The sequence below is a fragment of the Streptomyces alboniger genome (assembly GCF_008704395.1).
Classification (GTDB): Bacteria; Actinomycetota; Actinomycetes; order Streptomycetales; family Streptomycetaceae; genus Streptomyces; species Streptomyces alboniger.
Genome location: NZ_CP023695.1, coordinates 7,365,943 through 7,423,613 on the forward strand (window position 1 = coordinate 7,365,943; position 57,671 = coordinate 7,423,613).

The following is a 57,671-nucleotide window of genomic DNA, read 5'->3' on the forward strand; positions in this document are numbered from 1 at the left end:
GCAGGCTGGGAGCAGGCGATCTCTGCCGGGGTCGCCTCATGGAACGGCAACGTCGGCAACGTCAAGCTGGTCAAAGCCGCCCCTGGCAGCCGAGCGGAGATCCAGATCGTGGCCACCACCGGCTGGCCGCAGGCCACGCTCGGACCGGTCCGGCCGGGCGGCCGGGCACGGGTCGAACTCGGCAGCCAGGCGGTCTCCCAGGGCTACGACAAGACCCGCATCGTCGCCCACGAACTCGGCCACAACCTGGGCCTGCCGGACACCAAGCCCGGCCCCTGCTCGCAGCTGATGTCGGGCTCCAGCGCCGGTACGAGCTGCCGTAACGCGGTGCCCGACGCGGCCGAGCGCTCGCGAGTCGAGAACGCGTACGCGGGCGGCACCGTGGCACACACCCGGACCGGCGGCCGCATGCTGGTGGACGCGCCCTAGTCGGCAAGGGCCACTCCGACGTGACGATGCCTGACCCCAGCTATATCGCGGTCAGGCATCGTCACCAGCGCGTGTGCGGCGGTAAGCGATCATGCCTCCGTCGACAGCTTGAAGCGGCGGCAAGGCGGCCGGACCGACCTGCCGCGATGGCCCTCACCCCTGAGCGGCACGGTGCGCCACCATCGAGCGTGCGGGGCATTGCGGGTGCCGATACACCATCCGTGCCCGTCAGGCGACATGTCGGTACTCGTGAAGGACACCACCGAGTCGGTTGTGTCGGCGAACACTGAGAGAGGCTATCCGCTCCGGGTCTGTGACCGGTTCGGGTAGAGCTCGAAGCGGCGCGGCTTGGCCGAGCGTCCGGTGAGGGCGGTGCCGGTTGTAGAACTGCTCGAACTCACGTAGCGCGTGCAGCAGATGGTGCTGGTTCCAGATCAAGGTCCGGTCCAGCAACTCGCGTCGGCAAGTCTGCACCCACCGTTCCATGATCGAATTCATCCTGGGAGTTCGGATGCCGCTGAGTGCGACCTCGATCCCCACGTCCGCGAGGACGGCGTCGAACGAGGCGGTGAATTTCGAGGCCCGGTCGCGGATCACGAACTTCACCCGTGCCCCCACATCCTCCAGGTCCATGACGAGGTAGCGCCCCAACTGCACCACCCAGGACGCCGTCGGATGCGCGGTGGCCCCGAGGCCGGCCTCCGACAGGCACTCGGCTTCTCCCTCAACGTCTCCAACTACCTGACCACGGCCGAGAACACCGCGTACGGCAACGCCATCAAGTGCGAACTCAGCGGCCGGTACGGCTGCACCAAGCCGTTCGTGGTGGACACCAGCCGCAACGGCAACGGCTCCAACGGTCAGTGGTGCAACTCCTCGGGCCGCCGCATCGGCACCCCCACCCAACTGGGCGGAGGCGCCCGAGATGCTCCTGTGGATCAAGGCCCCGGGCGAGTCCGACGGCAACTGCGGCGTCGGAATCGGCTCCTCGGCCGGGCAGTTCCTCCCCGAAGTCGCCTACAAGATGATCTACGGCTACTGATCCGGGGACCCTTGTCCGAGGATGAGCATCGCCTCGGCGATCTCACCGGCCGCCGCCCCGGGGATCGCGGTGGCGGCCTCCTCGAGGACGAGCAGCCGCGCCCCGGGGATCTCGCGCGCGATCGCCTCGCCGTTGCCGACGGGGAAGAACGGGTCGCGGCGGCCGTGTACGACGAGCGTCGGGATGTCGATCCCGGGCAGGCGCTCGCGCCAGCGGGGGGCGCAGTCGAGCCGGGAGAACACCACGCCCAGCTGGTTGGCCGTCTGGACCGGGGGCGTGGTGTCGGGCGTGCGGTCCCAGACGCGCGCGGCGATCTCGCGCGCGGCAACGGGGTCGTCGCCCCGGATCTCCGCGCCGGCGGCGGCGAACTCCGCGACCGCCTCGCGGTCGGTCCAGTCGGGCTGCGGGCGGGCGAACAGCCGGCTCATCGTCGCCCGGTCATGGTCGGGCAGGTCGGCGTCGGGCGGGCCGGGGGCCACCGCGCGGGTGCCGACCAGCGTGAGCGCCGAGAACACGGCCGGATGGTCGAGCACGGCCACCTGCGCGACCATCCCCCCGACGCCGATCCCCGCGAGGTGCGCGGGCCTCCCGCCGAGCGCGCCGGCGAGGGCCGCCGCGTCGGCGGCGAGGCGCTCGCACAGCGCGTCGGGCCAGGAAAGCATCGTGGTCCCGCCCGCGAGCAGGACGAGGGGTGCGTCGTCGTCACCGAACGACTCGATGCCGATGGCGACCCCATTGGCGTGGACCGTGGTCACAGTGGTCATCGGATCTCCGGGAGTACGTCGTCGTAGGACGGCCGCGTCGCGCGGTCGAGGTCGGGCGCGGCAGCGACCTCAGGGGTTCGCGTCATGCCTGGGCAGACCCGATCCACTGCCCGAACTCATCGCCCATGCGCTGATCGCCCTCGTGCTCACCGGCCCGGTGGAGGCCGGTGGTGGCGACCTCAGGCGGAGATTCGGGCGAATGGGTAGAATTCTGGCATGGGGAAGCGGCCTGTGGCGCCGACTGCGCCCGAACTCTTGCTGGAGACCGACACCGGCTCCACGGTGATGAGTCCGAGCCGGGACTATCACGTGGGCCGCGACCCGCTGAGCGACATCGTCATCGACGACGCCCGCGTCTCGTGGCATCACGCCGTCCTCCACGCCGAGCTCGATCACTGGACCATCGAGGACGAGCACAGCACCAACGGAACGTACGCCGACGGGCGGCGCGTCGAGGAGGGGCAAATCGGGCCGGGCAGCGTCATCCGCTTCGGCAGCGTCACCGACGGCCCGCGCGCGGTGGTCGTCGGCCGCACTCCGCCCGAACCCCGCGCTCCCGAACGCCCGTCCTCCGTCAGCACGCCCTCGGCCACCGGCACCTTCCGGCAGCCGACGACCGTGCGCCCGCTGCCCACCCGCACCATCCGCATCGGCCGCGCCGACGACAACGACGTGGTCATCGACGACCTGGTCGTCTCCCGCCGGCATGCCGAACTGAGGGTCCTCCCGGACGGTACGTACGAGATCGTCGACCTCGGCAGCCACAACGGCACCTACCTCAACGGCCAGCCGGTGGACCGCGCGCCCGTCGCGCCGGGGGACATCGTCGGCGTCGGCCACCGCGCGTACTGCCTCGTCGGCGACCAGTTGCAGGAGTACGTCGACACGGGCGAGGTGTCTCTCGACGTCCAGGGCCTGACGGTCACCGTCGACCGGGGCCGCAAGACACTCCTCGACCAGGTCTCGTTCCCCGTCGGCGAGAAGTGCCTGCTGGCCGTTGTCGGACCCAGCGGCGCGGGGAAGTCCACCCTGCTCAACGCCCTCACCGGGCTGCGCCCCGCGGAGGGCGGCACCGTCCTCTACGACGGCCGCGACCTCTACCGCGACTACGCGGAGCTGCGCCAGCGCATCGGCCTCGTACCGCAGGACGACATCCTGCACGCCCAGCTGACCGTGCGCCGCGCCCTCGGCTACGCCGCCGAACTCCGCTTCCCCCAGGACACCGAGCAGGCGGAACGCCGGGCCAGAGTCGATGAGGTCATCCGCGAACTCGGTCTGGAAGAGCGCGCCGACCAGCCCATCCACAGCCTCTCCGGCGGCCAGCGCAAACGCGTGAGCGTCGCACTCGAACTGCTCACCAAGCCCTCGCTGCTCTTCCTCGACGAGCCCACGTCCGGGCTCGACCCCGGCATGGACCGCTCGGTGATGCACATGCTGCGCGGCCTCGCCGACGACGGCCGCACGGTCATCGTCGTCACCCACAGCGTGCTCAGCCTCGACGTGTGCGACCGGCTCCTCGTCCTCGCCGCGGGCGGGAAGATCGCCTATTACGGGCCGCCGCGGGACGCGCTGCCGTTCTTCGGCTTCCCGCAGTGGCCGGAGGCGTTCGAGGCCTTCGAAGGCGACCGCGACCGGGACTGGGCACGGGACTACCACCTCTCGCCGCTGCACCAGCGCTACATCGTCAACTCCTCCGCGCAGCCGTTCCCGAGGCCCCTCCCGCAGGACGGCACGGCCACGCCCGGCTCCTTCGCGCCGCCGCCGAAGCCGCAGAGCTGGGGATCCCAACTGCGCACGCTGGTGCGGCGGTACGCGGCCGCGCTCGGCGCGGACCGCACGTTCCTCGCCATCATGATCGTCCTGCCGTTCGTGATGGGCGCCATGGCCCGTGCGCTGGCCGGAAGCCGGCTCACGCAGGAGACGGCGATGAACGCGCTGCTCATCCTCTGCGTCGGCGGAGTCCTGACCGGTGCCGCCAACGCGGTGCGCGAACTGGTCAAGGAACGCGTCATCTACCGGCGGGAACGGGCGGTGGGGCTCTCCAGATCGGCGTATCTGATGTCCAAGGTCGTCGTCCTCGGCACGGTCACGGTGCTCCAGGCCGTCGTGCTGACCCTCGTCGCTCTCCTCGGCGTCGACCTCAACGCGCCCGGCGGCGACGGGGTGTTGCTGCCACCGCTGGTGGAAGTCACCCTCGCGGTGGCCCTGCTGGCGTTCACCGCCATGATGCTGGGCCTGCTCGTATCGGCGCTGGTGCGCAAGGAAGAGGTGACGATGCCGCTGCTCGTGTTCCTCGCCATCGTCCAGGTGGTCTTCTGCGGCGCACTCCTCAAGCTGAACGGCGTGCCCGGCGTCGAACAACTGGCGTGGCTGGTGCCCTCGCGCTGGGCGCTGGGCGCCATGGCGGGCACCATAGGCCTCGGCAGGATCGTCCCTGGCGAACTGACCACCGACCCATTGTTCCGGCACTCCGCGGGGGTCTGGCTGCTCAACATGGGGATGCTGCTGGTCCTGTCGGCCGTCTTCGGATACGTGGTCGCCAGGCTGCTGCGCCGCCATGAACCCGCCGTGATGCGGAAGTAGGAGCGCCGGCGATGACCCCCGCGGACTTCCGCCCCACCCATGTGGTTCCCCAGGACGGACTGCCCGCCTGGGAGGCACCCGACGTGGAGCGTCCGACGGCCCCCCTCGACGCGCTGCTGCCCGTGCAGCTGGTCGACCGGCTCGGCGACTGGGGCCGGATCGTGTGCGCCAACGGCTGGTCGGCATGGGTCGACGGCCGGCTCCTGCTCGCTGTGCCGCGCGATCCGCCGGGCGCGAGCGGCCCCCTGACCCGCACGGCGGACCCGCGTCCGCTGTTGACCAGGACCGAGGAAGCCCTCGGCCGCTACCGGCATGCGGTGGAGGACCTGGCGGGCGGCGGCGACGGGGAGTCCTTCCGGCGCGGGACGCACGGGCTGCGGGTGGGCGTGGTCGTGGAGGGCGAGTCGTTGTGGCTCTACGACGCCGACCACGAGCGGTGGGTGTTCTGCGACGGAACGCGGCTCAGTACGTACGCGGCGACGGAAGGGCCCGCCACCGACGGGCACGGCGATGACCACGAGGCCGCCGGACCCCCACGGGCAGCCGCCGCCGACCCCGGAGCTGCCCCTCCGCCCGACGAGGAACCGACCCGCCTCGTCCCCGCCGCGCAGGAACCGGCCGACGGAACCGACGGTTCGCCCGCCGGGATGGGGCCGGGGGAGACGCAGGTGGTAAATGAGGTGGCAGGGCCTGAGCCGACGCGGGTGGTGGGCGAGGCGGTAGGGCCGGGGGAGACCCAGGTGGTCTATGAACCGCACACCCCTGAACCGCACACCCCGCACGGCGGACACCCTGCCCCGTTTCTCCCGCCCGAGAGGGACGAACCCGGTCAGCCGCTCCGGTCCGGTGACGCCTGATGGCGGCCGCGCCGGGCGAGGGCGGCCCGAGCCCGCACTCCGGGCGGCCCTCCGAGCTGATCGGGCAGCGGATCGCGGACTACCGGGTCGAGGGCGAGATCGGCCGCGGCGGCATGGCCGTGGTCTACCGCGCCAGGGACCTGCGCCTCGACCGGACCGTCGCCCTCAAGCTGCTCGCCCCCGAACTCGCCCGCAACGACACCTTCCGGCGGCGCTTCACGCACGAGTCACGCGTCGCCGCCGCGATCGAACACCCGCACATCGTGCCCGTCTTTGAGGCCGGCGAGACGGACGGGGTGCTCTACATCGCCATGCGGTACGTCCCCGGGAGCGATCTGCGCCACCTGCTCGACCGCGGTGGCCCGCTCTCCGTCACGGCCGCGCTCCGCATCGCCACCCAGATCGCGTCCGCGCTCGACGCGGCGCACGACCACGGCCTGGTCCACCGGGACGTCAAGCCCGGCAACATCCTCATCGCCAAGGGCACGGACAGCGACCACCCCGAGCACGCCTACCTCACGGACTTCGGCCTTACGAAGAAGTCCTTGTCGCTGACCGGATTCACGACCGTGGGCCAGTTCGTCGGGACCCTCGACTACGTGGCGCCGGAGCAGATATCGGGCCGCCCGGTGGACGGCCGATGCGATGTCTACAGCCTCGCCTGCGTCGTGTACGAGACCATGGCGGGCGGGCCGCCGTTCCAGCGCGAAGACGACTTCGCCCTCCTCTGGGCCCATCAGTACGACCAGCCGCCCCGCCTGACGGAGAAGCGGCCGGGTGTTCCCCCCGGCCTCGACAGGGTCCTCGCGAAGGCGCTGGCCAAGAGCCCGGAGGACCGGTACGGGTCGTGCCTGGAATTCGCCGCCACGCTGCGGGCCGCGGCCATGGGCAGCAGTACGGACGGCCACCCCCCGACGCGGGTGGACCGCCGCGTCGAGCAGGCCCCGGCCCACCCGGACTCGCCCCCCGACCCACCCCGCTGGGCCCAGCCGGTCTTCCGGCGGCTGACCGAATAGAGCGGCCGGTCTCCCGACGGCCGACCGCAGGGCCCGCGCCAGGTCAGGCCCCGGGCCGAACCTCGCCCCGCCGGTGGACCCGCCGCGCCAGCACCCCGCCGAGGAACCCCGAGACCAGACCCCAGGCAACGGCCAGGAGCAGCGCCTTCCAGAGGTGCGGCCGCAGCTCCACGAGGCCGGACAGGCCCCCGCCGAGATCCCCGATGCCAAGGAGCGAGAGCCCGTAGTGGGCCGACACGCCCGCCAGGAGACAGACGGCGAGCACGGTGAGGGCCAGCGCCACCGCCATGTGCACGGCGTGCTGCCATGCCCGCATCCGTGCCGGGGAGCGGGCCGCCATCAGGAACGCCGCCGTCGGCACCAGGACCGCCGCGACGACCAGCAGCCACCACACCCGCCCGTCGTACTCGGCGAGAGTCCGCAGACTGAGCGTGGAATCGGTCGGCGTACGCAGCACCTCGTCGAGGACCCGCGGCATGGGCAGCCCGAACGGCCCGTCGACCCGGCCCTCCCAGGACGCGCCGAGCCCCAGGGTGAAGGCGAGCCACACGAGGTTGGGCAACCCGAGCAGCAGCACCGCGAACGTCTCGGCGGCATGGCCGCGGGTCGCCGCCACGACGAGGCCAGCGGCGAGCCCCAGGGCGGCGTACGACAGCAGCAGGAACACCATGGCGTACGCCGCTGGACGCACCGATTCCTGGAAGCGCAGCAGGCGGGCGGGGAGCGGGGCGCCGCGCGAGACGGACAGTGCCACGACGAGGACGCCCGCGAGCCACAGCAGTCCGAAGACGAGGGTCAGCGGCACGTCCGTCTTGAACCCGACCTCGGGCGAGGAGTCCAGCAGATCGCCGATCTCCCCGGCGGGCCCGTCGCCGAGCGCGATTGCGAAGCGGTGCCGGGCCAGCAGGCCGAGGCCGGTGAGCAGCAGCACCCACAGCACCGCGATCCGGGCGGCCCAGCCGACGAGTTCCCGCACGTCGGTCACGGCCCGGTGCCGCAGCGGCCGGAGGAACCCGGCGGCGACCACCAGAGCGCCGACGAGGCTGACGGAGAGCGGGAGCACGGAGAGCCCCGCGTCCGTCTCGGCGATCATCCCGGCGTCGCCGGAGAGCCCGACGGAGCCGCCGACCGCCATCACGACGACGGCCGCGACGACACTCGGGAACGCCCCGCCGGGCAGGTCGGCGGCTCCCGCGGCCCACAGGCCGAGCCCGGCGACGACGGCCATGGCCGCCAGGGAGGCGAGCACGGCCGCAAGGGCATGGGGCCAGCCATGAGGGGCCCGTCGGCTCTGCTCCGCGCGTTGCGCCCCGGCCTGCCGCGGCGGTGTCTGCTCGCTCACGGTGCCACGCTAAGCAGCGCGGGACCGGTCCGCCTTTCGAGAGGGCCTTCGGGAGGGCCTTCGAGAGGGCTTTCGGGAAGGCCGACGGGCGTCGGCTTGCGGGCCCCTGGACATCCGGGCACACAATAGGCGCGTACCGGGATAAAAGGTACGTCGCCGATCCCCCTACACAGGGAAGTGTTCGTGAGCGTCGAACCGCCGTCGTCAGGACGCCCCACAGGACCCCCTTCGGGCCCGCTCTCGGGTCCTCCGCGGCCGAGCCCCTCGGGGCCGGGCGAGACCCAGGCGGGCGCGAGCCCCGCCGGCTCGACGCCGCCTCCGGGTGGCGCGCGGCCCTCGGGCCCGTCGAGCGGCGGCCCGCCGAGCGGTCCGGCCGGTGGCGGGGGCCGCGGCGGCGGGTCCGACGGCCCGGGCGGGGGCGGCCCCGGTGCCGGTCGCGGAGGAGGTCGCCCATGGTGGAAGTCGGCGCCCCGCGTCGCGGCGATCTCCGCCGCGGTGGTGGCCGCGGTGATCCTGGCCGTCGTCCTCACCCGCCCCGAGGGCTCGTCGGAGTCGGGCGGCGAGGTCCTCCTCCAGCCCGCGGGCAAGTCGGGGCCCGACCCCTTCACCCAGTCGACGGCACGCGAGGGCTCCACGCCACCTTCCCCGAGCGAGCTGCCCAGCTCGTCCGCCTCGGCCAACGTGACGCGCGGCGTCGACGGCGCGGCGCCCGGTCTCTACGGCGGGACGCGGAAGGTCGGCAGCTGCGACGTGGAGAAGCAGGTCGGCGCGCTCCAGAAGGACCCGGCGAAGAACAAGGCGTTCGCCTCCGTCCTCGACATCGAACCGTCCGGCGTCCCCCGCTACCTGCGCTCGCTCACGCCCGTGCACCTGCGGCTGGACACCCGCGTGACCAACCACGGCTACCGCGACGGCCGTGCCACCGGCTACCAGGCCGTGCTGCAGACCGGCACCGCGGTACTGGTCGACGACCACGGCGTGCCGCGGGTGCGCTGCGCCTGCGGCAACCCGCTGCTGCCGCCCGTCGCGCAGAAGAGCACACCGCGGCAGACGGGCGACGCGTGGCCCGGGTACCGGTCCTCGAACGTCGTGGTCGTGGCGCCCGCCACCCAGGTCGTGAACCAGTTCGTCGTGTACGACCCGGACAGCGGTGACTGGTTCACCCGGGATAAGGGCGACACGGGCACCGGCGACAAGAAGACGAAGCCTCCGGCGTCCAGGCCTCCCTCACGGCACCCGGACACCCCGTCCCCCGACGAGTCGACCTCGACGGCCAGTACGCCGCCGTGCGACGCGCGGTCCCCCGGGGCGCCCCCGGCAAGCTCGTGCCCGCCCTCGTCGGTCCTGCCGCCCTCCTCGCCCGCCACGCAGCCGCCCTCCTCGGTCGAGGAGGAATCGCCCGCGTCCGAGCCCGCACCGCCGCCGTCGTCCCCCGAGGTGGACGGAAGCCCGTGAGCGAGCGGATGTCGCCGGGCCGGCGACGGCGGGACAGTACTCTCCTCGCATGACTGACAATGCGCTGCGTTCCGTCACCATCGAGCGGGCGGGCCCCGGCCGGTTCACCGCGACCAACGCCCGGGGGAGCACGCTGACCTTCGGCACCGGCGGGGGTGCCGACTTCACGCCGGTCGAGTTGTTCCTCGCGGCGATCGGCGGTTGCAGCGCGGCCGACGTGGAGGTCGCCACGAGCCGTCACGAGGAACCGGCCGCGTTCACCGTCACCGTGACCGGCACCAAGGTCGAGGACGAGGGCGGCAACCGGATGTCGGACCTCGGGGTCGCCTTCCACGTCACGTTCCCGGACGGCCCGTCGGGGGAGCGCGCCCGCACCATCCTGCCCCGGGCCGTGAAGACGTCGCACGACCGGCTGTGCACGGTCAGCCGCACGGTCGAGGCGGGCACCCCGGTCACCGTGACCGTCTCCGACGGCACCGGCGACGCCTGACACGCCGTCAGGCGCGCAGTGCCTTCGCCATGTGCTCGACGAGGGCCGCCGGGTACGTGGTCAGGCCGGTGTGTCCGCAGGGGAAGTGCAGCAGCTCCGTTCCGAGACGTTCGGCCAGGAACGCGGCCGTGCGGTAGGGGAGTTCGCCGCGGGAGTCCTCGCCGCCGACGAGCACGAGCCGGTCGGACAGCGCCTCAAGACGGCTCATGTCGGGAACGTAGGAGATGATCGCCGTCACCTGGATGGACGTGGATGACGAGGCGGCAGCGAAGATCATCGTCGACGACCGCACCAGCGACCTCGCCGGATACGACATCCTCCTCCTCGCGGACATCCTCCCGGACCTGCCGGATCTGAAGGGCACGGGCTACGACCAAGACCAGCTCGACCAGCTTCTGGATGCGACCGCGCTCCCCGAGCCGATCGAACTTCCCACCGATGGCGCCGCGAGAACGCATGGGCCCAAGAGCCGACCGAGGGCGGCTGCGGCCAAGACGGCCCGGCGCAAGCGGGCTGACGTGCACCGCAGCGAGTTCGCGCCACGAGCGGATCGCTGCGACGTGCCCCTCCATCTCGCCGACGAGAGCTTCTGGCCCAGTGCGGGCTGGGTGCCCTCGGTGGGCATCGAGGTGGCCTGCCGCTTCGCGAACGGTACGCTTGTGTCGTAGACGCGGTAGAAGGGCGGCGTTCACGCCACCCCGAAAGCCCGGGAACCGTGCGGTGAGTCGCATTACCCACCGAGGGGAGCGACGGCTTCGTCGGGCCCAGTGCTCGGGCGCCGACGGATTCTCGGCCGTTGCCTTTCAGCCGCGATGCGCCCGATGGACGCTGACGGCATAGCCGCCGCCCTCGTAGGGGTGGGCGTCCCACGTGGCGAAGCGGTCGACGAAAATGAGGCCGGCCGCGGCGCAGTGGTCGTCGTACTCCGGCAGAGTCAGGGTGGGCGATACCGGCAGGTGGGCTTCGTCCAGGCCGAATCCGGCGACCATGAGGCCGCCCGGGCGCAGGCTCCGGGCCAAGCGGCTGACCACCGCGGCCTCCGTGCCCGTGGCAAGGAGCGGGAAGATGTTGCCGGCGGCCACCACGAGATCGAAGTCCGCGCCACCATGAAGTCCAGCAGGGTCGAACGTGGCCAGGTCGGCCTGGATCCAGGGCAGGTGGGGTGCCTGTTTGCGCGCCACGGCCAGCATGGAAGCGTCGAGGTCGACTCCGACACAGTCATACCCGAGCTCCGTCAACCGGATCATGACCCGGCCGGTACCGCACCCGGCATCCAGCACCCTCGCTCCGGCGGGCACCAGCGTGGCGCACAGCCGTGCCTCACCGTGCATGTCCCTGCCGCTGCCGGCCAGGGCGGCAAACCGGGCGGCGTAGTCCTCTCCGGACGTCCCACCGGTCAACTCTTCCCAACGGCTCATGACCGACAGCGTAGGCGAGCAGCAAGAGTGGCTCTGACACATACACCCGCGCGACCGCCGTCTCCGTCGCGCCTCGGGCCGACTCCCCGGCCGAGGACCGCGGCTGCCACGAGAAGCAGCCGGCGGATCCGAGGGGCGGAGTGGTGCCGTGTCCCGACCCGCCGGGGTCGCACATCCCCAAGTCGACGTCCACGCCGCCGAGTCCTCCGCACGTCGTCCCGTGCCTCGCCGGAACCTCGCACCAGGACGTCACGTCGGTCGACCTGTACGGAATCCAGATCATCAGAACGTGGACGGGTCTCTCCACCCGCAAGCCGACAGTGCTCGGCGCTCTCGACACCTCCGGACTCACACCGGTCGGACAGAACGCCCGGGAGGAGATCGCCGCGCACATGGACGAATCAGAGGACCGCGCCGGCAGATACCGCGCCCTGGCCGAACGCCTCGACCGGCTCGCGAACGCGTAAGGCGAAGACTCCGCTGTCCGGAAGTGAGAAGGACGATCCGACATGTGCCCGCCGTAACGCGCGATGGGCCATCGACCGCGGCGGCATCGAGTACGGGCAACGCCACCACCCTGCCATGATCGCCCTTCATATCTGCCTGTGCAGGCAGGCCGCGCCTGGTGCATGAGGGCGCTCGGCCCGAAGGCATCGCTCTGCCCCTCGTCCACACCGCATGGATTTCTGCCGTGTTCTTCACCTTCGCCAACACGCCTTGGCTCGCCGTCCGCGTCCGCACGGAGAACACGGTGCTGTGGCCTGTGGTGGGACCAGTGGCGCGGGACAGTTCGCGGAGCTGTTCACCGAATTCGCCGACGGACGCCTGCTGTTCGCGCTGCGGGTCTCCTGCCCGCAGGTTGCCGTGAGCCTGCCGGCCTGCACCGGCAGCAACACCGCACTCCTCCTCGTCTTGGCCGAGGACTTGCCCGCCTCAGTACCCCGGAAGTCGTCAGCCGGCCGGGTTCACTGCCGCTCTGGTGGCCCGCTACAGCAACAACCTCGTGTCCGGGTCACGAAGTTCATGCGCTGACGCGCGCACCGGCCGTACCTCCCCGACCGGGAAGACTCCGCGCGGGCACGGTGCCGGGACAGGACGAAGGTCGGGGCACTCATGGGGGTCCACTGGACGCCCCGGGGGCGCGGGACGTCGGGTGGGCCGACCTCCCGCGCCGCACCCGCGCCGTACGGGTCCGACGCTACTTGAGCATGTCGGCCGCCTCCACCCGGTGAAGGTGGATCAGAACGTCGTGGGTCTTCGCGAGCCGGATCTGTGCGGCGTTGCCGTTCCAGGGGTAGGTGGCGCCGATGTTCTTGACGCTGCGTGTCTCGGCGAGCCAGGCGCGGGCCGGGACGGGGGTGTTGCGCAGGTCCACCATGAAGTCGCGGTGGCGTACCCGGTCCAGGGTGTGCTCGGTGGTACCGGGTGCGGCCGGGCCGATGGTGAACCGGTGGACGCCGCCGTCCCGGCCCAAGGCGTTGAACGAGCCCCGGTCGAAGGTGAGGCCCGCACTCAGGTAGTGGCGGCCCAACTGTTCGCGAAGGAAGTCGCCCTGAGCCTTCGGATGCGTATTGGGGACGTACGTCTTGAGGGCGATGTGGCTGTTGTGGGCGGAGAGCAGGATCTTGTCGCCCGTCTGCCGCTGCCACCAGGTGACGTTCTGTGCCATGACCTGGTCGCGGTAGCGCATGGCGTCAGGGATGACCTGTGGGTCGTCCCAGTCAAAGGCGTACATGGTGGTCATCTGGTGGATCGCGGTGGCGTGCTGGACGGCCCAGGCGTGCCCGTCGGCGTCCTTGCCGGGCCGCTGTTTGAGCAGGTCGAGTGCCCGGCCTGTCCGCTTGGCGAGCTCCTTGCGTTCGGCCAGCGGCTTCGACAGGTAGTCATTGACGTACGTTTCGGCGTCGGTGGTGGGCCGCAGGCCCCGGTACAGCTCGGTGAGCCGCGGGCCGAGTTCGGGCTGGGCCGCGGCCGCGTAGGCGCTCACCTTGTCGTACAGCTCGGCACCGGCGAACCCGTTGTCGTCGCCGACGAAGTGGAGCGGGTCCTTGGGGTGCTTGACGTTGTACGCGCGCATCCACTGGAGCAGATCGCGGTACTCACTGGTGTTCCAGAACTGGTAGGTGCCTTGGAACTCCTCGTCCATGATCTGCTTCAAGTCGCCCTCGCCGCGCGTGAGGTAGGCGTCGAGCCGCAGTCCGGTGCTCCAGGGGGCTTCGAGGGCGAAGGCCCGAAAGCCCTTCTTCTCGACCAGGTACCGCAAGATCCGGTGCTTGACGGTGAAGAACTCGTGCGAGCCGTGGGTGGCCTCGCCCAGGCCCACCACCCGGGCGTCGCCGACCATCTGGCCGAACGGTCCGAGATCGGCCAGGCCACCGCGTGGCTCGGTGGTGCGCAGCGGGTGGGCCACCCGGTCAAGGGCCGCCTCCGGGGAGCGGAGGGCGGCGGGCGCGGCCACCTCCGGTCCGGCGGGCGCTGCGGCATCGGCGGAGACTGATGCCGCGGCCGAGGCGGGCTGAGTGGCAGCGGAGGCGGCCGGGACGACGGCCAGGGTGGCACCGAGCGGGACGAGGAGGGCGGCGAGCAGGGCCTTGTGCGTTCTCATGAGCCCAACTCTCTCCGCGCGGGCATGCCCCGGACCATCCGGTACGCCCCCCGAACCGCCCGGGAGTTAGCTCCACCTATTCAGGAAAGGAAACCAGGACCCGGGTCCTGGTCCCTGGTCCCGGTGCCTGGTCCTGCTCCTGCTCCTGGACGGGAACGGAGACAGGGGCCAAGTAGCGTCGTTCAGGGCCGTCTCGCGCTTGGCCGGGTCAGTGCATGACGCCGGCCGAGCCTGATGCCGGCATGTCTGCTGGGGTAGGCGCGCTGCTCGTGCCGTTGTGGTGGCCGACGCCGGGGCAGTGGGATGACCAACCGGCGGATGGTGGAAGGCGTGCAGGGCGCCGCCGCAGACCGTGAGGCGCGCGGCTTGCATCTCAGCGGTGAACGCCTCGCTGCCTGAGTGATATCGCCGCGGCACGGCAAGGGACGCGCGAACCGCAAGTGGGCGATGCTGACCTTTTGCTGACCCCTCGCAGCGAACAAGGCGGCTGACCTGTACGAACACCCTGCGCGAGGACTGGATGACCGGCGACCGCTTCGGCGCGTGAAGGTTCCCGTGATCAGTGCTCAGCGGCCTGCCTGATCAAGGACGCGACCTCGGCGGGCTGCGGGAGGTGGACGGCGCGGCCGACGGCGGGACCGTGGGGCGTTGCGCTCTGTCCGGTGCTGTGGTGGAGACGGCCCGGCGGGTGAAGCCGAGCTGGTCCCTCGTTGCGGCCGACGACTGGATGATCATGAGACGCGCCTCACCGCCCGCGAGGCACGGGCGCCGGGGGCCCCGGGGTGAGCGCATGACACCCCTCCAGGTGCTGCGGCGTGGGCTCGTCGGCACGCAGGTCGGCGATCCGGAATCGCACGTACTTCACTCTGTCGGGTGCCATCCTGCCGACTTGCCCCATTCGGGCCTGGAGCGCGGTATTTTCCTTATCGCGTACATGACTTCGTCACTGAGGGACGGGGCGTATGGACTCTCTCGAACGGACTTCCGGCGGAGCGTCCGACGCGCGCGCCGCCGGGGAAGGGGCGAGCGGATCCTGGCCCGGACCGCGCCAGCGGGGGGCCGGCTCGTCGGCCGATGACACCGCGGCCCCCTTCAAGGCCCCCGTGATCAGCCTGCCGAAGGGCGGCGGCGCGGTGCGGGGCATGGGGGAGAAGTTCTCGGTCAACCCGGCGACGGGCACGGCCACACTGAGCGTCCCCCTCCCGCTGAGCCCGGGGCGTTCCGGGTTCACTCCGCCGCTGAGCCTGGTCTACGACACCGGCGGCGGCAACGGCCCCTTCGGGATGGGCTGGAGCCTCGGCCTTCCGGCCGTCGCACGCAAGACGGACAAGGGCGTGCCGCAGTACGACGACACCGCGGAGTCGGATGTCTTCGTGCTGTCGGACGCCGAGGACCTCGTGCCCGAACTCGCCCCCGACGGCCACCCGCTGCGCCGGTCGCGGACGGTCGGGACCACGGCGTACGAGGTCACCCGCTACCGGCCGCGGATCGAGGGCCTGTACGCCCGCATCGAGCGCTGGCGGGCCCCGGCCACCGGCCAGACCCACTGGCGCACCATCAGCCCCACGAATGTCACCACGGTCTACGGCAAGGACGCCAACGCCCGCATCGCCGACCCCGCGGACCCGGTCGGACGTGTCTTCTCCTGGCTGATCTGCGAGTCCTACGACGACAAGGGCAACGCCGTCTCCTACCGATACGCCGAGGAGGACGGCACCGGCGTCGACCTCGCCGCACCGCACGAAGCACACCGGACGCCGGCCGACCGCACGGCCAACCGCCACCTGAAGTCGGTGCGTTACGGCAACCGCACGAGCCGTCTGGAGGCTCAGGACAGCACGGAATGGCTGTTCGAGCTGGTCCTCGACTACGGGGAGCACGACCCCGACCACCCTCGGCCCGACGACTCCGGCGCCTGGACCCGCCGCGCCGACCCGTTCTCCGCCTACCGCGCGGGCTTCGAGATCCGCACCTATCGGCTGTGCCGACGGTTGCTGATGTTCCACCACTTTCCGGACGAACCGGGAGTCGGCCGGAACAGCCTCGTCCGCTCCTTACGGCTGTCCTACCGCGCCGAGCCGGCCGGATCGTTCCTCACCGCGATCGTCCGCAGCGGCCACCGCACCGGACCGGACGGACCGGTCACCCGCAGCCTGCCCCCGCTGGAACTCACCTACAACACTCCGGCGCCCGACCGCCGCATCCGGGACCTGGACAGGGAGAGCCTGGAACACCTGCCGGCCGGCGTCGACGGCACCCTCTACCAATGGGCCGATCTGGACGGCGAATCCGTCTCCGGGGTCGTCACCCAGCAGGCCGGAGCCCTCCTGTACAAGCCCAACGAGGGCGGCGGCCGGCTCGGCCCGCAGCGGCAGCCCGCCGCCCAGCCGGCCCTGCCGCTCGGCGGCGGCCGGGGACAGCTGATCGACCTCGCGGGCGACGGCCGGCTCGACCTCGTCGACCTCGGCGGCCCCGCACCCGGCTTCTACGAACGCGACGACGGCGGCTGGAGCGCGCACCGGGCCTTCACCTCGCTGCCGGTCCTCGACTGGAACGACCCGAACCTGCGCTTCGCCGACGTGGACGGGGACGGCCTCACCGACGTCCTGGTCACCGAGGGCGACAGCATCCTGTGGTACCCCTCCCTGGGCGAGGCCGGATACGGCCCCGCCGTCCGCGTGCCCACCGGCACCGACGAGGACGCGGGGCCCCGGCTGCTGTTCGCCGACGGCGGCCGGTCGGTGCACCTGGCCGACCTCTCGGGGGACGGACTCCTCGACCTGGTGCGGGTCGCGGACGGCGAGATCTGCTACTGGCCCAGCCTCGGACGCGGCCGCTTCGGCGCCAGGGTCGTGATGGACAACGCGCCCCGCCTGGACCACCCCGACCGCTTCGACGAGCGCCGCCTGCACTTCGCGGACGTGGACGGCACGGGCCCCGCCGACCTGATCCACGTCGGCGACGACGGCGTGGACGTCTACACCAACCTCCTGGGCAACGCCTGGTCCGACCCGGTGCGGCTGCCCGCCTTCCCCCAGGTCGGTGAGGGCACCGCGGTCTCCGTCGTGGACCTCCTGGGCACCGGCACCGCCTGCCTGGTGTGGTCCTCGCGGCTTCCCTCGGACGCGGGCCGCCACGTCCGCTACGTCGACCTGACCGGCCCCAAGCCGCATCTGCTGGTGCGCCTGTCTAACAATCTCGGCACCGAGACGGCCCTCGGCTACGCCCCGTCCACCCGCTTCTACCTCCAGGACAAGGCCGAGGGACGCCCCTGGGCGACCCGGCTGCCGTTCCCGGTGCACGTGGTCGAGCGGACCGAGACGTTCGACCACGTCAACCGCAATCGCTTCGCCACCCGGTACCGCTACCGGGACGGCTACTTCGACGGCGTGGAGCGGGAGTTCCGCGGGTTCGCGACCGTCGAGCAGCAGGACACCGAGGACATCGGCGCGTTCGGCGACGGCGTCTTCCCCGCCGGGGACAACGAGTCCCTCGAACACCGGCTGCCGCCGGTCCGCACCCGCAGCTGGTTCCACACCGGTGCCCATCTCGACCGCGACCGGCTCTCCCGACGGCTGGCCGAGCAGTACTACCCGCCCGACCCGGCCGCCGTACCCGACGCGCTGACCTGGCTGCTCGACGACACACCGCTGCCCGACGGGCTGAGTCCCGACGCCGAGCGCGAGGCCTGCCGCGCGCTACGGGGCCAGCTGCTGCGCCAGGAGGTGTACGCCCTCGACGGCACGCCGGACGAGCCGCACCCGTACACCGTGACCGAGCGGAACTACACCGTACGGATGCTCCAGCCGCCCGCCGAAGAGCGCTGCGGTGTCTTCGCCGTCGACCCCCGCGAGAGCGTCACCGCCGTCTGCGAACGCCGGCCCGAGGACGCGCGCGTCGCCCACGAGGCCGTCCTCGACGTCGACCCGGACAGCGGTACGGTCCTGCACTCCGTCACCCTCGCCTACGGGCGCGGCACCCCCGACCCCACGCTGCCCGCGCGCACCCGTGAGGCACAGGCGACCACCCTGGTCACCGAGACCCGGGTGCGGATCACCCGGCCCGTCGACACCACGGAGCCGACCGGCGCCGACGCCCACCGCGTACCGGTGCCCTACGACACCCGTACCCACCAGATCAGCGGGCGCGACCCCGCCGCCGGAATCGACCTGGACCGCGCCCGGCCCCGGCTGCCGCTCGACTACGTGCGGCGCGCGCTGCGCGGCCCGCTCCCCGCCGGACTCACCCGCACCCTCGTGGCCCGCCACCGCGTGCGGTTCCTCGCTGACGACCTGTCGGGCCCGCTGCCCTGGGGCGAGCAGCAGCCGCTCGGCCTCGTGCACCAGACCCAGCGGCTCGCCCTGCCCGACGACCTGCTCGCCGACGTCTACGGCTCCCGGGTGGACGCCGCCCGCCTCCGCGAGAGCGGATACGTGCACGACGACGAGGACAGCACGAGTGCGGGCGGCTGGTGGGCGCCCTCCGGCACCGCGCGGTACGCGCCCGCCGGCACCGCCGACCCGCTCGTCTTCGCCCGTCGGCACTTCTTCGTCCCGCGCCGCTTCGTCGACGCCTTCGCCGCCGCGGCCGGCGCCGAGTACGGCACCGAGATCACCTACGACCCGTACGACCTCCTGCCGGTGCGCACGACCGACGCCGTGGGCAACACGGTCACCGCCGAGCGCACCGGGCTCGACTACCGGTTGCTCGCGCCGACCCGGCTCACCGACCCCAACGGCAACCGCACCGCCGTACTCTTCGACGCGCTCGGCATGGTCGTCGCCCAGGCCGTGCGGGGCACACCGGAGGACGACACCGGGGACACCCTCGACGGCATCGACGCCGACCCGCCGCCCGAGGTCCTCGCCGCGTTCTGGGACGCTCCGCAGGACCACGCCGACGACCTGCTCGGCACGGCCACCACCCGCCTCGTCCACGACATCGAGGCGTTTCACCGCAGCCGGGACGAGGAGCACCCCCGGCCCGCCGCGACCGCCGTCCTCACCCGGCCGCGGCACGTGCGCGACCGCGCCGAACCCACGCGGATCACCCTCGGCTACAGCGACGGCAACGGACGGGAGGTCCAGCGCAAGACCGCGGCGGAGCCGGGCCCGGACGAGGACGCGCCACGTTGGGTGGGCAGCGGCTGGACCGTCTTCGACAACAAGGGTCTGCCCGTCCGCCGCTACGAGGACTTCTTCACCCCGCGCTACACCTTCGAGTTCGCCGTCCGCGAGGGCGTCAGCCCGGTGCTGTGCTACGACCCGCCGGGCCGCCTCACGGCCACGCTGCACCCCAACCACACCTACGAGAAGACCGTCATCGGCCCCTGGCAGCAGCTCACCTGGGACGTCAACGACACGGCCGCGCTGCCCGGTCCTGACGGGCGGCCCGCGGGCAACCCCGCCGACGACCCCGACACCGCACGCTACGCGGCGGCCCTGCCGACCGACACCTACCTGCCCACCTGGTACCGACAGCGGGCCGACGGCAGCCTCGGCCCGCACGAACGCGCCGCCGCCGAGCGCACCCGGCCACACGCGGCGACCCCCCTGACGACCTGCCTCGACCCGCTCGGCCGGCTCGTGCTGACCCTCGCCCACAACCGCACCCCCGGAACGGACGGCGGCCACGTCGACAGCGTCCAACGCGCCTACGCCGAACTCGACGTCTCAGGCAGCCCGTTGGCCTTCGCCGACTGTGTGGACGGCACCCCGGGGCCCGCGAGCGGCGACGCCGACCGGACCGTGGGCCGCTACCGCTACGACCTGCTGGGCAACCGGCTGCACGAGCGGAGCATGGAGGCGGGGGAGCACCGCAGGCTGTTCGACGTCGACGGCACGCCCGTCGCCCAGTGGGACCTCGTCGACGGCTCGGCCACCGAGCGCCTGCTGACCACCGGCTTCGACCTGCTGCGCCGCCCCCTCGACGTCCAACTCACCGAGGCCGGCGCGACCACCACCGTCCAGCGCACCCGCTACGGCGAGGACGCCCCGGACGCCGAGCGCGCCAACCTGCGCGGGCAGGTGCACCGCATCGACGACGGCGCGGGCACCGTCACCCAGCGCTACGACCTCCAGGGCAACGTCAGCGAGACCGTGCGCACCCTCCTCGCCGCCCATCGCACCACCCCCGACTGGTCCGCGCAGCCGGAGGCGGCGGCCGAGAGCTGGACCACCCGGACCGAGTTCGACGCGCTGGACCGCCCGCGCGAGTGCGCGCACCCCGACGGCAGCGTCACCACGTACACCTACAACCGCAGGGGGCTGCTCGACTCCGTCACGGCCGTCGTCGCGCCCGACGACGAGCCCACCGCGTTCCTCCGGTCCGTCGACCACGATGCCAAGGGCCGCCGCACCCGCTGCGTCCACGGCAACGGGGCCACGACCACGTACACCTACGATCCCCGCACCTTCCGGCTCGCCGCCCTGCGCACCACTCGCGACGGCGGGCGCGCGGATGTGCAGCACCTGGTGTACACGCACGACCCGGTCGGCAATGTCACCCACATCGAGGACACCGCCCAGCCCGCGGTGTTCCACCTCAACACCCGCGTCGAAGCGAGCACCGACTACGTCTACGACGCGCTGTACCGCCTCGTCGAGGCCCACGGGCGCGAGCACCTCGCACCGCCGGACCCCCGCGGGCCCGCCGGACTCCCCGGAGCGCACCCCGCCGACCGGGACGCGCTGGGCCGCTACCGGGAGACGTACACCTACGACACCGCGGGCAACCTCACCGCGCTCGACCACCGCACCACCGACCCGCGCCACCCCGGCCGGCGGCGCGCCTTCACCTACGACGAGCCCAGCCCGCTCGGCCTCGCCGGAAACCGGCTCTCCGGCAGCACGACCACCAACGGCCGTGTGCGGGAGGAGAGTTACCGCCACGACGCGCTCGGTCAGGTGGCCCTCCTGCCCCCGCTGAGCCTGTTGCGCTGGGACCACACCGGGCAACTGCGCGCCACCGCCACCCAGCACACCGGCACGCACCTCGTGCCCGGAACCACCTTCTACGGCTACGACTCCGCCCGGCAGCGGGTGCGCCGGGCCCGTGACGGCCAGACGCACGCGGGCGGGACGGGCCGGCTGCTGGAGGAGCGGCTCTACCTCGGTGACGTCGAGATCTTCCGGACGTACGACGCCGAAGGCAACCGCACTCTGGAACGCGCCACCCTGCACGTGCGGGACGACGAACAGGCGGTCGCCCTGGTCGAGACCCGCCGCGACGACGGCGCGAGCGGGACGGCCGGCGAACGGTTGGTGCGTCACCAGTACGCCGGGCACGGCGGCTCGGTCACCGTGGAACTCGACGCGGCGGGCGAGGTCGTCTCCTACGAGGAGTACCACCCCTACGGCACCACTGCCGTCGCCTTCTGGCGCGGCGGCACCCCGCCCAAGCGCTACCGCTACAGCGGCAAGGAACGCGACGACACCGGGCTCTACTACTACGGGGACCGCTACTACGCCCCGTGGCTGTGCCGTTGGATCAGCCCCGACCCGCAAGGGGTGTCCGAGGGCCTGAACCTCTACCAGTTCGTGCAGGGCAACCCGGTGTCCTTCAAGGACCCCAACGGCCGGGAGGTGGAGGCCTACAACATCGCCCCTGGGCGGCCCGGCAACCAGCCATGGGCGTGGTTCCTCGGAGTCTCGGCGCACCGGCTCATCGCTTACCACTACGTGGGGTCGCACCTGGCCGAGCGGCGCGGCATCTACACCAACTACCACACGGTCGCGGCAATTCTGAAGGCCGGCCGCATCGGTGACCCGAACCGCATCACGCCCGCCCAGCAGGCGCTGAAACCCGACATCACCAACATCCCGAGCCGTGAGGTCTTCGAGATCAAGCCATGGAACCAGGAGGGGTTGGAGGCAGGGCGTCGCCAGGTCGGGGGCTATATCGACGCGTTGAACATGGGGATGGGGCTGCCGGCCGGTGCCAAGGGCGTCCAGAAGGGGCAGAAGGGCGCGGCCCGCTTCCCCTTCCTCACGGGTCAGGGCGAACGGGGCGAGCTGGCCGTGCAGTTCCACGGTGGGCGGATGGTGTGGCGGCTGATCTGGAAGACCACCGAGGACGGGATCATCCAGTACAAGTGGCAGAAGACCAGCAAGACCGACCGGGACGAGATCAAGGAGGCCGGCGAGGGGCAATGGGTCGACATCACCGAGCAGGACGCCGCGGCCCACGCCCAAGAGGTCGCCGAGGAGGTCGACAAGAGCCTTGCCCAGCGCGAGAAGGTGTTCCGGCTCATGGACGCGGTCAACGCGGCGCAGACCATCGTGGGCGAGGTCGCCATCGCCGTGATGATGGGGAACATCCTGTCGTCCCAGCCGGGGGCCGGAGCCACCCGCGCCCCGACCCGCGCCCCCACGCCCCCGCCCGCCCCGGCACCCGGTGTCCCCCGCCCGACCCTGCCCCCGCCCGCCGTCCCCACCCCCCGCCCGCCGTCGCTGCCCCCGGGCGCTCCGCCACCCTGGCAGCGCCCCCCGACACCTCCGCCACTCCAGCCCCGGCCATGAACGCCGGGGACCGGGAGTCGGGAGCCGAGGGGCCGGGGCGCCGAAGGGGCGCACTCCGCCACTCCGTCCGACCCGCACCCGAGGAACCCATGACCACCACACCGACCCCCCACCAGTCGCCGCGGATGCCCGGTTTCACCGCCGGCTCCGCCGATGTCGCGCGGCGTCGGGCCAGGGACGTGGCCGCGATGCTCGCCGGGCAGTACGCGGCGCACGGCGCTTTCACCGTGCCGGGGCTGTTCGGTCCCGACGACCTCGTCGCCGTGCCGGAGGGGGCGCTGGTCTTCGTCGACGAGGTGGGCGATCTGGCCGGAGACCGGCCGGGCTACCGCCTGCACGCCGTTCCCGTGCTGCTGTCGAACGTGCAGGAAGCCCTCGGCTGGCGTGACGCCGAGGACGTCGAAGACGCTTTCGAGGCCGCCGTGGAGACCACCGGCTGGGGCGCCCTCGCCCTGATCGCCACCTCCCGCGCCTCCGTCGGCGTATCCGCGCTGCGCACCCGCCTGACCACCCTGCTGCGCTGCTGGGAGGAGCTGGCCGGACTCCGGTACGTCGACTTCGCACCCGCCCCCGTCACGCTGAGCGAGCTGGTCGGCGAGCGCTGCGCCGGTCTGACCGCCATGTGGCTGCCGGACGGCGCCGCCACCGGCGACCCACGTCGGGACCTGCCCACCGCGCTGGACGCACTGGAGGGCGCCGACGAGGAGACCCGTACCGCCCGTTCCCTCGAGCGCATGGCGGTGCTGGCCGACGGTAACCCGCGCATCCGCCATCTCGACGCGACCACCGAGCCGGACCTGCTGCGCGAGGAACTCGACGCACTCGAACCGCGGGAGAGGGAAGCGATCGCGGCGGGCTTCGCCCATCCCGCCCTGGCCGTCCTGTACGCCGTCGACCGCTCGCACGAACCACACCGACGCTGACCGCCGCTGAGAGCGCGCACCTGAGGGGGACATCATGGCCGACCTGATCATCCTGAGGCTCCACCCGAGCAAACCGATCCCGGCGGCCGATTTCACCGCCCTGCTCAACGGTCTGACGATCAAAGTCTTCGATCTGACGTTCGCCGACAGCGTCGACGGCGTCCTCCTCGGCGCCGCCTCCGGGCTGGCCGACCCTCACGTGGCCGACCCCACGAACGACTCCGTCAACATCCGGCAGACCTCGCTGCTCCAGCACTACATCGACCTCACGGACCCCCTCACCCACATCGAGACCCGCCACCTGGAGTCCGTGGCCACCGCCGTGGTGATCGCCGACCCACCCGCCGCACACACCGAATACCCCGAACCGGCCGCGTACGACATCCGTCTGGAGGTCACCACCGGCAGCGGGACGGCCCTGACCAGCCGCCACCTGGACTTCAACATCCGCACCACCTCGGTCGGCAGCCTGCCCACCCGTCAGCCGGCCTTCTTCGCGATGGCGTCGAGCGCCTTCGTACCGCTGCCCGCCACCGGCGCCGGCATCACGCCGGGCACTGCCCACGTCGACCTGCCCGCCGACGGATCGCCGCCCGCGTTCGCCCCGCTTCTCACGGCGATCGACCTGGTCCTCGGCGATGACCCCGGCCCGCCCGGCGGCAGCCTGGTCGCCCGCGACCCGCTCACCCCCGCCGAGAGCAGGTACGTGGCATCCGAGATCGTGTGGAACCGCACGGCCTTCCCGCCGCCCCGGCCCGACCCCTCCCTGGGCCGAGACCCCTTCGGCGCGCTCTACACCGAACCACCCGTCGACCCCGGCGTCGACAGCGAGGACCTGGAGAAGGCCAGGCCCCGCTTCGAGGCCGAGCAGAGCGGCTACTACGGCACCCGCGAGGCCGAGGCGCTGCGCCTGGCCGGGTACGTCTACTCCGCCTCGGCCGCCGTCGCCCAGGAGCGGATGAGCAGCCGGGCGCGCCGCGCCTGGATCGACGTACCGCTGCTCGTCCCCGGCGCCACCGGCCCCGATGCGCAGCGCTCGACCGCCGTGGCGTTCACCGAGGACGGCGGGCTCACCCCCGCGTTCACCGTCCCGGCGGCTGTCTTCTACGCGCTGTCGGCGACCATGCCCGCCCAGGTCGCCCCGGAACAGCGCTACGACCTGGCCCGCCTCTCCCTGGAGAGCCATACGCTCACCGAGCTGGCTACCGCCGTGGACGCCGCGGTCGTCACCCTGCCCGCCACCCCGCTGACCGTTTCCGGCGGCACACCGGTCACCGCGGCTCAGGCCGCCCGGCGGCTGCGGGCGCTGGGCACCCCGCCCGGCACCCCGACCGAACTGCCGCCGGCCGCGCCCTTCGACGGCCTGGTCGCCGACTGGCTCGCCCACACCCGGCCGACCGCAACGATCCGCGACGACTTCTGGGTGCCCCAGTCCACCGCGCACCCCGGCGTCTACCTGGACCTGGTGCTCACCGCCGTGACGGCGAACCACGCCCCGCTCATCGCGGCTGTCAAAGGGCCGCCGCACCAAGTGGCCACCGTTGGTGACCTGGCACAGCTCACCGACCGGCAGTGGCGCGACTTCTTCCTCGGCGAGCCGCCGCCCGAGGGCCGGCCACCGCGCACCGACCTGCTGCCCCCGTTCACCCGGCCCGGCACCCCGGCCGAGCGGACCGAGGCGTTCATCCGCCATCTGCGGACGTTCTTCGACGTGACGATCGACTCCGGGCACGGCGGGACGCCCGGTGCCGGAGCGCCCCCGACGCTGGCGCGGTCCGTGACCGACGCGTTCGCGGCGTTCGCCGCCGCTTACCCCGGCCATGCGGGCGGCATCGACTTCACCTTCGCCGAACCGCCCGACCAGGACGCCCTGCACGCGGCGGTGGCCGACGTCTTCCCCGACGACCCGGCCGCCCAGGAGTGGCTCGCCGGTGCCGTCGAGGCCGTCGGCGCGCTGTGGCGGCTGACGGATCTCCAGAACGTCCCCGGCATCGCCGAGCTGAGGTTCTCCCTCGTGGAGGCGTTGTACGCACGGGGGTTCACCAGCGACGCCCAGGTCGCGGCCCTCACCGCGGCCGACTTCCAGTACGCCCTGACCGGCAGCGTCGCCCACCCGCACGCGGCGGCGATCCACGGCCGGGCCCGGAGCACGGCCGAGCCCGGGACGGGCCCGGGGCCCTTCCGGCCCGTCAACCCTGACGGCACGCTCGTGGACTGCGTGCCACCGGAGCACCTCTCGCCGCTCGGCGCCGTGGCCTACCTGCACGAACTGCTCCAGGTGTCCGCCGACTCGACCTGCGAGCATCCGCTGCGACCGGAGGATCCCCACCGCATCGGAGCCCTGCTGGCCGACCGGCGCGGACCGCTCGGCGAACTGCGCGCCCAGGCTGCCGCGTTGACCCCACTGCCGACGCTCGACCTGGTCAACGAGAGCCTGGAGCACCTGGCCGCCGGCGTCCCCGGGACCAAGGGCGGCGCCGTCCACGACACCGCCGTAGGAACACTGCACGGCCACACACTGGGCCCGCACGACCCGGACGCCGGTCCGGTGGACCGGCCGGACCCGCACACGCACGATCCGGCGACGCTGCTGGCCGCGGTCCCCGAGCACTCCTCGCCCGCGACCCCGGTGGCCGAGCCGGACGCCTACGAGCGGCTGCGCGCCGATGTCACCGACCCCCGTCTGCCCTACGACCAGCCCCTCGACGTGAACCGCTCCTGCCTCGGCGCGCTGGACACCACCCGACTGTCGACGATGCGTCACTTCCGGCGCGACATCACGGAGTTCGCTCTCGACCCGGCCCACGAGCCGGACGGCTTCCGGCGTCACCAGTGGCGCTACCCGCTGCGCTTCGAGGCCGCTCTGGAGTACCTCGGCATCTCGCAGGAGGAGTACGACCTCCTGTACTCCCAAGACCTGAACGACCGCCCGGGCGGCGGGCGGCCCAGGCTGCGCGAGGTGTACGGCTTCACCGAGGACAGGACCGAGTCGGGCCACTGGACCGACGTCGTGCGCAGGGTGCCGGAGTTCCTCGCCAGGACCGGCCTGGACTACTGCGAGTTCCTCGACCTGTGGCGCTCCGGATACATCCCCTTCCACCGCGCCGCGCCGGACCGCGAGGACGAGTACGCGGGCTTCCCCGACTGCCTGCCCTGCTGCCCCGACGACCTGGTCATCGACTTCGGGCGCAGGTCCGCGCACGTCAAGGACGCGCTGCGCCGCCTCGCGGTCCTCATCCGGCTCTGGCGCCGCCTGCGGGCCCTGCCGTGCGGCGCGCTCACCTTCACCGAACTCGCCGACGCGGCAACGGTGTTGTGCCTGTTCTCGGACAAGGGCACGATCGACCCCGACTTCGTCCGGCAGCTGTCGTCCTTCCTGCTGCTGCGCGAACTGCTGTGCCTTCCGCTGTACGACCCCTCGGCGGACCCCGACGAGAACGCCGGCGGCGCCGATCGCACCCATCTGCTCGCCCTGTGGGAGGGGCCCGACGCGCGCGCGTGGCCGTGGGCCGTCGGCGCCCTCCTCGACGCCGTCGACCAGGCCGCCGAACGCCGACGCCCGGCACTGGGCCGCAGGCCCGAACTGGTCAAGGTACTGGCCCGCAACCTCGATGCGCTGTCCGTGCTGGCCGGCTTCACCCCGGACGTACCCACCGACACCTGGCACGCCCGCCCCACCGGCACCCTCCGCTTCACGGAGATCCTGCTGAAGGTCCACCTGTCCGACTGCACCGTCGGCGAGGTGCTGTTCCTGTTCTCCGACACCCACCTCGGCGGCGACGACCCCTTCCCGCTCCAGACCTCCAACGAGTCCCTGGACAATCCGCTCGGCCTGCCCGACGACGAGGACCGGTACGGGCTGTGGGCGCTGCGCCGGGCCCTGCTCGGCGCGGAGGGCGACCCGGAGCCGTGGACCTGGCCCGCCATCGTCGCCGCCCTCGCCGACCGCTTCGGCTACCGCCCCACCACTCCGGACGACGCGCTCACCGCGATCGGCGAGCACTTCTTCCCGTCCGTGCTGGAACGCGAGGGCTGGCCCGTCCCCGCCGCCCGCCGCCGCTTCGCGGTGCCCCTCCCGGCCGCCCGGACCAACGCCGCCCTGTGGAACACCCCACCCGACGGCCCGCTGCGCTACGACACCGCCACCGAGTCCCTGTGGACCCGGCTGCCCCTGCGGGACGGCGAGGTCGCGGCGAAACTCGGCTCCGTGCGACAGCTCACCGAGCCGGAACAGGAGGCGGTGCGCTCCCTCCAGCACGCGCCCGACACGCTGCTGGCCCCCTTCGCGCTGCTCTTCGAGGACTTCCCTGCCGCGGTGGCCCGACTGCGCGCCGAGCCCGACGAGGAAGAGCGCTTCACCTTCGTACGCGAGGAGTTCGCGCGATTCTACCGGCGCTGCGAACTGATCACCGAGCATCTCGCCGACCATGTACGTGAGGCGGCAGGACAGGACGAGCCGCCGGTCGGCGCCGACGAGGTGTGGCTGCTGCTGCGGACCCTGCACGGCGACGAGAACGCCGGGCTCACCACCTGGGAGGACGACCAGGGCAAGCCGCCCGAGGCCACCTGGCCCACCGCCCCGACGGGCGGCGCGTTCGCGGCGCTGCTCGCACTGACCGGCACCGGACTGCTCGGCGAGTTCAGCATGGCCGACGCCGATCCCGCCTGGCGCGAGACGCGCGGCCCGCTCACCGCGTTCGGCGCCGCCCGGGACCGCTGGAACGCGCCCGTTCCCACCGTCATCCCCTCCCTGGACCTCACCCTCACCCCCGAGCAACTGCGCTCCGTCGCCGTCCGCAACGGCTTCGCGCTGCGCAACACCGACGGCGAAACTCTGTTCGGCGCGCAGCCGTTCACCGTCGTCTGGCGCGGCACCCTCCTCGTCGAGGAACCGGGACGCTACGAGTTCCACGCGGGCGGCCCCACCCCCGTGGGAGAGGAACCCGCCCCCGAGCACTGCCCCGACCACAGCTGGCGCCTCACCCTGGCCCGCCGCCAGAAGACCTGGCAGCTGCTCAACCGGGGCCGCCCCGGCGAGGACGCTCCCGACCACCGCTCCGGACCGATCGAACTGCGCCGGGGCGCCTACGACATCATGATCGAACTCACCCATGACGAACCGACGTTCGCCGATGAGGAGGACGTCCGGCCCCGGCACACCGGGTTCCAGGTCAAATACGCCGGCCCCGACACCGGGGGGCGTCCGACCGAGGTCCCCCGCCACCGCCTCTACCGCGACCAGGTCGACGCCCCCCTCGGGGAGTGCGTCGAGGTGGCGGGAGCGGCCGCCGCGTTCCTGCGCGCCCGCTACACCGGCAGCCTGCGCGACATCCGCCGCACCTACCAGCGTGCCTTCAAGTCCGTCCTGCTGGCCCACCGCTTCGGCCTGTCCGCCCGGCCGCTGCCCGGCGACCCGCAGTCCGAGCTGGGCCACCTCCTCGACCACCCGGACACCTTCCGCGGCACCACCCACCCAAGGACGGGGCCGGACACCTTCGGCACCCATCACGCGTGGTTCGCCCCCGACCTGCTGCCCGTCGACGACCCCTTCCGCGGCCCGTCACCCGAGCAGGACGCCCGCAGTGCCCCGAGCCCCCGGCGGCAGGCCGCTCTGTTCGATCTGTGGGAGCGGTTGTTCGACTACGCGGCGCTGCGGGCCGAGACCCGGGCCGCCCGCGAGCGGCCCGCCTGGCGGCTGTTCCGCGCGGCGGTCCAGCGCCAGCCCGACGACCCGGCGCAGCTGGTACGCCACCTCGGCATCGACATCGGCCACGCCCCGCACGTCCTCACCTACTTCGCCCTGCCCGATGACTACGCCGTACGCACCGAGGACCTGGAGTCGGAGATCTGGGCGCTGCGGGCCTGGCGCGCCGAGGTCTTCCTCGACACGCTGGTACGCCGCTTCCGCCCCCGCCGGATCGAGGAGGCGCGCCCGCACCGCTGGGCCGCCGACGACCCGGCGCGGGAGCCGGACGCGGGCAACGACAACCTCACGGCGTTCGTCCGCAACGGCGCCTTCGACGCGGGCGAGCCGCGCCGGTACGACGACGTCCGCCGGCTCAACGACGGACTGCGCGTACGCGCCCGTGACGCGCTGGTGACCTGGCTGACCGGCATGAACCGCGTCGCCCTGCCCCACGGTGGCTTCGCCACCCGGGCCCAGGACCTCAGCGACCTGCTCCTCCAGGACGTGCAGGCCGGACCCGGCGAGCGGGCGAGCCGCATCGAGGACGCCGTCAGCTGCGTCCAGGCCTTCGTCCAGCGCGCCCGCCTCGGGCTGGAGCCCGGGCTCACCGTCTCCGCGGAGCTGGCCGCGCTCTGGGACGCCCGCTTCGCCACCTTGCACGACTGGCGGCGCTGCACGGAACGGGACCTGCACCGGGAGAACTGGATCGAGTGGGACGAGCTGCGGCGGGCCCGCCGTATCGAGGCGTTCGCGTTCCTGGAGTCGGAGCTGCGCGGCGCCAAGCTCACCGTCGCCGTCCCCGGTGGCCTGGACCGATGGCCCGGCGACCGGCCCCCGCGCCACGACCCGTTCACCCCGCTCCAGCAGGCGGTGCCCTCGACCCTGCGGATGCTCACGCCCGGCCCGGAGGGCCTTGACCTGCTCGGCATCCCGGAGGCCGCCGCGCGCCCGGCCTGGCTCGCCCCCACGGGACGGCCTGCGCCCACGCCAGGACCGGACCTCAGGGAGGGCGAGCCGAAGGCGTCCGGCTCGGAAGACGAAGAGTCGGGCGACCCGGGCCCGGGGGAGGGGGACCTCGTACGCCTGCCCCTGTGGATCCAGGCCGCGATCCAGCCGGGCACCCGTTTCGTCCGGGTTGCCGCCGCCGGTGTCCCGCCGGCCGACGCCCGCCCGGACGCCTGTGCGCCGGACACCGGGACCTGCTGCCGGGCCTGCGGCCACGTCCACGAACCCCTCGTCGACGAGTACTACTTCTGGCTCCAGGACGCGGTCGAGCACCGCCCTGTCGTCCAGAACGCCGACACCGGCAGGGACGCCGACGACACCTCCGACTGGCACGACCCGGAACGCCTGCCCGGCCTCCTCGACTGGCGGCCCGTCCCCGTCGTCCACCTGTACTGGACCCGGGTCCACCGGGGCGCCTTCCAGCCGCCGCGCCGCTCCACCGAGGCCGTGGCCGTCGACGGCCCCACCGCGCGACTGGTGTTCCAGGGGCGCGCGGCCGACTCGCTGCGCTTCGAGGTCACCGGCGCCACCGCGCGCACCGGCCACCTCGATCCCACCCTGCCCGGCTTCCGCTACGACCTGGCCACCGACTCCGCGACCGCCCTGCCCCTGGTCGCCGTGCCGCCCGCCGCGGAACCCGGTGCGTTCCCCGGCGGCCTGACCGCCTACCCGTACTTCGCGTACGTGTGCCCGGGCGCCCCGGTCGAACCGCTCTCCCCGTTCTCCGTGGCCCTGACGGTCGCCGGGGCACTGGAGACACGCTGCCGCTTCGAGTCCGCGCTGAAGTGGTACGAGCTGGTCAGCGCCCCCCTCGCCAGTGACAACACCTGGTCCCGCTGCGACCACCACCCGCACCCGGACGCGGGGGAACGGCCGGGCGGGCCGGCCACCCCGTGCTGCCCGACCGCCGCCGCCGACGACGAGCAGGCGCGCCGCCGTGCCGTCCTGCTGCGCTGGCTGGAGACCACTTTGGCCTGGGGCGACCGGCTGGCCGCCCGGGGCGATCCGGAGTCCCTGCGGCGGGCCGGCGTCGTCCACGGCACCGCTGCCCGGATCCTGGGCGAGCGGCCCACCACGATCCGGGCCGTCGACGCCGGAACACCGTGCACCGTCGCCGAGTTCACCGCCGCGCCCGGCCCGCTCAACCCGCGGCTGCTGTCCCTGTACGACCGCCTCTCCGACCGGGCCGCGCTGTCGCGCACCAGCGCGGGCCCGGCACGGCTGCCCGGCGGCACGCACGGCGCCGATCTGTCGTACTTCGGCGACGACCCCCGGCGGGACGGCCGGTTCGCCCTCACCGACGGCGCCTGTGCCTGCGGCGGCTGTGCCGACGGCCTCGCCGGAGCCGGTGACACGTACCGCTTCGACATCCTGATCGCCAAGGCGAACGAACTGGTCGGCGAGGTACGCGGACTGGGCGGTGCGCTGCTGGCCGCGTACGAGAAGGGCGACGCGGAGTACCTGGCGGCGTTGCGCGCCACCCAGGAGCGGCAACTGCACGAACTCGCCGTCGTCGACAGGCAGTACGCGTGGCGGGAGGCCGACTGGCAGGTGCAGGCGCTCGGCAAGACCAAAGAGGGCGCCCAGGCCAGGCTCCGCTACCACCAGAGCCTCATCGCCGACGGCCTGATCGGCGGCGAGATCGGCTACGAGTCGCTGACGGGCGTCTCGATGGCCTCCCGCGCCGCGGGCAACGTCTCCGAGGCGATCGCCCAGGGCGTCGGACTGGTGCCGGACTTCTGGATCGGCGTGGCCGGAATCGCCGGTACCCCGCTCCAGTTCAACCAACTGCCGCTGGGCAACAAGCTGGCCTCCGGATTCAGCACCGCCGCCCGCATCCTCAACACCGTGGGAGACATCTCGGGCACCGGCGCCAACCTCAGCCTCACGCTGGCCGGCTGGGAGCGCCGTCTCGACGAGTGGCGCCACCAGGTCACCGTCATCAGCATCGAGATCGAGCAGATCGAGCGGCAGATCCTGGCGGCGGAACGCAGGCGCGACATCGTGCTGCGCGAACTCAACGCGACCCGCCGGCAGATCGAGCACGCGGCCCAGGTCCAGGACTTCCTGCGGGACAAGTTCACCAGCCACGAGCTGTACCTGCACCTCCAGCGGGAGACGGCCGGCCTCTACTACCGCATGTTCGAGCTGGCCGAGCGCGCCGCCTGCCGTGCCCAGCGCGCCTTCCGGCGCGAACGGGCCGATGCCACGCGGACGTTCGTGACCCGCGACAGCTGGGAGAACCCACGCGAGGGGCTGCTCGCGGGCGAGCGGCTGGCCCTGGCGGTGCGCCGGATGGAACAGGCCTACCTGGAGGAGGACCGCCGCGAGTACGAGCTGACCAAGCACCTGTCGCTACGGCTGGACTTCCCCGCCGCCTACCTGGCGCTGCGCACCAGTGGTCACGCGGAGCTGGAGGTGCCGGAGTGGCTGTTCGACCGGGACTACCCCGGGCACTATCTGCGCCGGCTCAAGAACGTCACCTTGACGGTGCCCTGCGTCACCGGTCCCTACTCCGGGGTGCATTGCCGGTTGACCCTGCTCAGCAGCCGTACCCGAACCGATCCCCGGCTGACCCCGGTACCGCTCGGCTGCTGTCGGCCCGGCTGCTCCGCGGACGGCGGGTGCGACTGCGCCGGTGCCGACGACGCCTGCCGGTGCTGCCCGCCCCCCGAGGACCGCTACACGATGCGGCCATCGGATCCACGCATGGTGCGAACCTACGCGGCGACCGAGGCGATCACGACCTCCATGGGGCAGAACGACGCCGGGCTGTTCGAGCTGAACTTCCGCGACAACCGCTACCTGCCGTTCGAGTTCGCGGGCGCTGTCGGCCGCTGGCGGATCGAACTGCCGCCGGAGACCAACGCGTTCGACTTCGACTCGCTCTCCGACGTGATCCTGCACCTCAACTACACGGCTCGCGAGGGCGGCGAGGAACTGCGCCGGGCCGCCGCCGAGGCGACCCGCTGCCGACTGCCGGGCGACGGGCAGCGGCTGCTGGACGTACGACGAGACCTGCCCGAGGCGTGGGCGGGCCTGTCCCGGCGCACGACGGGACGGCAGGGGCTGGCACTCGACCTGTCGCCCGCGATGTTCCCGCTCGTCCCCGCCCGCCGGGTCACCCGTGTCGACTGGCTGCGCGTCTTCGTCGAAGCACCGGGCGCCGCGCCGGGCGCCGCTCTGGACCTGACGTTTCTGCCCCCACAGGGCTCACGCCTCGCCCCCTGCGAACGAGTGCCAGTGCACTGCGTCGCTGACGGAGCCTGGCCGGGCCTGTTCGTCGGCGAGGTCGACCTGACCGGACTCGCATCCCTCGCCGAGCTGACCGAAGGCAGGCCGACGCGGATCGGCACCCTCGAGTTCCCGGTCGATCCACTACGGATCTGTGACGCCTTCCTGCTCATCGGCTACGGCACACAACCGCGTTCGCGTCCTCCTGTGCCCTGACCGCACGACCTCATCCGGGAATGAGCCGAGCCACTCCAATGCAGCAGCAGAGGGCGACGCGCGCGGCGTCGCTGGCGAGCATCGGAGGTGTCGGCATTCACCGGCTCCCTCCATGGTCAATTGCTCCATGGTCAAAAGGAAGGCACCTTGCGATGAACGGCAACGCCCACGAGCGCACCCGGACCCGGTTCGACATGCTTGACGCCAACGGCGACGGCCAGCTGCAACGGCAGGACTTCCAGCTGCTGGCCGATCGCGTGATCGCCAGCCAGGACGAACCCCTCGACTCGGCGAAGGCACAGCAGGCCCGCTCGGCACACGAGGCTTACTGGCAGGGCCTGCTCGACCATGCGGACACGAACGGCGACGGGATCGTGAGCTTCGAGGAGTACGCGGCCGCCGTGCGGGACAGCGGCGCGCAGGACCGGTTCATCCGGCCTTACGCCCGGGCGATGGTGAACCTGTGCGACCGCGATGACGACGGCCGGGTCGAGCGTGCCGACTACCTGGCGTACATGGCCGCCGTAGGGTTCGCCCCGGATCGCGCCGCGTCGATGTTCGACCAGCTCGACCGGGCCGGCGAGGGAAACATCAGGGCCGACGCGTGGGCGGAGGTCATCTGCCGGTACTACGGCAGCCCGGCCGAGGACGCCGTGGCCGACCAACTCATCGGATCGCCCTCGTGAGCAGTCAGGCGATTGGCTCGACGGCGTCCGCGGCGGGTCCGCGGACGCCGTTCGTCATCGAGGGCTTCGACTCGGTCGGCTTCGCGGTCGGCAACGCGTTCCAGAGCGCACACTTCCTGGTGACCGCATTCGGGATGACGCCGGTCGCCTACCGCGGCCCGGAAACCGGGAGCCGCGACGCGTGCTCGTACGTCCTGCGCGCAGGCGCCGCACGGTTCGTGGTCACAGGCCCGACACGGTCGCGCACCGCGCTCGGCGAGCACGTCGCCGAACACGGCGACTCGGTGGTCGACGTAGGGATCCGGGTCTCGAACGTCGAGGCCGCCTTCCGGCACGCGGTCGCCGCCGGGGCGAGCGGCCTCGATGAGCCGCACGAACTGCGAGACGCGGACGGCGCGGTCCGGCTGGCGAGCTTCGCGGCCTACGGCCCGGTCCGGCACACCTTCGTCGACCGGTCGGCGTACCGCGCCGCCTATCTCCCCGGCTACCAACCGTGCCCGCACACGTTTCCCCAACCGCCCCCCGTACCGTATTTCACGGCGATCGACCACTGCGTCGCCGCGGTCGAAGCGGGCCGGATGGACGAATGGGCCGACTTCTACCAGCGTGTCCTCGGCGGCGAACTGCTGGCGGAGTTCATCGACGGGGAGATCTCCACGCGGTACTCGGCGCTGCGCTCGAAGGTGGTCGCCGACAGGCTGCGCCGGGTCAGGTTCCCCGTCGTCGAACCCGCGCCGTCGGAGCGCGCCAGCCAGGTCGAGGAGTTCCTGCGCTTCCACAGCGGCCCGGGGGTGCAGCACGTGGCACTCGCCACCGGCGACATCCTGCGCGCCGTGGATGGCATGCGTGCGGCCGGAGTTCAGTTCCTGCCGGCCCCGGCCGCGTACTACGAGGACCCGGACCTGCTCGCCCGCATGGGCCCGATCAGCTCGCCGATCAGCGAGCTGCGTGAGCGCGGGGTCCTGGTCGACCAGGACGAGAACGGCCACCTCCTGCAAATCCTCACCAAGCCCGTGCAGGACCGGCCGACCGGCTTCTTCGAGCTGATCGAGCGGCACGGCTCGGAAGGTTTCGGGGTCGGCAATTTCGCCGCCCTCTTCCACGCCATCGAACGGGAGCAGGACCGACGCGGCAACCTCTGATGTGGCTGACGGTCCGGGAGGTGGCGGTGGGGGCGCCGCCGTGCGGTGACGACGGCGCCGACGTACGTCAGTCAGTCGTATGACTCAGTCGTACGTGATGTCCGATTCCGAGAAGCGGCACGTGGTGCCGTCGGGGCCACTGCCCAACTGGGTGGGCTCCTTTCCGGTGTTGTCGCCCTTGAAGCGCACGCAGGTCTTGATCTTCTTCTTGGCGTCGCCGTGGATCCGGATCCTCGACAGGGTCGCGGTGTCGGCGTAGTTCTGGTTGACGCCCACGATCGACTTGCCTGGCGCGGTCACGTCGATGTCGCTCAGCACGATCGTGCGCTTGTGCTGCGTCTTGCAGTTGCCGCACGAGCGGACCAGCTTGCCGAAGCCCTCGACCTGGAAGCCGCTCACGGTGAGCTTGCCGGCCCCGTTGAACTGAAGGACCTTGTCGTCGGCCTTCTTCACCCCGCCGCCGATCACGTTGTACGTCGCGGAAGCCAACGTGCCCTTGAACGTGGCGGCGTCCTCGCCGACGTCCAGCCACCACACGTTCTCCAGCGTGCAGCTGCCCTTGCGGTGGACGCCGTCGGCCAGCTCGAAGAGGGGGGACTGGCCCTCGTCAGGCCGCTGCCGCCCAGGGGCCCGGTGCCGTAGAACTTCTTCATCCCGCCGTCGTACTCACCGGAGACCGGGATGGTCTTCGGCACCGGCTTGCTGCCGGTGTCCGCGGACCAGGACGCGGCGGCCCTGGCGAGCCCATTCCTTGCGTGGGGAAGATCTTGCGCCATCTGGTCGCCACGGGTGGGGAAAAGGTTGCCGCCTGTTTGGGATCAGTCGTCGTGCCGGGCGAAGTCGCCCGACACGGTGAGCTGTTCGCTCCGCGTCCGGGCGGCGGCCGCGTAGCGGTCGCCCCGGGCGTCCCGGCCGCCGCGGGCGTGGTTGTACTGCGCGGCGAACATCCACTGGCCGACCGGGACCGTACGCCCCTGCTTGAGCACCCAGGTGTGGATGAGGTAGCCGTCCTTCTCGGTGATCGTCAGTGTGAAGTCGGACTCGGGCAGCGACCGCCAGGCGCCGGTGGAGGTGACCCCGCCGGTCTGGGCGATCCGCAACTCGACGGTCACCGCGGTCAGTTCCTGGCGTGTTTTGAGGGTGACGTTGCTCTGCGCCCAGAAGTCGTTGCTGTGCGGGCCCACGGAGCCGTCCGACCACAGTGGCCCGTCCTGCTCACCGGCGGCGGGCGCGCCGGTATCGGGCGTACGTGACGGGGAGCCGCTCGGCTCGCGGGGCGCTCGGGGGGCGCGAGAGGTGCCCGGCGTGGGGTCCGCGGGTGCCGGATCTACGGGCGCCGGGGCCATCGGTGAAGGCACCCGGCGCGGCGCGTCCGTCGACGGGGTGGGCGTGGTGGGGGTCGGCGTCACCGCGACCGTCTGCTTCAGGGGCTCGTCGTTCACCACGGAGGCCATGCCGTGGCCGCCGGCGGCGAGGGTCCCCGCGGCCGCCGCGGTGACGCCAACCGCGCGCACCCAGCCGAACCGGGGCGGACGGGCCGCTCGGGAGCTGGGCGAATCCTCCTGCGCCATGCCGCGTCCGAGTCGTGCCAGGATCGCGCGCGGTCGGGCCGGTGCGCCCCGGCCGCCTCGTGCAGCCGGGCGCGCAGCTCGTCGTGCACGTCCCGCCGCATGGTCATCGGTCCCTGCCTCCGGCAGTCCCGGTACGCGCCATCGCCGTGTGCACCTCACGCGCGGCGTCGTGCGTGCCGAGCCGCCGCTGTAGCTCGGCCATCCCCTTCGACGTCTGGCTCTTGACCGTACCGACCGACACGCCCAGGGCCAGCGCGGTGTCCTTCTCGGACAGGTCGAACGCATGGCGCAGCACGACACACGCCCGTTTCCGGAACGGCAGTCTGTGTAGCGCCCGTTGTACGTCGACCACCCCGGCCACGTCCGGATTCTCTGTCTTCTCCTCCCGCGGGGCCCAGAACAGCGCGACACGCCGCCGCTCGCGCACCGCGCCGCGTATCCGCGTCCGGGCCAGATTGACGACCACGCCCCGCGCGTACGCCGCCGGGTGTTCGCTCGCCCGCACCCGGTCCCAGCGGTGCCACAGCGCGAGCAGCGCATCCGCGGCCAGGTCGTCGGCGGCATCCGCCTCGCCGGTCAACAGGTGCGCGAGCCGGGCCAATGCGGCGTAGTGCCGCTCGAAGAACGCGTGGAACTCCGCGGAGGCGGTGTCGTCGACGACTGTGCCCACGGGCGATGTCTCCTCGCAGCGGCCTCGGGGCCCCGGAGCCGGGAGCGTGTGCGCGTCATGTCTATGACATATGAATGTCCGGATGAGATCCGCAAGAGTAGCAGTAAGCGACCGCTTGGTCTGCAACGTCGACGCGTGCGGTTCGGTTGCTGCCTGACACGTCCGATCGGCGCATGTGGTGGCTTCGCTGTACGGATCCGCCGGAGCCGGGCTAGCCCTCGCATTGTTCTCAAGCTGGGGCGCTCAGTCCGTCGCTGCGCGGCGGGCATACGCGCGGGCGGCGTCGGGGGAGGTCAGCAGGTCGGCGGCGTCGGCGGCGAACCGCCCCCTTTCCCGTCCCCCTCGTCCCCGTCCGCGTATTCGGTGGCCCGACCGCCCTCTTCGACTACGGCGGCCTGCGCTTTCTCACCGACCCCACGTTCGACGGCTCCGGCGACCACCAGGCCCCGGCCGTCGTGCTGACCAAGACGGCCGCGGCCGACGGCAGCCCCGCCGATCTCGGCCGAGTCGACGTGGTCCTGCTCTCGCACGACGAGCACGCCGACAATCTCGACACCTCGGCCGGGCCCCGCTCGCCGACATCCCGCTGACGCTCACCGCCCCCGGTGGCGGGGAGCGTCTCGGCGAGGCGGCCACGGGTCTCGCCGACTGGCAGTCGGTCGAACTCGAACGCCGGGACGGCGGGCCCGGCACGGTCACCGTGACCGGCGTACCCGCCATCCACGGCCCCGGCCCGCGCGAGGAGGTCGAACCGATCTGCGGCCCACCGGTGCGAAGCGCTCGGCGATGTCCTTGACCGCGTCGAGGGAGAGCGCCCCGCTTCTCCGACGTCTTCGACGGCCGGCTGATCGTCCTGGACAGCGCCCAGGCCGCCGAGGCCGCGAGGATCCTCGACGCCGGCCGCGTGGTCCCCGTCCACTACGACAGCTGGGCCCACTTCACCGAGGGCCGCGACGAGCTGGTCGCCGCCTTCGCCGCCGCCGGTCTCACCGACCGCGTCGACTTCGGCGTACGCGGCTGATCCCACGTACGCCGGGCCGTCGGCATCGCAGGGCGTTTCCTCGCCGCTCTCGCCGGGGCCTAGTACGGACCGTTCACGTTGTCGATCGAGCCGTAGCGGTCGGCCGCGTAGTTGCAGGCGGCCGTGATGTTGGCGACGGGGTCGTAGCTGTCCAGCGACGTGCCCGGCACGTGGTACGCGGCGAACGTGGGGGCGATGACCTGGAGGAGCCCCTTGGACGGGGTGCCGGCGACGGCGTTGGAGTCCCAGTTGTTGATGGCCAGCGGGTTGCCGGAGGACTCGCGCATGATGTTGCGGTGGATGCCCTCGTAGGAACCGGGTATGCCGTGCCGGCCCATGATGTCGAGCGACTCCCTGATCCAGCCGTCGAGGTTGTTGGCGTAGGTCTTCTTCGCCGGGGCTGCGGCCGGCGCGGCCGCACGCTCGGAGCGGTCCGCCCGCTCGGCGGACGCGGGGGAGGCGTCCGCCTTCTTCGCGGGCTCCGCCGGACCCTTCGCGCCGATAGTGAGCTTGAGGCCGGGGTGGATCAGCTTCGGGTCGCCGCCGAGGACGCCGCGGTTGTCCTCGTACAGCTTCTTCCAGCCACCGCTCACGGAGTGCTCCCGGGCGATCTTGGAGAGGGTGTCGCCCGCGACGACGACGTACGCGCTCGCGTCCGCGGCCGGCTTCGGGGCCGCGCCGGCGCTCGTCGCGCCCAGCACCGGCAGGACGAGGACGGCTCCACCCGTGCCCGCGGCGGCGATGCCGCGGTTGAGCGATCTGGACTTCGGACGGCGGTGCTTTCCCTTTGCGGGCATGAAAGAGTTCCTCTCCGTCGCCTGCGAGGTGAGCTGTCGGGTTTGGACGGGAGCTGTCCCGGCGCATTTGAACGCGCCTTCACCCCGAGCCGTTCCGGAAACCGGATCGGCGGCTTACCTGGGTCCCCCGCTCCTGCCGTGTGTGAGTGAGTGGAAGGGTTTCCGGACAGCGGCAGGATTCGGCGTTCCGCCCGGATTGACGGTGACATTAAGCGAGAAAGGCAGGGCGGAACAAGGCGGGAATTCACACAGGCGAATGCGGAGAGTCGTCCTTGGGAGTCAGAACTCCTCGCTCTTTCTGATCAAGAAAGTCAACTCGCTTTGCGGGGAACGGAAATGTGCGCGGGGTCTCTAACGATCACGGCTGTCGGCGTGACCCATTTCACTGAATGGGGCGGGGTGGAATTCGGGGTTATCGTGATTTCCGCTGCAAAGAAGGACATATCGCACCCCCTGTGCCCGTTGGCATGCCACTCCCCGGCGGGTGGCTGCGCCGGAAAAGCAGACTGCTCGTGCCGGTTGACCGGCACGAGCAGAGAATGCGGGGGAATCGCGCCGGTGACGTCACGTCATGCGACGGCTGTTCCTTCCAGTTCCACCAACTGACCGGGGACCGCCAGCCGCGTCACCCCGAGCATGGTGGTGGCCGGTGCCACCCCGGCAGCGCCCAATCGCGATGCCAGCACGCCGTAATGCGGGAACAGCAAATCGACGTCGGTGGTATAGACGTTGAGCCGGACGAGATGCGCGAGGGACATGCCGGCCTCGCTGAGCACCGTCTCCAGATTGTCGAGGCTCAGCGCCAACTGCCCGGCCATGTCGCCGTCGTGCTGAGGCTTGCGGTCGTCATTCATCGCGGTCTGCCCGGAGCAGTACAGGGTCCGCGTGTGTCCGGAAACCAGCTCACCCTGGTTGAACCCCATCTCCAGCGACGAAGGCACCGGGTTGACCGCCGTTCGTTCCACTGCCACAACAGCTCCATTCGATTCATGGGAAGGACGGGCGTCCATCGACGCGTAGGAGCCTCCCAACGAATCACGACACCCTTGGTCATGTATGCGATGGGGATCTGAGCCCCCACCAGCCCCTGCCGCCGCCCGCGCTGTTCGACCAGATCGAGCGGTATTCCAGCAGTGACTTGCGTTCGAGGCGCTCTGCCGATTGAGTCACCCTCCACACCGAGGAACACAGGATCAGGAACACATGAGCACTCAGCGCACCACGCGGTACCGCCGGCACATCGGCCTCGCGGTCCTCGCCACCCTCACCGCCGTCTCCCTCGCCGCGTGCGGAGGCGGCTCCGGCAAGAAGAGCCGGTCCGGCGGGGCCGGCGGGTCCTCGGAGTCGAGCGAGGCGCCGAAGAACCTCAAGCTCGGGCAGGCAGGGCCGGCACAGGAGATCACCAGATACGAGAAGACCGGCAAGTTCTCCCTCACGCCGACGAAGGTCACCCTCGGCAAGCCGGCGGACCTCGACGAGCTGAACGACAAGAAGAAGTACAAGGACCTGAAGGTCGCCTGGATCTACGTGAAGGCCGAGCACGTGGGCGGTTCCGCGGTGAAGGAGCCGATGGTGATGGGCAACGTGAGCGGCGAGACCTCCGCGGGCGAGCCCGCGACGCAGTTCCTCCTCATCGGCGACCTCTCCAGCCGTCCCTCCGACTGCCTCGGCAACGACGGCACGAAGAGCCTCGGCAGCGACGACATATGGAAGAAGGGCGAGACGCGCACCCTGTGCGAGCCGTACCTCATCCCCGCCGACACCACGCTGAAGGCGGTGACGTACTCGCAGGGGTACTACAAGGAGCCGATCAAGTGGGCCGTACGGTAGGAACCGGAGGTCCGTTCGGGTGGAGAGGGTGTGCTGTGCCGTTACGCGGCCCTGCTGCCGCGGCAGGTGACATAGCGACAGTATCTGCGTATTCCAGGAGGAATATACTCATGCGCGTTCGCTCGACCATCCTCGCCGCCGCTCTCACCGTGTCCGTCCTGGCCGTCGGCGCAGGCGCGGCCGTCGCCGACGACGACCACCACCGCTACAACCCGCGCCACGAGACGGGCTACGACCACGAAGGGTTCGCCGGTACGTACGACAACGTCGGCGGCCCGTGGGGCATCACCTGGTCCACGGCCGCGGGCTACGACCACGAGGGCTTCGGCCACAAGGCCGGCGGCCGGCACTGACGCATCCGCGGGCGGCGCGGTGGTGAGGAGGGATTCAGCCCTCCTCACCACCGCGCTTCGTGTGGGGCGTACTTCAGTCGCCCTCGTCGCCCATCGTGGCGCCGACGGCGGCCAGTGCGGTGGTCACGGGCTGGAAGAATGTCTCACCGCCCGCGGTGCAGTCGCCGCTGCCGCCCGACGTGAGCCCGATCGCGCTCCCGTCGCCGGTGAACAGCGCGCCCCCACTGTCTCCCGGTTCGGCACAGACGTCCGTCTGGATGAGTCCGGAGACGGTGCCTTCCGGGTAGTTCACCGTGGCGTTCAGCCCAGTGACCGCGCCGTCCCGGAGCCCGGTGGTGCTGCCCATGCGGAACACTTCCAGCCCGACCGCCGCGTCGGCGGCCCGCACGATCTGGGTGGGCTGACCGTTACCCGTGTCAACGGTGCTCGGGGCGTCCGTGGCCGGATCGTCGTACGTGACCAGCGCGAAGTCGCCGTCTCCCGGGAACGTCGCGGCCTGGACGGTACCGATGGGCGCGCCGTTCGGGTCCTCCGACCACTGCTGGGCGGCGACCCCGCAGTGCCCCGCGGTGAGGAACCCGGGGCTTCCGTCCCCGGCCGTCACATTGAAACCGAGCGAACAGCGCGCGCCACCCCCGAAGATGGCGTCGCCCCCCGCGGCGAACGGTTTGAACTCGCCTTTGGACTTCTGGATGCGGGCCATGCCCGCGCCGAGGGATTCGACGGTCCTCTCGAGCCTGTCCCACCGTTCGCCGGTGACAGTGCGGTCAGCGGTGACCAGGACCTGGTTGGTCCTGGGGTCTATGGACCACGAGGTTCCGCTCACGCTGGCCCGGCTCCTCAGCGTCTCGGTGGCGTCCTTCAGTTCACCGGCACTGTGGGTGACGCTCCGCACCACGGCGCCCGCCCTTCTCACCTGGGCACCCGCTTCGTCCCCGCCGCCCGCGACATTGACGATGAGCTGCCGCTTCTCCCTGTCGTAGAAGGCTCCGCCGTAGGCATCGCCGAGTTGTGAGGCCAGCGGCTGAACGAGCCGTGTCGCCGATGCCGCGCTGAGCCGCTTGGCGGCGGACGCCGAAGCGGCCTCCTCCCCGGACGGTGAGGCGTTGGCGTGCTGGAGCAACAGAGCTGTCGCCACCGTGCCCATCGCCACAGCCCCTGCCAGAGCAGCCTTTCGCTTGGGTATGCGCTTGTGCCTCAAGTCGTCGCCTCCTGCGCGGATGCCGAGCCCGATCACCGGCCGAAGCCGGGAGTGTGTTCGGCCCCTGAATACGGATGAGACGAGAGGTGCGTTCACGGGCGTGGGGGAAATGCGGCTGACGATCGCCGGGCCGGCTGTGTCACAGATCGTCGACAGTGCCAACTGAACAGCGGCCTTCCCCTCTCTTGGAGTGCGGGCCGGCAGCCAGCGACCGCCGACTGCCGATCGCCGACTGCCCATCGCCGACCGCACCAGCCGAGGAGAGTCCCGCCATGCCCGAGACAACCACGTACCCGACCCGGCGACTTCGTGGCCGCGCCACGGGACTGGCCGTGGCCGCCACGGCTCTCGCCCTCGCCGCGCCGGTCCAGGCAACGGCAGTGACCCACACGGCGCCCGCCGCCTCCGCCGGCCCGGTCTCCGTGCTGAAGTACACCGCACAGGAGCGCAAGGAGGCCCTCGCCTACTGGACACCCGCCCGCATGAAGGCCGTTGGCGAGTCCGTGGACCTCGGTCCGACCGGTCCGAAGGCCAAGCCGTGGCGCGGCACCACCCTGAAGACCGTCGGGCGGCTCTTCTTCGTCAACGCGAACGGCGCCGACACCTGGTGCACGGCCACTGCCGTGAAGAGCGCCAACCGCTCCGCAGTGATGACGGCCGCCCACTGCGTGCGCCGCGGCTCCTCGCCCGCCAACACCAACATCTCGATGGTCTTCGCGCCCGGTTACAGCAAGGGCAGGACGCCGTACGGCACCTTCGCCGTCCGCTCGGCCGCGACCCCGCGCAGCTGGGAGACGGATTCCACCAACGACATGTCCACGCTGACCGTGGACGCCGACAAGACCGGCAAGAAGCTCACGGACGTCGTGGGCGGTCAGCCCGTCGCCTTCAACCGGCCCGTCGGCGGCACCGTCTCCTCCTTCGGCTACTCCGCCACCCGCCCGCAGCTCGGCGAGGAACTCCTGCGGTGCGTCGGCACGGCGAAGAAGGAGCACGGCACGCAGGGCATCCCCTGCGACATGAGCGGCGGCTCCAGCGGCGGCCCGTGGCTGGCGGACTTCAACGCCACCACCGGCAAGGGCGTCCTGGTCTCGGTCAACAGCTCGCTGGACTCCCTGACGCCCACCAAGATGTACGGCGAGGTGCTGGGCGCCACGGCCAAGAAGGTGTACGACCGGGCCCAGGGTCTCTGAGCGAAGACCCAGAGCGTCCGACGAGATGACGCAGGGGCCCGCACCTCTCAGGTACGGGCCCCAACTGTGCGGAAGCTCAGCTGCGCGGAAGTCTCAAGGGGATCAGAGGCCGAACTCCTGCGGCGACACACCGAGCGCCGCGCACGCCTCGCGCAGGACCTGCTCCTCGGCCGGGGCGATGTACCCGTCCGCGCCCGCGACGACGAAGCCGGTCTGTACGACCGCCTTCGCCTCCGCCGGCTTCTTCGCCGCCTTGGCGATCTCCTGCATGACGGCGGTCTTGCCCTGCTGGAAGTTGAACGACAGCTGGTCCACGTGCTTGTTGAACCGCTGCCGCAGCTGGTCGGGCGGGAAGTTCTGAAGGACGTCGTTCTGGAGGATCAGCGACTCCACGTGCTGCCGCTCGGCCGGGTCGACCGACCCGTCGGCCGCGGCGACCAGGGCGCACATGGCCATGCTGGCGTCTCGGTAGGCACCGCTCTTGAGTTCCGTCTTGAGGGAGGTGAGCTGGGACTTGAGCACGCCGACGAGCTGCGCCTTCGAGCCCGAGCCGGACCCCGACCCCGGCCGCCCGTGGCCGCCGGAGCCACGGGCTCCCTGCGACTGCTGCTGAAGACCCTTGGCCTGGTCCTTGATCCGGTCCCACATCGCCATCCGTGCCACCTCGGCTAAACGTTCGCTTGTCCGCACGCGGTCCGCGCGTCCCTGTGCCAACGTCTTCCCGCCCCCCGAAGTTCCGACGCCGGGAAGGCGACATGAGAACGCCGAGAAGATGTCGAGGAAGGGCGTCGGGCCGACACGCGTTGGGGGCGCCCCCTTGAGAGGGCGCCCCCAACGCGCTTGCTGCCGGTCGTCCGGTCGGTGTCAGTGCCGACCGGCGTCCTTGATCTTCTCCTTGGCCTGGCGTGCGTCACCCTTGGTCTGGTCGGCACGTCCCTTGGCGGTAAGGCGTTCGTTGCCCACGGCGCGCCCGGCCGCTTCCTCCGCCTTGCCGACGGTCTGCTCGGTCTTCGCCTTGGCCTTCTCATCGGCGGCCATGCTGCTCACACCCTTCAGTGTCGGGATCATGTGCTGCATGTACGTCTGGCCACTCAAGCCGGGCGCAAACGTAGGAATTCCGGATGGATTCCCAGCGTCCGCCGCTGCGCGGTCTCAGCGTCCGCGCCGGACCATCGCCGCCTTGCGGGCCTCGGCGAGCTTGCGGGCCTCGCCGGACTTGCGGGACTTGCCGCCCGTACCGCGGGAGGCGTCCTTGCTGGTGCCAAGGCCGCGGAAGGGGGTGTTCGCGTTCTTGGGCCGTGCCGAGGGCCCGCCGTCGAGCGGGGTGCCGGAGGGCGCCTTGGCGCCGGTGATGCGGCTCAGCGCCGCCTCGCCCGAGCGCACCTTGGTGACCGTCGCCTCGATACCGGCCTCGGCCATGATCCGGCTCACCTCGCGGCGCTGGCCCGACAGGACCAGCGTGACGACGCTGCCGGACTCACCGGCGCGGGCGGTGCGGCCCGCGCGGTGCACGTAGTCCTTGGGGTCGGTGGGCGGGTCGACGTTGACCACGAGGTCGAGGTCGTCGATGTGCAGGCCCCGGGCCGCGACATTCGTCGCCACCAGGACGGTGACCTGTCCGTTCTTGAACTGCGCGAGGGTCCGCGTGCGCTGTGGCTGGGACTTGCCGCTGTGCAGGGCCGCGGCGTGCACCCCGCTGGCCCGCAGATGCCGGGTGAGCAGGTCGACGGAGTGCTTGGTGTCCAGGAACAGCAGGACGCGGCCGTCGCGGGCGGCGATCTCCGTGGTGACGGCGTACCGGTCGGGGCCGTGGACGACCAGGACGTGGTGGTCCATCGTCGCGACCTCGCCCGCGGACGCGTCGACGGAGTGGACGACGGGGTCGTGGAGGTAGCGCTCGACCAGGCTGTCGACATCGCGGTCCAAGGTGGCCGAGAACAGCATCCGCTGGCCGTCGGCGTGCACTTGGTCGAGCGCCTCCGTGACCTGCGGCAGGAAGCCCATGTCGCACATCTGGTCGGCCTCGTCGAGGACCGTGATCCGCACCCGCCCCAGGTGGCAGGCCTTGCGCTCGATGAGGTCGTGCAGACGGCCGGGGGTGGCGACGACGACCTCCGCCCCGTCCCGCAGCGCGGCGATCTGCCGGCCGGCCGACATGCCGCCGACGACCGCGGCCATCCGCAGCCGCAGCGCCTCGGCGTACGGCGTGAGCGCCTCGGTGACCTGCTGGGCCAGCTCCCGGGTGGGTACGAGGACCAGGGCGAGCGGACGCTTCGGCTCGGCACGCCGCCCGGCGGTCCGCGCGAGCAGCGGCAGACCGAAGGCGAGCGTCTTACCTGATCCGGTGCGCCCGCGGCCGAGGACGTCACGGCCCGCGAGGGCGCTGGGCAGCGTCGCCGCCTGGATCGGGAAGGGCTCGCGCACGCCGAGCGCGGTCAGCGTGCGCAGGACCTCGCCGGGCAGGTCCAGCTCGGCGAACGACGCGATCGTGGGCGCGGCCGGGGCGGGCTCGCCGCTGGGGGTGCCGGGACGGTCGGGATGCTTCATGAAAGAGCCTTCCGCAGAGGGAACGTACCGAGGAAGGCCCGGCAGAACGACAGGGTGACGACAGGGTCGAGAAGTCGGCGCACAGACGTGACCGGACGGGTCGAGGTCCGGCCAGTGCGTACACGCAAACGGTTGATGGTAACACAGAGTGACAGTTTGGCGGGCAGTGTCCCGGCGGAGAATCGTTCCTTCGTGCCATCGTGGTGGCATGACCATCGAAGTTCGGCCCGCTTCGCTCTTCGAGGACGTCCGCGCCCTCCTCGGCCCGAGGACGCCCGGGGCCAACGTCTGCTGGTGCCTGAGCTACCGCATCCCGTCCAAGCTCAACAACGAGCTGCGCGGCCCCGCCCGCGGGGAGTACGTCGCCGAGCTGTGCCGCAAAGGCCCCCCTCCGGGGGTGCTCGCCTACGACGGCGACGAGCCGGTGGGCTGGGCCGCCGTGGCCCCGCGGTCGGACACCTCGTTCGCCCGCAGCCGCGTCATCCCACACGTCGACGACCTGCCCGTCTGGTCGCTGTGGTGCGTGCGCGTACGGCCCGGCCACCGCAAGAGGGGCATCTCGCACGCCCTGATCGCCGGGGCGGTCGAGTTCGCCCGCGCCCACGACGCCCCCGTGATCGAGGCATACCCCCTGGACAACGGCGACGCCAAGGTCGATCTGACGATGGCGTACGCCGGTATCCGGAAGAACTTCGAGCGCGCCGGGTTCACCTACGCCGCCGACACCGATTCCGTGCTGGCAGGCCACCCCCGCATCCTGATGCGGCTCGACCTGCGCTGACCGCCGGCAGCCGGCCGATCACCGGGTGACCGGCACGCCCGCCGCCGGCTGAGCGTCCACCACGTGCCCGAGCAGACGCCGTCACCCCGGCTTCCTCCACGGCCCGCGCAGAGGATTCGCGCCGCCCGGGGACGCCCGCCGCGTCGGCCTACGCTGAGCCCATGCGCCTGCTGCTGACCTCCGACACCCACGTGCCCGCCAGGGCGAAGAGCCTGCCGGACGCCCTCCTGGCGGCCATCGACGAGGCCGACGTGGTGATCCACGCCGGGGACTGGATCGACGAGGCCACGCTCGACCTGTTCGAGTCCAGGTCGCGTCGGCTTATCGGCGTGTACGGCAACAACGACGGTCCCGGACTGCGCCGGCGCCTCCCCGAGATCGCCCGCGCTGAACTGGCCGGACTGCGGTTCGGCGTCGTGCACGAGACCGGAGCGGCCACCGGGCGCGCACAGCGGTGCGCCCAGCGCTTCCCGGACCTGGACGTCCTCGTGTTCGGCCACAGCCACATCCCCTGGGACACCCAGGCCCCGGGCGGCCCGCGGCTGCTCAACCCCGGCTCGCCGACCGACCGCAGACGGCAGCCCTTCTGTACGTTCCTCACCCTGACCGTGTCGGACGGAACCCTGCACGACGTGACGTCGCACCGGCTGCCGCCGAGGCGTTGACCGGGGTTCGCGGTGGTGACGTGACCAGCGCGGATTCAGCGGGCGAGGCCCGTCACGGGTGCAGGGCGCTCCACGTGGCGGCGTCCACGACACCCGTCACCGGCAGTGCGAACTGTCGTTGCAGGTGTTCGACCGACGCCTTGGTGACCGCCTCGAAGACACCGCTCACGGGGACGTTCACATAGCGGTAGACCTCGTTGAGGATGCACTGGAGATGCCGTACGGCCTCTCCCGTGCTCCCCGTCTGGAGGGTGGGATGCCCGCCCAGGTACATGCACAGGCGCCATTCGGCGGCCGTCGCGCCCGCGGCGACCTCGGGGCGTACGCCACCGTCGGGGTCCTTGATGGCGACGGCGCTGACCCGCGGCGGCGCGGGCTCGGAGGCGCGGGCGGCGACGGGGCCCGCGGCGGACAGGGCCAGCGCCGCGGTGGTCACGGCCACCGCGGCGGCCGTACGGATCGTGCGGGTCGTGCCTGTCAACTGGGTCGTGCGTCCGGTCTTCATGGGGATTCCTCCTCGCGCCGGGGCGCCTGCGGAAGTTGATCGGGACGGATCTCCAAAACGGCTCGTTAGGGAGCGCTCAGTACCAGGGGCAGCGCGGCAGCCCGGCGACCGGGTGGGACATGCCGGTGGGGATCCTCACGACCTCCGCGGGGACATTGCCCCAGCCCTTGATGCGGGGCAGCTCACCGACCTGGTCGCCCTGGGTGTAGTACCAGACGTTGTTGCCCTGGGTGTCCTTGGGGCCGATGGTGTAGCAGGTGAACCAGGACGGGGAGAGGCGCAGCCAGCCGGTGATCGGCGCGTCGAAAGAGGGCCTGCCGTAGACATCCGAGGGAAGGTTGTCGCAGTACAACGCCTTGGTGAACGAGTTGCCGATGGTGTCGCGCAGCTCGACGCCCTCCTGAAGCGAGCAGGTGGCGCGAGCGCCGGCGCTCGCGGGCGTGGCCGTCAGGGGAAGGCACAGCAGCGCGCCGACGGCCGCGGCGACGGTTGTCCTTTTCACGGCGTACTCCTGATGGGTCGTGAACACGTGAACAGGGGGCGGGGAGGAAGAACGGCGGAGGCGGCGCGGCGCCTGCTCACGACCAGGGGCACTGTGTGAGACCGGGGAAGGGATGCTGGGGCGCCTTGACCGCGACCGCCGGCATGTAACCCCAGGCCTTGACGGTGGGGGAGGCCACGATCTGGTCGCCCTGGGTGTAGTACCAGATGTTGTTCCCCATGTAGTCGGAGCCCTCCTTCCAGCACACGAACCAGCGCGGAGTGAAGAGCATCTTGCCGACCACCGGGCTCGTCGAGCGCGACTGGATGCGCACCGAACCAGGGGTGAGGTCACACCACATGTCACCGCTGAAGTTCATCCCGGTCCAGTCCACGTGCGGCTCGCCGGGCCGCAGCCAGCAGGCCGGGTCCGCGTCGGCCGCGGCGGATGCGGGCGTGGTGAGCGCCCCGCACACCAGCGCGGCGGCGGCCAGCGGGCCCACGAGCCGGCGCAGCCGACGCAGCCGGCCTCTGGGTCTTCCACTCATGGCGAGTACACCCCTCGTCTCGGAACAGGTCGTCGCGGCACAGGTCGTCTCGGTGCACCGCTCAGGTATCAGGTCTCAGTGCTTCCGGCGGTGCAGGGCCGATGGTGGCCTCGCCGCCTGACGTGCCGCTGACGAACAAGTCCTCCCCCTCGATGTCAGGCACCCGTCAGCCCGCCATGGGAGGCTCCGCTCCCGCGCAGCAGCCCGTATCACGACATCTGAGGGGGACTCATGCGAAGACCCGGTCACGGACGTACGCATGCCGGACGTACGCACGCCGCACTGCTCGCCGTCCTCGCCCTGCTGCTCACCCTGACGGCCACGCAGGAAACGGCGAGCGCTGCCTCGCCCTCGGCGGCGGATGACATCAACATCGTCGCCACCCACAGCGGCATGTGCCTCGAAGCCGCTACCGCCGCCGAGGGCGAGGTGATCACCCAGCGCGGGTGCGCCGGGCGCAAGAACGCCCTGTGGACGCTGAAGTCCTCGGCCCTGGGCGGGGCTTCGTACCAGATCGTCAACGTCTACAGCGGCAAGTGCATCGCGGTCGAGAACTCCAGCCCGGCGGTCGGCGCCCTCGTACGGCAGCAGACCTGCGGCAACCAGCCCGGCGCGAGCTTCACCTTCACCGAGGCCGACGGCGGGGTCTGGATCCGGCCCAGGACCGTCAGCGCCTCCCCGCTGTGCCTGGAGGTCACGGGCTCCTCCACCGCCGACGGCGCGCAGTTGCGCCAGTGGGGCTGCGAGCGGCAGTCCGGTTCCGTCTTCACCCAGGAGCGCTACCAGGGCCCCGCGCTCGGCTGGGCGAAGATCCGCCCGGCGAGCGCGCCTTCCCTGTGCGTCACCGAAGGCCGTGACCGCAAGGGCCTCTACCGCAGTGCCGTCGCCGTCCAGCGCCCCTGCGCGCAGGCGGTCCCGCCGCGCACCTACCTGGAAGAGGTCGGTGCCGGGCGCTACCGCATCCAGTGGCACCATCCGGAATTCGGCATCGGCTGCCTGACCGTCATGGACGGGGGTCCGGTTCCCGGCATGCTCGAACCGTGGGACGCCTGTTCCGTCGCCACGGTGTTCCAGATCGAGCCGGTCGAGACCCCGGCGCCGGGCGGTTTCCGCATCCGCGACGCGGGCACGGGCCAGTGCCTCGGCATGGCGGACGGCGGCACCGCGGAGGGCGTCGAGGTCATGCGTCAGACGTGTACGTCGGCTCTGTCCCAGGAGTTCTTCGTCGATCCGGAGTGAGCACCACAGCGCCGTCCCCCCCGGCGCCGCGCCCCCTCCGGGCGCGTCCCCCCGTCGGAATCACCCCGCCTTGTCGGGGGCGATCTCCGCGATCAGGCCCTCCACCAGGACCTTGATCTCGTCCCGGATGGGGCGGACGGCCTCGACGCCCCGGCCCGCCGGGTCTTCGAGCCGCCAGTCGAGGTAGCGCTTGCCGGGGAAGACCGGGCAGGTGTCGCCGCAGCCCATCGTGACGCAGACGTCCGATTCCTTGACCGCGTCGACGGTGAGGGCCTTCGGGGTCTCGGCGGAGATGTCGATGCCCACCTCGCGCATGGCCTCGACCGCGGCCGGGTTCACTTCCCTGCCCGGGGCCGACCCCGCCGAGCGGACCTCGACGCGGTCGCCCGCCAGATGGTTCAGCCAGGCGGCGGCCATCTGGGAGCGGCCGGCGTTGTGGACGCAGACGAACAGGACGGAGGGCTTCCGGTCGGGCATCTGGGGCCTCTCTTGCGGGGACGTACATCTCTTGCCGGGACGCACATCACATCACTGGCTGCTGATGTGACAGTATCAGCCCATGCTGACATCAGCCGACACTGAACTGATCCGGGTCCTCGCCGACCCGCTCAGGCTCCGGATCGTGACCCTGCTGGCCCACGAGACCCTGTGCACCACCCACCTCGTGGAGGAGACCGGCGCCCGGCAGACGAACCTCTCCAACCATCTGCGGGTGCTGCGCGAGGCCGGGGTCGTGGAGACGGAGCCCTGCGGCCGGTTCACCTACTACAGGGTGCGGCCCGAGGTGATCGAGGCGCTGGCGGGCACCTTCGGCCGGCTCGCCGAGGTCGCGCGCACCACCGTCGGGACCGGCCGAAAGCGAGCGTGCTGATGGCCGCCACGGACCCCGGAACCACCTCGCCGCCCCGCGGCGGCGAGGACGCCTCGATCGTCGCCAAGCTCTCCACGCTGGACCGCTACCTCGCGGTGTGGATCCTCCTCGCGATGGCCGTCGGCATCGGGCTCGGACGCCTCGTACCCGGCCTGGGCGGCGCGCTCGCCGAGGTCGAGATCGGCGGCGTCTCCCTGCCGATCGCCATCGGCCTGCTGGTCATGATGTACCCGGTCCTCGCCAAGGTCCGCTACGACAAGCTCGACGCCGTCACGGGCGACCGTAAGCTCATGGCGTCGTCGCTGGTCATCAACTGGATCGTCGGCCCTGCGGTGATGTTCGCGCTGGCCTGGATCTTCCTGCCCGACCTGCCCGAGTACCGCACCGGTCTCATCATCGTCGGCCTGGCCCGCTGCATCGCGATGGTGATCATCTGGAACGACCTGGCGTGCGGCGACCGGGAAGCGGCGGCGGTCCTCGTCGCGCTGAACTCGGTGTTCCAGGTGATCGCGTTCGGCCTGCTCGGCTGGTTCTACCTCGACCTGCTGCCCACATGGCTGGGCCTCGGGGGCGGCGAGCACCTCGACATCTCCATGTGGAAGATCGCCCTGAACGTCGTCGTCTTCCTCGGCGTCCCGCTCCTCGCCGGGTTCCTCACCCGCCGCGTCGGCGAGAGGAGGCTCGGCCGCGAGAGGTACGAGTCCGCCTTCCTGCCCAGGATCGGCCCGTGGGCCCTCTACGGCCTGCTCTTCACGATCGTCATCCTCTTCGCCCTGCAAGGGAGGACCATCACGTCGCAGCCGCTGGACGTGGCCCGTATCGCGCTGCCGCTGCTGGTGTACTTCGCCCTCATGTTCTTCGGCAGCTTCCTGCTGGGCAAGGCGCTCGGCCTCGCCTACGACCGCACCGCGACGCTGGCGTTCACCGCGGCGGGCAACAACTTCGAACTCGCCATCGCCGTCGCCATCGCCACCTTCGGCGTGACGTCCGGCCAGGCCCTCTCCGGTGTCGTCGGACCGCTCATCGAGGTCCCGGTCCTCATCGGGCTCGTGTACGTGTCACTGGCCTGGCGCGGGAGGTTCGCGGCCGTCAGGCGGTGACGCGCCCCAGGACGTGCCCCATCGCCGCGAGCACGGCCGGCTCGACGCGGTAGTACACCCACGTCCCGCGCCGCTCGGAGGCGAGCAGGCCGGCCTCCTTCAGCTTCTTGAGGTGATGGGACACCGTCGGCTGGGACACCCCCACGTCGGAGATGTCGCACACGCACGCCTCGCCGCCCTCGTGCGAGGCGACCAGCGAGAACAGTCGCAGCCGTACGGGGTCACCGAGCGCCTTGAACATCGCGGCCGTCCGCACCGCCTCCTCGGCGGTGAACGGTCGCTCGGTCAGGGGCGGGCAGCAGGGCTCGACATCGGCATCCAGCAGCGGCAGCGGCTTAGTGTTCGACATGCGTCTATGTTGACACATGTCGAATCACAGGTGGAGGCGATCGCGCCTCTCCCCTTGCTAATTCGAAGCTTGTCTATGTTGACGTATATCGAAGCAGGTGCGACCCTGGCCGCATAAGCCATCGACGAACGTCGAATCAAAGGGGAGTCGCCGTGACCACGCCGATCCATCACCCGCCCGCCACCGACCTGCCCACCGTGGTGATCGGCGCAGGCCCCGTCGGCCTCGCCGCCGCCGCCCAACTCGTCGCGCGCGGCATCGAGCCCCTGGTCCTCGAAGCCGGTGCCGCGGCCGGCAGCGCCGTGCGCGAGTGGTCGCACGTACGTCTCTTCTCCACCTGGGCCGAGGTCGTCGATCCCGCCGCCGAGAAGCTCCTGGCCCCCACCGGCTGGGTGAAGCCGGACGGTGCCACCTACCCGACCGGCGGCGACTGGGCGGGGAGATACCTGCGGCCGCTGGCCGACGCGCTGGGCGACAAGGTCCGCTTCGGGGCGACGGTGACCGGAGTCTCCCGCCGAGGTCGCGGCCGCGTCGTCGACGCCGACCGCGAGCAGCAGCCCTTCACCGTGCACGTCCGGAACGCCGACGGCAGCGAGCAGCGCGTCATCGCCCGCGCCGTCATCGACGCCTCGGGCACCTGGGCGACCCCCGGCCCCATCGGCGGCGACGGCCTGCCCGCACTCGGCGAGCGGGCTCTGGGAGAGCGCATCTCGTACCGCGTGCCCGACCTCAAGGACCCGGCCGTCCGGGCGCGTTACGCGGGCAGGCGCACCGCGATGATCGGCTCCGGGGCCTCCGCGTTCACCGCGCTCGCCTCCCTGGCCGACCTCGCGAAGGAAGCCGCGGGCACCCACGCGGTCTGGGTGCTGCGGCGCGGGATCAGCGGCGCGACCTTCGGCGGCGGCGAGGCCGACCAGCTGCCGGCCCGCGGCGCCCTGGGCCTGGCGGCGAAGGCCGCCGTCGACGACGGGTACGCCGACGCCGTCACCGGCTTCCGCGCCGAATCCGTCCACGAGAGCGGCGACCGCCTGGTGCTCACCGCCGACGACGGCCGCCGTCTCGACCCGGTCGACGAGATCATCGTCCTGACCGGCTTCCGCCCCGACCTGTCCTTCCTCGACGAACTGCGCCTGGGACTCGACGACCGCCTCCAGGCACCGGTCGAGCTGGCCCCGCTGATCGACCCCAACCAGCACTCCTGCGGCACGGTCTACCCGCATGGCGTGAAGGAGCTGTCCCACCCGGAGCCGGGCATCTACCTGGTCGGCATGAAGTCCTACGGCCGCGCCCCGACGTTCCTCGCCATGACCGGCTACGAGCAGGTCCGCTCCGTCGCCGCCGCCCTCGCCGGCGACCAAGAGGCCGCCGAGCGCGTGGAACTGACGCTCCCGCAGACCGGAGTCTGCGGTGGCACGGGTCTCTTCGACGAACCGGCAGACGTACGGGTGCCGGGCGCTGCGCTGGTCCCGGGCGGTGTGGAGCAGGCGGGCGGCTGCTGCGGCACGGCGTCCGCGTGCTGAAACGCTCCGCGGGAAGCGAAGCCCTCCTGCCTGCCTATATCGCCCGAACGGCGGTGAGCGTTCGCGCAAGCGGCCCAGAGGCCTTCTGCTGGAGAGCGATCGCATTTCCTACCACGGAGGAGATCACTCCATGCGTGTCCGCACTCTCAGCGTCGCCGTCCTCATCGCCGCCAGTGTCGTCGTGGGCGGCGCGGGCCAGGCCATCGCCGACCCCGGCCCCGACGACGGCCCCACCGCCACCGGCGTCTCCTCGAACAACCCCGGCGTCATCTCCGGCAACAACCTTCAGGTCCCGGTCGAGCTCGGCGCCAACGTCTGCGGCAACACCGTAGACATCCTGGCGGCCCTCAACCCGGCCCTCGGTAACCTGTGCAAGGCCAACTGACCACGCCGTCAGCGAGGTCGAAGCGGCCCGGACCGGGACTCCCGGTCCGGGCCGCTGCCGGTCAGCCGATCGACGCCCAGTGCTTCCAGTAGTTCGCCGCACCGGACGAAACCCGGCCCGCGAAGGTCCCGTCGCCCTTGCCCGGGTTGAGCCACAGCCGGTCGGAGGTGTCCCGCGCGAGCAGGTCCTGCTTGCCGTCGCCGTTCACGTCACCCGCGCCGATGACGTCCTTGTAGGAGGCGCCCCAGTCCTTGAAGACGCGGACGCGGTCCTTGAGCTTGCCGGTGCGCAGACCCGCGTAGCGCCACAGCTCACCGGACTTGTCGAGCGCGAGGACGTCCCCGACGCCGTCGCCGTCGAGATCCCCGGCGCCGATGACGCGCGTGTAGCCGGTCCAGGCGGTACGGATCTTCACCCGTGGCTTGAAAGCGCCCGCGCCGTCGGCCGCGTACAGGTACACGTCACCCGTGGCCCTGTCCCGGGCCAGCAGGTCGGGAAGGCCGTCCCCGGTCTGGTCGCCGCTCGCGAACAGCGTGTCGTAACCGCTCCAGTCGCGGGCGAGCCGCTTGTACGCCGAATCCGGCGAGGGCAGGCCGCCGCCGCACACCGGGGTGTAGAGGCGGGTCTCACCGCCGGGCAGCCGCACGATCAGGTCGTTGCAGCGGTCGCCGTCGACGTCACCGAACGGCACGACCCGGGTCTTCTCGTCCCACGGCGAGGCGTAGAAGGTCTCCGTGGGATTGGTGGTGTCCCCGGTGTACAGCTTCATCGACGCGCTGAACGACAGTCCCACGACATCCCCGCGCGAGTCGTCCGCGTAGTCGTGCCACGCGGGCTTCGCGCGGGTGCCCGTCGTCGCGGTGAACGCCGTACGCGTGCTGCCGTCGGCGGACGACTGCGTCCAGACCGCCACCGGGCGACCCTTGCCGTCGACGGCCGCCCGGCCCGTGCTCACGGTGTCCTTCGTCTGCGCGTTCAGGGTGCGCGGCTTGGACAGGTCGCCGCCCTCGACGGTCTGCGTCACGAAGTCCTCGCGCAGGGTACGGCCGAGCTCGAAACGCTTCTGCGTGTACGTGACGACGACCGCGCCGCCCGCCCCCGCCACCGCGCCCAGCGAGTCCGCGTCGACGTTCGAGGCGAGCTTGCGCGCCTCGCCCCAACCGTCCCGGGAGGCCAGGCGGGTGGCGACGCCCGGGGTCCCCTGCGCCAGCATGCCGACCGCCGTGACGTCGCCGTTCGGCGCCGTCAGCAGCTCGGCGGGCTCGTACGTCCGCGAGCCGACGCCGATCTGTTGGCTCGGGCCCCACTCCGCGGCCCCGGCCGCCTTGCGGGCGTAACCGCCGTGCGACAGCAGATGGAAGCCGCCCCCGGGGTGGGCGGCCAGCGCGACCTGCTCGGGCTTCTCGCCGAGCTGCGGCAGGTCGCGCGGCGCCGTCCAGGAGGAAGCCGTACCCGCGGGCTTCTCGACGTACTTGTAGTGCCACTTGTACGCGGACGGGTCCGGGTCGACTCCATCGCCCGTGTAGTGACTGTTGCCGCCCCAGATCACGCCGACCGTGCCGGCGGGGTCGACGGCGACCCGCATGTCCCGCAGCGTGTAGTCGTAGACGTGGTCGTCGCGCACGATCGGGTCGGGCAACTGGTCCAGCGTCTTCGGCGCGGACCAGTCGGCGCCGGGACCGGACCGCTCGACGACGGTCAGGCGGCGCTCCTTGTCCATCCACGCGACGGCCTGGTGGCCCTCGGCGTTGGACGCCAGCGTGGTGGTCTGCGTGCGCCAGTGGACGTTGCCGCGCGCGACCGTGCCGGTGGTGACGTCCTCGGCGGGCGCGAAGGCGGTGCCGTCCGGCGCGAGGCGGGACATCTTCAGCGTGTCGGCCCCGCCGTCCGCCGGGCTCGTCCACCACAGCAGCGACACGGAGCCGTCCTCGGCGCGCTGGAGTGTGCCGCCCGGCGGCGCGGGCGTGGCCGGCTGCCAGGTCGTGCCGCCGGCGGGCCGCACCGACAGCACGGTCTTGCCGCCCTGGGTGAAGAGCCCGGCGACGGTGCCGCCGCGGGTCGACTTCAGGTCGACGACGCCGGTGACACCGGTGAGGCCGGGCAGCTCCTTCGGCGCGGTCCACGGGCCGAGCCCGGCCGGGACGGCCGCGGCGGTGGGTGTGTTCGCGGGTGTGGCCGCCTGGACGGCCGGCGCGACGGTGCCCAGCGCGAGCACGGAGACGAGCGCGCTCCCCAAGAGCGCGCGAGACTGCATGGTCATATGAGAAAGCCCCCCCGGGCTTGATGCCTGTCCCGGCTCACTGCCGGGAAATCAGCCGAAGCGTATATCAGCCAAGATCGTGCCGTGTTCGACCCGTCGGCCGCGGCGGGCGACGCCCGCCGACCCAGAAGCACAACACCGCCGAACACACCGCCGCGGCCGCACACCACGTCGAGAGGTACTCCTGCCGCCACAGCGCCACGGACACCACGGCTCCCAGGGCGACCAGGACACCGAACAGGACGAGGCCCCGGTCGCCGGACAGGAGAAGCGAGCCGATCGTGGCGAGAAAGTAGCCGACGACGATCAGCTCCGCGTGGGGCAACCCCAGGGAGTACCCGATGGTGTGCCCACGGATCTCGGCCGTCACCGT

Annotated in this window: 42 protein-coding genes, 6 pseudogenes and 1 riboswitch (2 of these 49 only partly in view); of the genes and pseudogenes, 25 read left to right on the plus strand and 23 right to left on the minus strand. The window is 71.8% G+C overall.

The window, feature by feature from the left end; translation table 11 throughout:
- Positions 1-429, plus strand: the 3' portion of a protein-coding gene (locus tag CP975_RS32205; RefSeq protein ID WP_055530676.1) for a snapalysin family zinc-dependent metalloprotease. 153 nt of this gene lie to the left of the window's left edge; 429 of the gene's 582 nt are visible here — the last part of the coding sequence; its start codon lies beyond the left edge, outside the window; its stop codon occupies positions 427-429.
- A gap of 228 nt (positions 430-657) precedes the next feature.
- On the opposite strand, the pseudogene CP975_RS32210 reads toward CP975_RS32205, so the two are convergent.
- A pseudogene (locus CP975_RS32210) lies at positions 658-1,122 on the minus strand (integrase core domain-containing protein); the annotation flags it as partial.
- Here CP975_RS32210 and CP975_RS32215 point away from each other — a divergent pair.
- Positions 1,120-1,471 (plus strand): annotated as a pseudogene (locus CP975_RS32215) (glycoside hydrolase family 6 protein); the annotation flags it as partial. The pseudogenes CP975_RS32210 and CP975_RS32215 overlap by 3 nt on opposite strands.
- Here CP975_RS32215 and CP975_RS32220 read toward each other — a convergent pair.
- Complete coding sequence (locus CP975_RS32220; RefSeq protein ID WP_055530737.1) at positions 1,465-2,226, minus strand: alpha/beta fold hydrolase; 762 nt, start codon at positions 2,224-2,226, stop codon at positions 1,465-1,467. The pseudogene CP975_RS32215 and the gene CP975_RS32220 overlap by 7 nt on opposite strands.
- 225 nt (positions 2,227-2,451) lie before the next feature.
- Here CP975_RS32220 and CP975_RS32225 point away from each other — a divergent pair, with 225 nt between their 5' ends.
- From CP975_RS32225 to CP975_RS32235, 3 genes are read left to right on the plus strand one after another with little or no spacing between them, the layout of a single operon-like run.
- Positions 2,452-4,818: an ABC transporter ATP-binding protein/permease gene (locus CP975_RS32225; protein ID WP_055530674.1), complete on the plus strand. Its 2,367-nt coding sequence runs from the start codon at positions 2,452-2,454 to the stop codon at positions 4,816-4,818.
- 11 nt (positions 4,819-4,829) lie between these two features.
- A complete protein-coding gene (locus CP975_RS36065; protein ID WP_246201704.1) occupies positions 4,830-5,675 on the plus strand; it encodes a hypothetical protein in 846 nt (281 codons plus the stop codon).
- Complete coding sequence (locus CP975_RS32235; protein WP_150477632.1) at positions 5,675-6,691, plus strand: serine/threonine-protein kinase; 1,017 nt, start codon at positions 5,675-5,677, stop codon at positions 6,689-6,691. Before CP975_RS36065 ends, CP975_RS32235 begins: the two co-directional genes overlap by 1 nt.
- Positions 6,692-6,734: 43 nt before the next feature.
- On the opposite strand, the gene CP975_RS32240 is transcribed toward CP975_RS32235, so the two are convergent.
- On the minus strand, positions 6,735-8,033 hold the full coding sequence (locus CP975_RS32240) for a streptophobe family protein (protein ID WP_055535958.1): 1,299 nt from the start codon (positions 8,031-8,033) through the stop codon (positions 6,735-6,737).
- Positions 8,034-8,216: 183 nt separating this feature from the next.
- Here CP975_RS32240 and CP975_RS32245 point away from each other — a divergent pair, with 183 nt between their 5' ends.
- Both CP975_RS32245 and CP975_RS32250 read left to right on the plus strand, forming a co-directional pair.
- A complete protein-coding gene (locus CP975_RS32245) occupies positions 8,217-9,488 on the plus strand; it encodes a DUF6777 domain-containing protein (protein ID WP_167532766.1) in 1,272 nt (423 codons plus the stop codon).
- 49 nt (positions 9,489-9,537) lie between these two features.
- On the plus strand, positions 9,538-9,978 hold the full coding sequence (locus tag CP975_RS32250) for an OsmC family protein (protein ID WP_055534667.1): 441 nt from the start codon (positions 9,538-9,540) through the stop codon (positions 9,976-9,978).
- 7 nt (positions 9,979-9,985) lie between these two features.
- Here CP975_RS32250 and CP975_RS32255 read toward each other — a convergent pair whose 3' ends face one another.
- Positions 9,986-10,186, minus strand: a complete 201-nt coding sequence (locus CP975_RS32255; protein ID WP_055534668.1) for a hypothetical protein — start codon at positions 10,184-10,186, stop codon at positions 9,986-9,988.
- A gap of 16 nt (positions 10,187-10,202) precedes the next feature.
- Here CP975_RS32255 and CP975_RS32260 point away from each other — a divergent pair, with 16 nt between their 5' ends.
- On the plus strand, positions 10,203-10,646 hold the full coding sequence (locus tag CP975_RS32260) for a hypothetical protein (protein WP_055534670.1): 444 nt from the start codon (positions 10,203-10,205) through the stop codon (positions 10,644-10,646).
- Positions 10,647-10,781: 135 nt separating this feature from the next.
- Here CP975_RS32260 and CP975_RS32265 read toward each other — a convergent pair whose 3' ends face one another.
- Entirely contained in the window at positions 10,782-11,396 is a 615-nt protein-coding gene (locus CP975_RS32265; RefSeq protein ID WP_055534680.1) for a class I SAM-dependent methyltransferase, read from the minus strand.
- Between the two features lie 143 nt (positions 11,397-11,539).
- Here CP975_RS32265 and CP975_RS35220 point away from each other — a divergent pair, with 143 nt between their 5' ends.
- Complete coding sequence (locus tag CP975_RS35220) at positions 11,540-11,863, plus strand: hypothetical protein (protein WP_167532767.1); 324 nt, start codon at positions 11,540-11,542, stop codon at positions 11,861-11,863.
- A gap of 731 nt (positions 11,864-12,594) precedes the next feature.
- Here the strand turns inward: CP975_RS35220 and CP975_RS32275 are convergent.
- Entirely contained in the window at positions 12,595-14,001 is a 1,407-nt protein-coding gene (locus tag CP975_RS32275; protein ID WP_055534676.1) for an erythromycin esterase family protein, read from the minus strand.
- Positions 14,002-14,183: 182 nt separating this feature from the next.
- Positions 14,184-14,388: pseudogene (locus CP975_RS36700) on the minus strand (hypothetical protein); the annotation flags it as partial.
- A gap of 575 nt (positions 14,389-14,963) precedes the next feature.
- Here CP975_RS36700 and CP975_RS32285 point away from each other — a divergent pair.
- The 5 genes from CP975_RS32285 to hppD all read left to right on the plus strand — a co-directional run bounded on the left by CP975_RS32285 (position 14,964) and on the right by hppD (position 35,412).
- Positions 14,964-22,520, plus strand: coding sequence for a SpvB/TcaC N-terminal domain-containing protein (locus tag CP975_RS32285; RefSeq protein WP_150477633.1), 7,557 nt, complete (start codon positions 14,964-14,966; stop codon positions 22,518-22,520).
- Between the two features lie 89 nt (positions 22,521-22,609).
- Complete coding sequence (locus CP975_RS32290) at positions 22,610-23,443, plus strand: hypothetical protein (RefSeq protein WP_055536095.1); 834 nt, start codon at positions 22,610-22,612, stop codon at positions 23,441-23,443.
- Positions 23,444-23,477: 34 nt separating this feature from the next.
- Positions 23,478-33,584, plus strand: coding sequence for a Tc toxin subunit A-related protein (locus CP975_RS32295; RefSeq protein WP_150477634.1), 10,107 nt, complete (start codon positions 23,478-23,480; stop codon positions 33,582-33,584).
- A 152-nt stretch (positions 33,585-33,736) separates the two neighbouring features.
- A complete protein-coding gene (locus CP975_RS32300) occupies positions 33,737-34,270 on the plus strand; it encodes an EF-hand domain-containing protein (protein ID WP_055534719.1) in 534 nt (177 codons plus the stop codon).
- Positions 34,267-35,412, plus strand: a complete 1,146-nt coding sequence (hppD, locus tag CP975_RS32305; protein ID WP_246201705.1) for a 4-hydroxyphenylpyruvate dioxygenase — start codon at positions 34,267-34,269, stop codon at positions 35,410-35,412. Before CP975_RS32300 ends, hppD begins: the two co-directional genes overlap by 4 nt.
- A gap of 84 nt (positions 35,413-35,496) precedes the next feature.
- On the opposite strand, the pseudogene CP975_RS32310 reads toward hppD, so the two are convergent.
- The 3 genes and pseudogenes from CP975_RS32310 to CP975_RS32320 all read right to left on the minus strand — a co-directional run.
- Positions 35,497-36,152, minus strand: a pseudogene (locus CP975_RS32310) (pectate lyase); the annotation flags it as partial.
- A 78-nt stretch (positions 36,153-36,230) separates the two neighbouring features.
- Positions 36,231-37,090, minus strand: a pseudogene (locus CP975_RS32315) (hypothetical protein).
- The gene (locus CP975_RS32320) at positions 37,087-37,653 is read right to left on the minus strand and encodes a SigE family RNA polymerase sigma factor (protein WP_055534717.1); all 567 of its coding nucleotides are present in this window, start codon (positions 37,651-37,653) and stop codon (positions 37,087-37,089) included. Before CP975_RS32320 ends, CP975_RS32315 begins: the two are co-directional and overlap by 4 nt.
- Positions 37,654-38,048: 395 nt before the next feature.
- Between CP975_RS32320 and CP975_RS32325 the strand changes: the two are divergent.
- Positions 38,049-38,674: pseudogene (locus tag CP975_RS32325) on the plus strand (MBL fold metallo-hydrolase).
- 59 nt (positions 38,675-38,733) lie between these two features.
- Here CP975_RS32325 and CP975_RS32330 read toward each other — a convergent pair.
- Both CP975_RS32330 and CP975_RS32335 read right to left on the minus strand, forming a co-directional pair.
- On the minus strand, positions 38,734-39,471 hold the full coding sequence (locus CP975_RS32330; RefSeq protein WP_055534707.1) for a transglycosylase SLT domain-containing protein: 738 nt from the start codon (positions 39,469-39,471) through the stop codon (positions 38,734-38,736).
- 3 nt (positions 39,472-39,474) lie between these two features.
- Positions 39,475-39,634, minus strand: a riboswitch (cyclic di-AMP (ydaO/yuaA leader).
- Positions 39,635-40,040: 406 nt separating this feature from the next.
- Complete coding sequence (locus tag CP975_RS32335) at positions 40,041-40,436, minus strand: RidA family protein (RefSeq protein WP_055534705.1); 396 nt, start codon at positions 40,434-40,436, stop codon at positions 40,041-40,043.
- A gap of 238 nt (positions 40,437-40,674) precedes the next feature.
- Here CP975_RS32335 and CP975_RS32340 point away from each other — a divergent pair, with 238 nt between their 5' ends.
- Both CP975_RS32340 and CP975_RS32345 read left to right on the plus strand, forming a co-directional pair.
- The gene (locus tag CP975_RS32340; protein ID WP_055534703.1) at positions 40,675-41,301 is read left to right on the plus strand and encodes a hypothetical protein; all 627 of its coding nucleotides are present in this window, start codon (positions 40,675-40,677) and stop codon (positions 41,299-41,301) included.
- A gap of 110 nt (positions 41,302-41,411) precedes the next feature.
- Positions 41,412-41,654, plus strand: a complete 243-nt coding sequence (locus CP975_RS32345; RefSeq protein WP_055534701.1) for a hypothetical protein — start codon at positions 41,412-41,414, stop codon at positions 41,652-41,654.
- Between the two features lie 73 nt (positions 41,655-41,727).
- On the opposite strand, the gene CP975_RS32350 is transcribed toward CP975_RS32345, so the two are convergent.
- The gene (locus tag CP975_RS32350; protein WP_055534699.1) at positions 41,728-42,801 is read right to left on the minus strand and encodes a S1 family peptidase; all 1,074 of its coding nucleotides are present in this window, start codon (positions 42,799-42,801) and stop codon (positions 41,728-41,730) included.
- A 326-nt stretch (positions 42,802-43,127) separates the two neighbouring features.
- Here CP975_RS32350 and CP975_RS32355 point away from each other — a divergent pair, with 326 nt between their 5' ends.
- Positions 43,128-44,048, plus strand: a complete 921-nt coding sequence (locus CP975_RS32355; protein ID WP_055534697.1) for a trypsin-like serine peptidase — start codon at positions 43,128-43,130, stop codon at positions 44,046-44,048.
- Between the two features lie 102 nt (positions 44,049-44,150).
- On the opposite strand, the gene CP975_RS32360 is transcribed toward CP975_RS32355, so the two are convergent.
- The 3 genes from CP975_RS32360 to CP975_RS32370 form a co-directional block, all read right to left on the minus strand.
- A complete protein-coding gene (locus CP975_RS32360; RefSeq protein WP_199783158.1) occupies positions 44,151-44,702 on the minus strand; it encodes a tellurite resistance TerB family protein in 552 nt (183 codons plus the stop codon).
- A gap of 210 nt (positions 44,703-44,912) precedes the next feature.
- On the minus strand, positions 44,913-45,086 hold the full coding sequence (locus tag CP975_RS32365) for a CsbD family protein (protein WP_078593589.1): 174 nt from the start codon (positions 45,084-45,086) through the stop codon (positions 44,913-44,915).
- Between the two features lie 114 nt (positions 45,087-45,200).
- On the minus strand, positions 45,201-46,595 hold the full coding sequence (locus CP975_RS32370) for a DEAD/DEAH box helicase (RefSeq protein WP_055534694.1): 1,395 nt from the start codon (positions 46,593-46,595) through the stop codon (positions 45,201-45,203).
- A 208-nt stretch (positions 46,596-46,803) separates the two neighbouring features.
- Between CP975_RS32370 and CP975_RS32375 the strand changes: the two genes are divergently transcribed.
- Both CP975_RS32375 and CP975_RS32380 read left to right on the plus strand, forming a co-directional pair.
- The gene (locus CP975_RS32375) at positions 46,804-47,376 is read left to right on the plus strand and encodes a GNAT family N-acetyltransferase (protein ID WP_055534692.1); all 573 of its coding nucleotides are present in this window, start codon (positions 46,804-46,806) and stop codon (positions 47,374-47,376) included.
- A 161-nt stretch (positions 47,377-47,537) separates the two neighbouring features.
- Positions 47,538-48,041 carry a metallophosphoesterase family protein gene (locus tag CP975_RS32380; protein WP_055534690.1) on the plus strand — a complete coding sequence of 168 codons (504 nt, stop codon included), beginning with the start codon at positions 47,538-47,540 and terminating at the stop codon, positions 48,039-48,041.
- 52 nt (positions 48,042-48,093) lie between these two features.
- Here the strand turns inward: CP975_RS32380 and CP975_RS35225 are convergent, their stop codons facing one another.
- From CP975_RS35225 to CP975_RS32400, 3 genes are all read right to left on the minus strand, one after another.
- Positions 48,094-48,546 carry a peptidoglycan-binding domain-containing protein gene (locus CP975_RS35225; RefSeq protein ID WP_055534688.1) on the minus strand — a complete coding sequence of 151 codons (453 nt, stop codon included), beginning with the start codon at positions 48,544-48,546 and terminating at the stop codon, positions 48,094-48,096.
- Between the two features lie 76 nt (positions 48,547-48,622).
- Complete coding sequence (locus CP975_RS32395; RefSeq protein ID WP_055534686.1) at positions 48,623-49,048, minus strand: hypothetical protein; 426 nt, start codon at positions 49,046-49,048, stop codon at positions 48,623-48,625.
- Between the two features lie 76 nt (positions 49,049-49,124).
- On the minus strand, positions 49,125-49,574 hold the full coding sequence (locus tag CP975_RS32400) for a hypothetical protein (protein WP_150477637.1): 450 nt from the start codon (positions 49,572-49,574) through the stop codon (positions 49,125-49,127).
- Between the two features lie 231 nt (positions 49,575-49,805).
- Here CP975_RS32400 and CP975_RS32405 point away from each other — a divergent pair, with 231 nt between their 5' ends.
- A complete protein-coding gene (locus CP975_RS32405; protein WP_150477638.1) occupies positions 49,806-50,813 on the plus strand; it encodes an RICIN domain-containing protein in 1,008 nt (335 codons plus the stop codon).
- 60 nt (positions 50,814-50,873) lie between these two features.
- Here CP975_RS32405 and CP975_RS32410 read toward each other — a convergent pair whose 3' ends face one another.
- Positions 50,874-51,290 (minus strand): arsenate reductase ArsC, encoded by a 417-nt coding sequence (locus CP975_RS32410; RefSeq protein WP_055536011.1) that lies wholly within the window; start codon positions 51,288-51,290, stop codon positions 50,874-50,876.
- A gap of 82 nt (positions 51,291-51,372) precedes the next feature.
- Here CP975_RS32410 and CP975_RS32415 point away from each other — a divergent pair, with 82 nt between their 5' ends.
- Together CP975_RS32415 and arsB are read left to right on the plus strand one after the other, a co-directional pair.
- Positions 51,373-51,684: an ArsR/SmtB family transcription factor gene (locus CP975_RS32415; protein ID WP_055536010.1), complete on the plus strand. Its 312-nt coding sequence runs from the start codon at positions 51,373-51,375 to the stop codon at positions 51,682-51,684.
- Positions 51,684-52,784: an ACR3 family arsenite efflux transporter gene (gene arsB, locus CP975_RS32420; RefSeq protein ID WP_055536013.1), complete on the plus strand. Its 1,101-nt coding sequence runs from the start codon at positions 51,684-51,686 to the stop codon at positions 52,782-52,784. The genes CP975_RS32415 and arsB overlap by 1 nt, the downstream gene beginning before the upstream one ends.
- Here the strand turns inward: arsB and CP975_RS32425 are convergent.
- Complete coding sequence (locus tag CP975_RS32425; RefSeq protein ID WP_055536009.1) at positions 52,774-53,133, minus strand: ArsR/SmtB family transcription factor; 360 nt, start codon at positions 53,131-53,133, stop codon at positions 52,774-52,776. The two genes, arsB and CP975_RS32425, sit on opposite strands and share 11 nt — an antisense overlap.
- A 152-nt stretch (positions 53,134-53,285) precedes the next feature.
- On the opposite strand from CP975_RS32425, the gene CP975_RS32430 reads away from it, so the two are divergent.
- Together CP975_RS32430 and CP975_RS32435 are read left to right on the plus strand one after the other, a co-directional pair.
- The gene (locus tag CP975_RS32430; RefSeq protein WP_425474298.1) at positions 53,286-54,653 is read left to right on the plus strand and encodes an NAD(P)-binding domain-containing protein; all 1,368 of its coding nucleotides are present in this window, start codon (positions 53,286-53,288) and stop codon (positions 54,651-54,653) included.
- Between the two features lie 130 nt (positions 54,654-54,783).
- Positions 54,784-55,038, plus strand: coding sequence for a chaplin (locus CP975_RS32435; protein WP_055536008.1), 255 nt, complete (start codon positions 54,784-54,786; stop codon positions 55,036-55,038).
- Positions 55,039-55,099: 61 nt separating this feature from the next.
- Here the strand turns inward: CP975_RS32435 and CP975_RS32440 are convergent, their stop codons facing one another.
- Together CP975_RS32440 and CP975_RS32445 are read right to left on the minus strand one after the other, a co-directional pair.
- Complete coding sequence (locus tag CP975_RS32440) at positions 55,100-57,298, minus strand: FG-GAP repeat domain-containing protein (RefSeq protein WP_055536007.1); 2,199 nt, start codon at positions 57,296-57,298, stop codon at positions 55,100-55,102.
- A 67-nt stretch (positions 57,299-57,365) separates the two neighbouring features.
- Positions 57,366-57,671: the 3' end of a DUF6629 family protein gene (locus CP975_RS32445; RefSeq protein ID WP_055536006.1), read on the minus strand. Its footprint extends 345 nt past the window's final position; only the last 306 of its 651 coding nucleotides appear in the window; the start codon falls outside the window, past its right edge; it ends in the stop codon at positions 57,366-57,368.

What these genes read in the sequence shown, in the direction of transcription:
- CP975_RS32405 (WP_150477638.1), top strand. Translation starts at nt 49,806, where the DNA reads ATGCGAAGACCCGGTCACGGACGTACGCATGCCGGACGTACGCACGCC.
- CP975_RS32225 (WP_055530674.1), top strand. Translation starts at nt 2,452, where the DNA reads ATGGGGAAGCGGCCTGTGGCGCCGACTGCGCCCGAACTCTTGCTGGAG.
- CP975_RS32415 (WP_055536010.1), top strand. Translation starts at nt 51,373, where the DNA reads ATGCTGACATCAGCCGACACTGAACTGATCCGGGTCCTCGCCGACCCG.
- CP975_RS32330 (WP_055534707.1), bottom strand. Translation starts at nt 39,471, where the DNA reads ATGCCCGCAAAGGGAAAGCACCGCCGTCCGAAGTCCAGATCGCTCAAC.
- arsB (WP_055536013.1), top strand. Translation starts at nt 51,684, where the DNA reads ATGGCCGCCACGGACCCCGGAACCACCTCGCCGCCCCGCGGCGGCGAG.
- CP975_RS32375 (WP_055534692.1), top strand. Translation starts at nt 46,804, where the DNA reads ATGACCATCGAAGTTCGGCCCGCTTCGCTCTTCGAGGACGTCCGCGCC.
- CP975_RS32410 (WP_055536011.1), bottom strand. Translation starts at nt 51,290, where the DNA reads ATGCCCGACCGGAAGCCCTCCGTCCTGTTCGTCTGCGTCCACAACGCC.
- CP975_RS32255 (WP_055534668.1), bottom strand. Translation starts at nt 10,186, where the DNA reads ATGAGCCGTCTTGAGGCGCTGTCCGACCGGCTCGTGCTCGTCGGCGGC.
- CP975_RS32350 (WP_055534699.1), bottom strand. Translation starts at nt 42,801, where the DNA reads ATGGGCACGGTGGCGACAGCTCTGTTGCTCCAGCACGCCAACGCCTCA.
- CP975_RS32365 (WP_078593589.1), bottom strand. Translation starts at nt 45,086, where the DNA reads ATGGCCGCCGATGAGAAGGCCAAGGCGAAGACCGAGCAGACCGTCGGC.
- CP975_RS36065 (WP_246201704.1), top strand. Translation starts at nt 4,830, where the DNA reads ATGACCCCCGCGGACTTCCGCCCCACCCATGTGGTTCCCCAGGACGGA.
- CP975_RS32260 (WP_055534670.1), top strand. Translation starts at nt 10,203, where the DNA reads ATGATCGCCGTCACCTGGATGGACGTGGATGACGAGGCGGCAGCGAAG.
- CP975_RS32425 (WP_055536009.1), bottom strand. Translation starts at nt 53,133, where the DNA reads ATGTCGAACACTAAGCCGCTGCCGCTGCTGGATGCCGATGTCGAGCCC.
- CP975_RS32400 (WP_150477637.1), bottom strand. Translation starts at nt 49,574, where the DNA reads ATGAGTGGAAGACCCAGAGGCCGGCTGCGTCGGCTGCGCCGGCTCGTG.
- CP975_RS32285 (WP_150477633.1), top strand. Translation starts at nt 14,964, where the DNA reads ATGGACTCTCTCGAACGGACTTCCGGCGGAGCGTCCGACGCGCGCGCC.
- CP975_RS32360 (WP_199783158.1), bottom strand. Translation starts at nt 44,702, where the DNA reads ATGGCGATGTGGGACCGGATCAAGGACCAGGCCAAGGGTCTTCAGCAG.
- CP975_RS32290 (WP_055536095.1), top strand. Translation starts at nt 22,610, where the DNA reads ATGACCACCACACCGACCCCCCACCAGTCGCCGCGGATGCCCGGTTTC.
- CP975_RS32235 (WP_150477632.1), top strand. Translation starts at nt 5,675, where the DNA reads ATGGCGGCCGCGCCGGGCGAGGGCGGCCCGAGCCCGCACTCCGGGCGG.
- CP975_RS32370 (WP_055534694.1), bottom strand. Translation starts at nt 46,595, where the DNA reads ATGAAGCATCCCGACCGTCCCGGCACCCCCAGCGGCGAGCCCGCCCCG.
- CP975_RS32275 (WP_055534676.1), bottom strand. Translation starts at nt 14,001, where the DNA reads ATGAGAACGCACAAGGCCCTGCTCGCCGCCCTCCTCGTCCCGCTCGGT.
- CP975_RS32380 (WP_055534690.1), top strand. Translation starts at nt 47,538, where the DNA reads ATGCGCCTGCTGCTGACCTCCGACACCCACGTGCCCGCCAGGGCGAAG.
- CP975_RS32440 (WP_055536007.1), bottom strand. Translation starts at nt 57,298, where the DNA reads ATGACCATGCAGTCTCGCGCGCTCTTGGGGAGCGCGCTCGTCTCCGTG.
- CP975_RS32345 (WP_055534701.1), top strand. Translation starts at nt 41,412, where the DNA reads ATGCGCGTTCGCTCGACCATCCTCGCCGCCGCTCTCACCGTGTCCGTC.
- CP975_RS32355 (WP_055534697.1), top strand. Translation starts at nt 43,128, where the DNA reads ATGCCCGAGACAACCACGTACCCGACCCGGCGACTTCGTGGCCGCGCC.
- CP975_RS32435 (WP_055536008.1), top strand. Translation starts at nt 54,784, where the DNA reads ATGCGTGTCCGCACTCTCAGCGTCGCCGTCCTCATCGCCGCCAGTGTC.
- CP975_RS32340 (WP_055534703.1), top strand. Translation starts at nt 40,675, where the DNA reads ATGAGCACTCAGCGCACCACGCGGTACCGCCGGCACATCGGCCTCGCG.
- CP975_RS32300 (WP_055534719.1), top strand. Translation starts at nt 33,737, where the DNA reads ATGAACGGCAACGCCCACGAGCGCACCCGGACCCGGTTCGACATGCTT.
- CP975_RS32250 (WP_055534667.1), top strand. Translation starts at nt 9,538, where the DNA reads ATGACTGACAATGCGCTGCGTTCCGTCACCATCGAGCGGGCGGGCCCC.
- CP975_RS32265 (WP_055534680.1), bottom strand. Translation starts at nt 11,396, where the DNA reads ATGAGCCGTTGGGAAGAGTTGACCGGTGGGACGTCCGGAGAGGACTAC.
- CP975_RS32295 (WP_150477634.1), top strand. Translation starts at nt 23,478, where the DNA reads ATGGCCGACCTGATCATCCTGAGGCTCCACCCGAGCAAACCGATCCCG.
- CP975_RS35225 (WP_055534688.1), bottom strand. Translation starts at nt 48,546, where the DNA reads ATGAAGACCGGACGCACGACCCAGTTGACAGGCACGACCCGCACGATC.